53 protein-coding genes, 1 other RNA gene and 1 pseudogene (1 of these 55 running past the window's edge) are annotated in these 56,330 nt (G+C 60.3%); 34 read left to right on the top strand and 21 right to left on the bottom strand.

The features are described from left to right. Together pyrF and ettA are read right to left on the bottom strand one after the other, a co-directional pair. Positions 1-574: the 5' portion of an orotidine-5'-phosphate decarboxylase gene (gene pyrF / locus ACIQ1A_RS04550; RefSeq protein WP_395769886.1), read on the bottom strand. The gene continues 239 nt to the left of window position 1, outside the view; only the first 574 of its 813 coding nucleotides appear in the window; its start codon is at positions 572-574; its stop codon lies off the left edge, out of view. A gap of 1 nt (position 575) precedes the next feature. Further along, positions 576-2,237 carry an energy-dependent translational throttle protein EttA gene (gene ettA / locus ACIQ1A_RS04545; RefSeq protein WP_395769885.1) on the bottom strand — a complete coding sequence of 554 codons (1,662 nt, stop codon included), beginning with the start codon at positions 2,235-2,237 and terminating at the stop codon, positions 576-578. Positions 2,238-2,381: 144 nt separating this feature from the next. Between ettA and glyA the strand changes: the two genes are divergently transcribed. The 6 genes from glyA to ACIQ1A_RS04515 are packed head-to-tail and all read left to right on the top strand — an operon-like array spanning position 2,382 to position 6,572. Continuing rightward, a complete protein-coding gene (gene glyA / locus ACIQ1A_RS04540; RefSeq protein ID WP_395769884.1) occupies positions 2,382-3,632 on the top strand; it encodes a serine hydroxymethyltransferase in 1,251 nt (416 codons plus the stop codon). A 6-nt stretch (positions 3,633-3,638) separates the two neighbouring features. Beyond that, a complete protein-coding gene (gene nrdR / locus ACIQ1A_RS04535) occupies positions 3,639-4,145 on the top strand; it encodes a transcriptional regulator NrdR (protein ID WP_395769883.1) in 507 nt (168 codons plus the stop codon). After that, positions 4,142-4,627 (top strand): GNAT family N-acetyltransferase, encoded by a 486-nt coding sequence (locus tag ACIQ1A_RS04530; protein ID WP_395769882.1) that lies wholly within the window; start codon positions 4,142-4,144, stop codon positions 4,625-4,627. The genes nrdR and ACIQ1A_RS04530 overlap by 4 nt, the downstream gene beginning before the upstream one ends. Positions 4,628-4,676: 49 nt before the next feature. Further along, complete coding sequence (nusB, locus tag ACIQ1A_RS04525; protein ID WP_395769881.1) at positions 4,677-5,135, top strand: transcription antitermination factor NusB; 459 nt, start codon at positions 4,677-4,679, stop codon at positions 5,133-5,135. Next, a complete protein-coding gene (gene thiL / locus ACIQ1A_RS04520; protein ID WP_395769880.1) occupies positions 5,132-6,109 on the top strand; it encodes a thiamine-phosphate kinase in 978 nt (325 codons plus the stop codon). The genes nusB and thiL overlap by 4 nt, the downstream gene beginning before the upstream one ends. Continuing rightward, positions 6,099-6,572 carry a phosphatidylglycerophosphatase A gene (locus ACIQ1A_RS04515; RefSeq protein WP_395769879.1) on the top strand — a complete coding sequence of 158 codons (474 nt, stop codon included), beginning with the start codon at positions 6,099-6,101 and terminating at the stop codon, positions 6,570-6,572. Before thiL ends, ACIQ1A_RS04515 begins: the two co-directional genes overlap by 11 nt. Positions 6,573-6,575: 3 nt before the next feature. On the opposite strand, the gene ACIQ1A_RS04510 is transcribed toward ACIQ1A_RS04515, so the two are convergent. Genes ACIQ1A_RS04510 through ACIQ1A_RS04500 form a run of 3 tightly spaced genes read right to left on the bottom strand, consistent with a single transcriptional unit; the run spans position 6,576 to position 9,524 of the window. After that, positions 6,576-7,958 (bottom strand): FAD-binding oxidoreductase, encoded by a 1,383-nt coding sequence (locus tag ACIQ1A_RS04510; protein WP_395769878.1) that lies wholly within the window; start codon positions 7,956-7,958, stop codon positions 6,576-6,578. Then, entirely contained in the window at positions 7,958-8,344 is a 387-nt protein-coding gene (locus ACIQ1A_RS04505; protein ID WP_395769877.1) for a YraN family protein, read from the bottom strand. The genes ACIQ1A_RS04510 and ACIQ1A_RS04505 overlap by 1 nt, the downstream gene beginning before the upstream one ends. Beyond that, positions 8,334-9,524, bottom strand: a complete 1,191-nt coding sequence (locus tag ACIQ1A_RS04500) for a penicillin-binding protein activator (RefSeq protein ID WP_395769876.1) — start codon at positions 9,522-9,524, stop codon at positions 8,334-8,336. Before ACIQ1A_RS04500 ends, ACIQ1A_RS04505 begins: the two co-directional genes overlap by 11 nt. 59 nt (positions 9,525-9,583) lie before the next feature. Here ACIQ1A_RS04500 and rsmI point away from each other — a divergent pair, with 59 nt between their 5' ends. Further along, positions 9,584-10,414: a 16S rRNA (cytidine(1402)-2'-O)-methyltransferase gene (gene rsmI / locus ACIQ1A_RS04495; protein WP_395769875.1), complete on the top strand. Its 831-nt coding sequence runs from the start codon at positions 9,584-9,586 to the stop codon at positions 10,412-10,414. Here the strand turns inward: rsmI and ACIQ1A_RS04490 are convergent, their stop codons facing one another. Beyond that, positions 10,415-10,903: a hypothetical protein gene (locus ACIQ1A_RS04490; protein ID WP_395769874.1), complete on the bottom strand. Its 489-nt coding sequence runs from the start codon at positions 10,901-10,903 to the stop codon at positions 10,415-10,417. 89 nt (positions 10,904-10,992) lie between these two features. Here ACIQ1A_RS04490 and rnpB point away from each other — a divergent pair. Continuing rightward, positions 10,993-11,341: RNase P RNA component class A (gene rnpB, locus ACIQ1A_RS04485), an RNA gene on the top strand. Between the two features lie 17 nt (positions 11,342-11,358). Here rnpB and ACIQ1A_RS04480 read toward each other — a convergent pair. Next, positions 11,359-12,180 carry a DUF6159 family protein gene (locus ACIQ1A_RS04480; RefSeq protein ID WP_395769873.1) on the bottom strand — a complete coding sequence of 274 codons (822 nt, stop codon included), beginning with the start codon at positions 12,178-12,180 and terminating at the stop codon, positions 11,359-11,361. A gap of 356 nt (positions 12,181-12,536) precedes the next feature. On the opposite strand from ACIQ1A_RS04480, the gene mraZ reads away from it, so the two are divergent. The 15 genes from mraZ (at position 12,537) to lpxC (ending at position 28,965) form a co-directional block, all read left to right on the top strand. Continuing rightward, positions 12,537-12,983, top strand: a complete 447-nt coding sequence (gene mraZ / locus ACIQ1A_RS04475; protein ID WP_395769872.1) for a division/cell wall cluster transcriptional repressor MraZ — start codon at positions 12,537-12,539, stop codon at positions 12,981-12,983. Between the two features lie 3 nt (positions 12,984-12,986). Further along, positions 12,987-13,937 (top strand): 16S rRNA (cytosine(1402)-N(4))-methyltransferase RsmH, encoded by a 951-nt coding sequence (gene rsmH / locus ACIQ1A_RS04470; RefSeq protein WP_395769871.1) that lies wholly within the window; start codon positions 12,987-12,989, stop codon positions 13,935-13,937. After that, positions 13,934-14,203, top strand: coding sequence for a cell division protein FtsL (gene ftsL, locus ACIQ1A_RS04465; protein WP_395769870.1), 270 nt, complete (start codon positions 13,934-13,936; stop codon positions 14,201-14,203). The genes rsmH and ftsL overlap by 4 nt, the downstream gene beginning before the upstream one ends. Beyond that, the gene (locus ACIQ1A_RS04460; RefSeq protein WP_395769869.1) at positions 14,200-15,960 is read left to right on the top strand and encodes a peptidoglycan D,D-transpeptidase FtsI family protein; all 1,761 of its coding nucleotides are present in this window, start codon (positions 14,200-14,202) and stop codon (positions 15,958-15,960) included. Before ftsL ends, ACIQ1A_RS04460 begins: the two co-directional genes overlap by 4 nt. Continuing rightward, positions 15,957-17,432 carry a UDP-N-acetylmuramoyl-L-alanyl-D-glutamate--2,6-diaminopimelate ligase gene (locus ACIQ1A_RS04455; RefSeq protein ID WP_395769868.1) on the top strand — a complete coding sequence of 492 codons (1,476 nt, stop codon included), beginning with the start codon at positions 15,957-15,959 and terminating at the stop codon, positions 17,430-17,432. Before ACIQ1A_RS04460 ends, ACIQ1A_RS04455 begins: the two co-directional genes overlap by 4 nt. Beyond that, complete coding sequence (gene murF / locus ACIQ1A_RS04450; protein WP_395769867.1) at positions 17,429-18,814, top strand: UDP-N-acetylmuramoyl-tripeptide--D-alanyl-D-alanine ligase; 1,386 nt, start codon at positions 17,429-17,431, stop codon at positions 18,812-18,814. Before ACIQ1A_RS04455 ends, murF begins: the two co-directional genes overlap by 4 nt. Beyond that, positions 18,804-19,886: a phospho-N-acetylmuramoyl-pentapeptide-transferase gene (gene mraY, locus ACIQ1A_RS04445; protein WP_395769866.1), complete on the top strand. Its 1,083-nt coding sequence runs from the start codon at positions 18,804-18,806 to the stop codon at positions 19,884-19,886. Before murF ends, mraY begins: the two co-directional genes overlap by 11 nt. After that, complete coding sequence (ftsW, locus tag ACIQ1A_RS04440; protein ID WP_395769865.1) at positions 19,886-21,172, top strand: putative lipid II flippase FtsW; 1,287 nt, start codon at positions 19,886-19,888, stop codon at positions 21,170-21,172. The genes mraY and ftsW overlap by 1 nt, the downstream gene beginning before the upstream one ends. Next, entirely contained in the window at positions 21,169-22,251 is a 1,083-nt protein-coding gene (gene murG / locus ACIQ1A_RS04435; RefSeq protein WP_395769864.1) for an undecaprenyldiphospho-muramoylpentapeptide beta-N-acetylglucosaminyltransferase, read from the top strand. Before ftsW ends, murG begins: the two co-directional genes overlap by 4 nt. Beyond that, entirely contained in the window at positions 22,248-23,681 is a 1,434-nt protein-coding gene (murC, locus tag ACIQ1A_RS04430; protein WP_395769863.1) for a UDP-N-acetylmuramate--L-alanine ligase, read from the top strand. Before murG ends, murC begins: the two co-directional genes overlap by 4 nt. Continuing rightward, positions 23,678-24,616 (top strand): D-alanine--D-alanine ligase, encoded by a 939-nt coding sequence (locus tag ACIQ1A_RS04425; protein WP_395769862.1) that lies wholly within the window; start codon positions 23,678-23,680, stop codon positions 24,614-24,616. Before murC ends, ACIQ1A_RS04425 begins: the two co-directional genes overlap by 4 nt. After that, the gene (locus ACIQ1A_RS04420) at positions 24,616-25,359 is read left to right on the top strand and encodes a cell division protein FtsQ/DivIB (RefSeq protein ID WP_395769861.1); all 744 of its coding nucleotides are present in this window, start codon (positions 24,616-24,618) and stop codon (positions 25,357-25,359) included. Before ACIQ1A_RS04425 ends, ACIQ1A_RS04420 begins: the two co-directional genes overlap by 1 nt. Before the next feature lies 1 nt (position 25,360). Then, a complete protein-coding gene (gene ftsA / locus ACIQ1A_RS04415) occupies positions 25,361-26,602 on the top strand; it encodes a cell division protein FtsA (RefSeq protein ID WP_395769860.1) in 1,242 nt (413 codons plus the stop codon). Positions 26,603-26,632: 30 nt separating this feature from the next. Further along, the gene (ftsZ, locus tag ACIQ1A_RS04410; protein WP_395769859.1) at positions 26,633-27,847 is read left to right on the top strand and encodes a cell division protein FtsZ; all 1,215 of its coding nucleotides are present in this window, start codon (positions 26,633-26,635) and stop codon (positions 27,845-27,847) included. A 206-nt stretch (positions 27,848-28,053) separates the two neighbouring features. Continuing rightward, positions 28,054-28,965, top strand: coding sequence for a UDP-3-O-acyl-N-acetylglucosamine deacetylase (gene lpxC / locus ACIQ1A_RS04405; RefSeq protein WP_395769858.1), 912 nt, complete (start codon positions 28,054-28,056; stop codon positions 28,963-28,965). Between the two features lie 82 nt (positions 28,966-29,047). Here lpxC and ACIQ1A_RS04400 read toward each other — a convergent pair whose 3' ends face one another. Continuing rightward, positions 29,048-29,422, bottom strand: a complete 375-nt coding sequence (locus ACIQ1A_RS04400; protein WP_395769857.1) for a DciA family protein — start codon at positions 29,420-29,422, stop codon at positions 29,048-29,050. Here ACIQ1A_RS04400 and ACIQ1A_RS04395 point away from each other — a divergent pair. From ACIQ1A_RS04395 to ACIQ1A_RS04385, 3 genes are all read left to right on the top strand, one after another. After that, entirely contained in the window at positions 29,409-30,317 is a 909-nt protein-coding gene (locus ACIQ1A_RS04395) for a peptidoglycan DD-metalloendopeptidase family protein (RefSeq protein ID WP_395769856.1), read from the top strand. The genes ACIQ1A_RS04400 and ACIQ1A_RS04395 overlap by 14 nt on opposite strands. 123 nt (positions 30,318-30,440) lie before the next feature. Beyond that, entirely contained in the window at positions 30,441-33,149 is a 2,709-nt protein-coding gene (secA, locus tag ACIQ1A_RS04390) for a preprotein translocase subunit SecA (RefSeq protein ID WP_395769855.1), read from the top strand. A gap of 23 nt (positions 33,150-33,172) precedes the next feature. Further along, positions 33,173-34,111: a Nudix family hydrolase gene (locus ACIQ1A_RS04385; protein ID WP_395769854.1), complete on the top strand. Its 939-nt coding sequence runs from the start codon at positions 33,173-33,175 to the stop codon at positions 34,109-34,111. Positions 34,112-34,170: 59 nt separating this feature from the next. Here the strand turns inward: ACIQ1A_RS04385 and coaE are convergent, their stop codons facing one another. The 7 genes from coaE to ACIQ1A_RS04350 form a co-directional block, all read right to left on the bottom strand. Next, a complete protein-coding gene (coaE, locus tag ACIQ1A_RS04380; RefSeq protein WP_395769853.1) occupies positions 34,171-34,779 on the bottom strand; it encodes a dephospho-CoA kinase in 609 nt (202 codons plus the stop codon). Further along, positions 34,779-35,642 (bottom strand): prepilin peptidase, encoded by an 864-nt coding sequence (locus ACIQ1A_RS04375; RefSeq protein WP_395769979.1) that lies wholly within the window; start codon positions 35,640-35,642, stop codon positions 34,779-34,781. The genes coaE and ACIQ1A_RS04375 overlap by 1 nt, the downstream gene beginning before the upstream one ends. A gap of 2 nt (positions 35,643-35,644) precedes the next feature. Beyond that, entirely contained in the window at positions 35,645-36,907 is a 1,263-nt protein-coding gene (locus ACIQ1A_RS04370; RefSeq protein ID WP_395769852.1) for a type II secretion system F family protein, read from the bottom strand. A gap of 3 nt (positions 36,908-36,910) precedes the next feature. Next, a complete protein-coding gene (pilB, locus tag ACIQ1A_RS04365; RefSeq protein WP_395769851.1) occupies positions 36,911-38,632 on the bottom strand; it encodes a type IV-A pilus assembly ATPase PilB in 1,722 nt (573 codons plus the stop codon). Positions 38,633-38,941: 309 nt separating this feature from the next. Then, entirely contained in the window at positions 38,942-39,370 is a 429-nt protein-coding gene (locus ACIQ1A_RS04360) for a pilin (protein WP_395769850.1), read from the bottom strand. A gap of 235 nt (positions 39,371-39,605) precedes the next feature. After that, complete coding sequence (locus ACIQ1A_RS04355) at positions 39,606-40,889, bottom strand: sigma-54-dependent transcriptional regulator (protein ID WP_395769849.1); 1,284 nt, start codon at positions 40,887-40,889, stop codon at positions 39,606-39,608. A gap of 43 nt (positions 40,890-40,932) precedes the next feature. Beyond that, entirely contained in the window at positions 40,933-42,423 is a 1,491-nt protein-coding gene (locus ACIQ1A_RS04350) for a sensor histidine kinase (protein ID WP_395769848.1), read from the bottom strand. Between the two features lie 236 nt (positions 42,424-42,659). Here ACIQ1A_RS04350 and sucC point away from each other — a divergent pair, with 236 nt between their 5' ends. The 3 genes from sucC to ACIQ1A_RS04335 all read left to right on the top strand — a co-directional run bounded on the left by sucC (position 42,660) and on the right by ACIQ1A_RS04335 (position 46,478). Next, the gene (gene sucC / locus ACIQ1A_RS04345; protein ID WP_395769847.1) at positions 42,660-43,823 is read left to right on the top strand and encodes an ADP-forming succinate--CoA ligase subunit beta; all 1,164 of its coding nucleotides are present in this window, start codon (positions 42,660-42,662) and stop codon (positions 43,821-43,823) included. 50 nt (positions 43,824-43,873) lie between these two features. After that, positions 43,874-44,752 (top strand): succinate--CoA ligase subunit alpha, encoded by an 879-nt coding sequence (gene sucD, locus ACIQ1A_RS04340; protein ID WP_395769846.1) that lies wholly within the window; start codon positions 43,874-43,876, stop codon positions 44,750-44,752. A gap of 76 nt (positions 44,753-44,828) precedes the next feature. Beyond that, positions 44,829-46,478 carry an NAD+ synthase gene (locus ACIQ1A_RS04335; protein WP_395769845.1) on the top strand — a complete coding sequence of 550 codons (1,650 nt, stop codon included), beginning with the start codon at positions 44,829-44,831 and terminating at the stop codon, positions 46,476-46,478. Here the strand turns inward: ACIQ1A_RS04335 and ACIQ1A_RS04330 are convergent, their stop codons facing one another. Further along, positions 46,479-47,333, bottom strand: a complete 855-nt coding sequence (locus tag ACIQ1A_RS04330; RefSeq protein ID WP_395769844.1) for an outer membrane protein assembly factor BamD — start codon at positions 47,331-47,333, stop codon at positions 46,479-46,481. 104 nt (positions 47,334-47,437) lie between these two features. On the opposite strand from ACIQ1A_RS04330, the gene rluD reads away from it, so the two are divergent. From rluD to ACIQ1A_RS04305, 5 genes are all read left to right on the top strand, one after another. Further along, positions 47,438-48,439 carry a 23S rRNA pseudouridine(1911/1915/1917) synthase RluD gene (gene rluD, locus ACIQ1A_RS04325; protein WP_395769843.1) on the top strand — a complete coding sequence of 334 codons (1,002 nt, stop codon included), beginning with the start codon at positions 47,438-47,440 and terminating at the stop codon, positions 48,437-48,439. Continuing rightward, positions 48,436-49,170 carry a peptidoglycan editing factor PgeF gene (pgeF, locus tag ACIQ1A_RS04320; protein ID WP_395769842.1) on the top strand — a complete coding sequence of 245 codons (735 nt, stop codon included), beginning with the start codon at positions 48,436-48,438 and terminating at the stop codon, positions 49,168-49,170. The genes rluD and pgeF overlap by 4 nt, the downstream gene beginning before the upstream one ends. A 67-nt stretch (positions 49,171-49,237) precedes the next feature. Beyond that, positions 49,238-50,188 (top strand): tetratricopeptide repeat protein, encoded by a 951-nt coding sequence (locus tag ACIQ1A_RS04315; protein WP_395769841.1) that lies wholly within the window; start codon positions 49,238-49,240, stop codon positions 50,186-50,188. Positions 50,189-50,287: 99 nt separating this feature from the next. Beyond that, a complete protein-coding gene (gene clpB, locus ACIQ1A_RS04310) occupies positions 50,288-52,876 on the top strand; it encodes an ATP-dependent chaperone ClpB (RefSeq protein WP_395769840.1) in 2,589 nt (862 codons plus the stop codon). A gap of 134 nt (positions 52,877-53,010) precedes the next feature. Continuing rightward, positions 53,011-54,327 (top strand): dicarboxylate/amino acid:cation symporter, encoded by a 1,317-nt coding sequence (locus tag ACIQ1A_RS04305; RefSeq protein ID WP_395769839.1) that lies wholly within the window; start codon positions 53,011-53,013, stop codon positions 54,325-54,327. A gap of 52 nt (positions 54,328-54,379) precedes the next feature. On the opposite strand, the gene hemE is transcribed toward ACIQ1A_RS04305, so the two are convergent. From hemE to ACIQ1A_RS04280, 5 genes and pseudogenes are all read right to left on the bottom strand, one after another. Then, entirely contained in the window at positions 54,380-55,432 is a 1,053-nt protein-coding gene (gene hemE, locus ACIQ1A_RS04300) for a uroporphyrinogen decarboxylase (RefSeq protein ID WP_395769838.1), read from the bottom strand. After that, complete coding sequence (locus ACIQ1A_RS04295) at positions 55,429-55,686, bottom strand: WGR domain-containing protein (RefSeq protein ID WP_395769837.1); 258 nt, start codon at positions 55,684-55,686, stop codon at positions 55,429-55,431. The genes hemE and ACIQ1A_RS04295 overlap by 4 nt, the downstream gene beginning before the upstream one ends. A gap of 39 nt (positions 55,687-55,725) precedes the next feature. Then, positions 55,726-55,884: a hypothetical protein gene (locus ACIQ1A_RS04290; protein WP_395769836.1), complete on the bottom strand. Its 159-nt coding sequence runs from the start codon at positions 55,882-55,884 to the stop codon at positions 55,726-55,728. Further along, a complete protein-coding gene (locus ACIQ1A_RS04285) occupies positions 55,881-56,066 on the bottom strand; it encodes a DUF2892 domain-containing protein (protein WP_395769835.1) in 186 nt (61 codons plus the stop codon). Before ACIQ1A_RS04285 ends, ACIQ1A_RS04290 begins: the two co-directional genes overlap by 4 nt. A 67-nt stretch (positions 56,067-56,133) precedes the next feature. Continuing rightward, positions 56,134-56,330: pseudogene (locus tag ACIQ1A_RS04280) on the bottom strand (3-dehydroquinate synthase); the annotation flags it as partial.

The following is a 56,330-nucleotide window of genomic DNA, read 5'->3' as shown; positions in this document are numbered from 1 at the left end:
GCCAGGTGGCGCCGACCACCAACAGGCAGTTGTTGTTGCCGTTCCATTCGCGGGCGATGGTTTCGGCCACGCGCTGATACAGCGGCTTGCCGGAGCAGTCGAGGTCTTGCAGGTCTTTCGCGCCGGGGTTGGAGGTGCGGCACAGCAGAATCACGCCCTTGTTAGCGTGCTTCAGGAACGGCTCGATGGAATCGCGGCCCAGATACGGGTTGAGCGTGACCGCATCGGCGCCATAGCGGCCGAAGGCTTCCACGGCGTATTTCTCGGCGGTGGAGCCGATGTCGCCGCGTTTGGCATCGAGGATGACCGGAATGGCGGGGTAGGTGGCCTGCGTGTATTGAATCAGGCGCAGCAGGGCATCTTCCGCACCCAGCGCCGCGAAGTGGGCAATCTGCGGTTTGTAGCAGCACACCAGATCGGCGGTGGAATCAACGATGGCTTTGAAGAAATCGAACAGGGCATCGGGGGCGTTGTGCAGGTGGGCCGGAAATTTCTCCAGCTCCGGATCCCAACCCACGCACAGCAGGCTGTTGTTGGCCTGCTGCGCGGCGTTGATGCGCCCGATGAAGCCCATCTTATTTCAGGGCCTTGTAACGCAGGCGGTGCGGCTGTGCGCCGGCATCGCCCAGGCGGCGCTTCTTGTCTTCCTCGTATTCCTTGTAGTTGCCGGGGAAGAATTCCACGTGCGAATCGCCTTCGAAAGCGAGGATGTGGGTGGCGATGCGGTCCAGGAACCAGCGGTCGTGCGAGATGATCATCGCGCAGCCGGGGAATTCCAGGATGGCGTCTTCCAGTGCACGCAGGGTTTCGATATCCAGATCGTTGGACGGTTCGTCGAGCAGCAGCACGTTGCCGCCCTGCAGCAGGGTCTGCGCCATGTGCAGGCGGCCGCGTTCACCGCCCGAGAGCGTGCCGACCAGTTTCTGCTGGTCCGAGCCCTTGAAGTTGAAGCGGCCGATGTAAGCGCGCGACTGGATTTCGGTTTTGCCGATGGTGATGATGTCGGAACCGCCGGACACCGCCTGCCACACGTTCTGGTCGGCCTGCAGCGAGTCGCGGCTCTGGTCCACGTAGGCGATCTTCACCGTATGGCCGATGTTGACTTCGCCCTTGTCCGGTTTTTCCTGGCCGGTGATCATCTTGAAGAACGTCGATTTACCGGCGCCGTTCGGGCCGATGATGCCGACGATGGCGCCCGGCGGCACCTGGAAGCTGAGGTCGTCAATCAGCAGGCGGTCGCCGAAGGATTTCGACACGTTCTTGAATTCGATGACGCGGTCGCCCAGGCGTTCGCCCGGCGGAATGAAGATCTCATTGGTTTCGTTGCGCTTCTGGTATTCCTGTGAGTTCAGCTCTTCAAAGCGGGCCAGACGGGCCTTGCCCTTGCTGCGGCCGCCCTTGGCGTTGCTGCGCACCCAGATCAATTCCTTGGCCAGTGCTTTCTGGCGGGCCGACTCGGCCGATTCTTCGCGCTTCAGGCGGTCGCCTTTCTGCTCCAGCCATGCGGTGTAATTGCCTTTCCACGGAATGCCGCGGCCGCGGTCGAGTTCGAGGATCCATTCGGCCACGTTTTCCAGAAAGTAACGGTCGTGGGTCACCGCCACCACGGTGCCGGTGTAGCGCGCCAAGAACTGTTCCAGCCACTCCACCGATTCGGCGTCCAAGTGGTTGGTCGGTTCGTCGAGCAGCAGCATGTCGGGCTTGGAGAGCAGCAGACGGCACAGCGCCACGCGGCGTTTTTCACCGCCGGAGAGTTTGCCGCAGATGGCATCCCATGCCGGAATGCGCAGGGCGTCGGCGGCGATTTCCAGTTGCTGTTCCAGGGTGTCGGCATCGCCGCTGGCCAAAATCGCTTCCAGGCGCTGCTGTTTGGCGGCCAGCTTGTCGAAATCGGCGTCTTCTTCGGCATAGGCCGCGTACACGGCGTCGAGTTCGGCCTGGGCATGCAGCAATTCGCCCACGCCTTCTTCCACGGCCTGGCGCACGGTTTGCTCCGGGTTCAAGCGCGGTTCCTGCTCCAGGTAGCCGACCTTGATGCCGGGCTGCGGGCGGGCTTCGCCGGTGAAATCGGTGTCCACGCCGGCCATGATGCGCAGCACGGTCGATTTACCGGCACCGTTCAGGCCGAGCAGGCCGATCTTGGCGCCCGGGAAGAAACTGAGCGAGATGTCTTTGATGATTTCGCGCTTCGGCGGCACGGTCTTGGAGACGCCGATCATGGTGTAAATGTATTGCATGGGGATTCCTGGGCCAAGCCCGATATCTTGCGGTGAATTGGCGCCAATTATCCCTTATTCAGGGGTTTTCCGCCAGTTTCGGCTAGCCCTCGGGGCGCGTGCAAGCTACAATTTAAGCCTCCCCCAGATCCCGAGGCTTTCCCCATGTTCGCCCGCAGCCAGACCATTGCCCAGTACGACGCTGAACTCGCCAAAGCCATCGCCGATGAGCGCCAGCGCCAGGAAGACCATGTCGAGCTGATTGCGTCGGAGAACTACACCAGCCCGCGCGTGCTGGAAGCCCAGGGCTCGGTACTGACCAACAAATACGCCGAAGGCTATCCGGGCAAGCGTTACTACGGCGGTTGCGAATTCGTCGACGTGGCCGAGGCTTTGGCCATCGAGCGCGCCAAGCAGCTGTTCGGTGCCGATTACGCCAATGTACAGCCGCACTCGGGGTCCTCGGCCAACATCGCGGTGTACATGGCGCTGCTGAATCCGGGCGATACCGTGCTGGGAATGAGCTTGGCCCACGGCGGCCATTTGACCCACGGCGCGAAAGTGAACTTCTCCGGCAAGATCTACAACGCCGTGCAGTACGGTGTGGATGAAAACGGCCTGATCGATTATGACGAAGTGAACCGTCTGGCCCAGGAACACAAACCGAAAATGCTGATCGGTGGTTTCTCGGCCTATTCGCAGATCGTCGATTGGGCGCGTTTGGCGGAAATCGCCAAATCGGTCGGTGCCTATTTCTTCGTCGACATGGCGCACGTGGCCGGTCTGGTCGCCGCCGGTGTGTACCCGAATCCGGTGCCGCATGCCGATGTGGTGACCTCAACCACCCACAAAACTCTGCGCGGCCCGCGCGGCGGCATCATTCTGGCCCGCGCCAACGAAGAGATCGAAAAGAAACTGCAGTCGCTGGTATTCCCCGGCACCCAAGGCGGCCCGCTGATGCACGTGATCGCCGGCAAGGCGGTGGCGTTCAAGGAAGCGCTGGAACCGGAATTCAAAGACTACCAAGTGCAAGTGGTGAAGAATGCCCAAGCCATGGCCAAAGCCATCATGGCGCGCGGCTACAAGATTGTGTCCGGCGGCACCGAAAACCACCTGATGCTGATCGACATGATCGGCCGCGAAATCACCGGCAAAGACGCCGAAGCCGCTCTCGGCAAGGCGCACATCACCGTCAATAAAAACTCGGTGCCGAACGATCCGCGCTCGCCCTTTGTCACCTCGGGTCTGCGCATTGGCACCCCGGCGCTGACTACCCGCGGCTACAAAGAACCGGAATGCGTGGCCTTGGCTAACTGGATCTGCGACGTGCTCGACGACCACACCAATGAGGCGGTGCTGAGTGGTGTGCGCGACAACGTGACCAAGCAGTGCCGGATGTTCCCGGTTTACGAATAAGCCTGAATGCACTGCCCGTTCTGCCAGCATGACGATACCCGTGTCATCGACACCCGCGTGGTGGAAGAGGGCATGGCCATCCGCCGTCGGCGTGAATGTGCCGAATGCGGCGAGCGTTTCAATACCTACGAATCGGCCGATCTGAAAATGCCGACCTTGGTGAAGAGCAACGGCCGGCGCGAAGCCTTTGAGGAACGCAAACTGCGCACCAGCTTCGAGCGTGCGGTACAGAAGCGTCCGGTCACCGGCGAGCAGATTGATGCCGCCGTGCATGCCATCATGCACCGGTTGCTGAAACATACCGACCGCGAAATCTCCTCGCACCAGCTCGGCATTCTGGTGATGGACGAGCTGAAGAAAATCGACCATGTGGCCTATGTGCGCTTCGCTTCCGTGTACCGGAAATTCCAGGACATCGAGGAGTTCCGCGAGGAAATCGCGCGTCTGGAACGCGACATGCCCGGTCTGGCGGCGGAGCAGCTGCCGCTGCTCGACGATCCGAAAAAACCATGAATTTCCGCATCGAGCGTTGGAACGGCCAATCCGGAGTGGCCGAAACGCTGGCAGCCTGGCATGTACGCGAGTGGGCCGGTCTGTTTGCCGAATGGGATGAAACCGCTGCCCGATCGGAATTCCAAGCGCAATTGCGACACGCCGGCTTGCCGGCCACCTGGCTGGCGTATGCCGATGCGGTATTGATCGGTTCGATTAGTGCATTGTTGGAAGATTCCCCGGAAATGGCCGATGTGCCCGGGCCGTGGTTGGCTAGTTTCTACATCGTGCCCCAGGCGCGCGGTCAAGGCGTGGCCCAGGCCCTGATGAATGCCGCGGCACAAGCGGTTGCGGCGCTGGGCTATTCGGGCTGGTATCTGTTCACCGAGAACCATGAAGACTATTACGCCAACGCCGGCTGGCTGCTGCATGAACGCCGGCAACTGCACGGCCAGACCGTGGCGGTGATGTGGCAGGACCTGTCCAGCGACGCGGGTGCGTGATACCCCGCGCTGCGGTAAAATGACCCTCCACCCCGTACATTGGACTCCGATGAAACCTGCCCGTACCGACGGCATCGACCCCGCCGCCCGCTCGCGCTCCCGCCGCCGTGCCCTGCAGGCCGTGTACGCCTGGCAGCTGTCGCACACGCCGGTCGACACCGTGCTGGAGCAGTTCAGCCACGAGCAGGACATGGAAGTGGCCGATCTGCCGTATTTCGAGGCCTTGGTGCGCGGCGTCATCGGCGGTTACCGCGAACTCGATGCCGCATTGGCCGATTGCCTGGATCGCCCGATGGAACAGGTCGATCCGATCGAGCGCGCCGTGCTGCGCATCGCCACCCTCGAGCTGCGTGACCGCCTCGATGTGCCGTACCGGGTCATCCTCAACGAAGCCATCGAAATCGCCAAGCGTTTCGGTTCCGATCACGGCCATACCTATGTCAACGGCGTGCTTGATCAAGCCGCCGGCATCTGGCGCCAGCCCGAGCTCAACGCCCGTCGCGGATGAGCGAGTTCGACTGGATTGCCTGGCTGAAAAACAAGGCGCAGCAATCCGGCGCCCGCGACGATGTGGTACTCGGCATCGGCGATGATGCCGCCATCTGCAGCGTGCCGCCCGGCATGCAGTTGATAACCTGCACCGACACGCTGGTTTCCGGCGTGCATTTTCCCGAAGACACATCCGCCGCCGACATCGGCTACAAGGCGCTTGCGGTCAACCTCAGCGATATGGCGGCGATGGGCGCCGAACCGGCCTGGATGAGTCTGGCACTGACCCTGCCCGAGATGGATTGGGACTGGCTGCAGGGGTTCTCCGAAGGCCTGCTGGAACTGGCCGCCGAACACGGCGTGAGTTTGATTGGCGGTGATACTACCCGCGGCCCATTGACAGTGACCGTCACCGTGCAGGGCTTCGTGCCCGCAGGTGCCGCCTTGCGCCGGTCCGGTGCGCGCGTTGGTGATGATGTCTGGGTCACCGGTTCGCTTGGCGATGCCGCCGCGGCATTGCAGCAATACAAACACGGCCCGATGCAGTCGATGAAACTGCGGCATCGGCTCGACCGGCCCACGCCGCGCGTGGCGGCCGGTCTGGCGCTGCGCGGCCTGGCCAGCGCTGCCATCGACATCAGCGATGGCTTGGCGCAGGATTTGGGACATATCCTTTCTGGCAGTGGCGTCGGGGCCGAGTTGGAACTCGGCCGCTTGCCGGTGTCAGCCAGTCTGCTCGATTTCCACAAAGACGACACCGCCCGTTGGGCGCTGCAGCTGTCCGGCGGCGACGATTACGAATTGTGCTTCACCGCGTCACCGGCCGAGGCTTTCGCCATTGAACAAGCCATGGCGGCCGCGGGGGTCACTGCCTCGGTCATCGGTCACATCACCGCCGAATCCGGACTGCGCTGCCTGACGCCGGATGGCGAACATCTGGCGCTGGAACAGACCGGCTACCGGCATTTCGCGGAGGCTAAACATGTTCACTGATTATCGCTTGCTCAAACACCCCTATGCCTGGATCGCACTCGGTTTCGGCAGCGGCTTATCGAAAAAAGCACCGGGCACCATGGGTTCGCTGCTGGCGCTATTGCTGTGGTGGTTGTTGATGGCTGAGCAACCGGTTTGGTTGCAGCTGCTGGTGATTGCCGTCGGCTTCGAACTGGGCGTGCGCGCCAGCAACTGGATGATTGCCAAAACCGGCGTGAAAGATCCGGGTTACATCGTCTGGGATGAGTTCATCGGGCAGTGGATTGCATTGTTGCTGTTGCCGAAAACACTGATGGCCTATGTGCTCGCCTTCGTTCTGTTCCGTTTATTCGATATCGTCAAACGCGGTCCGGTCGGTTGGGCGGATAAACGCTTTTCCGGCGGTTTCGGGGTGATGATCGATGATGTGTTTGCCGGGCTGTTGGCCTTGGCGGTGGCACAACTCATTTTTCACATCATCTGAAAATTACGAACTGGTGTCCGGCAGCGTTTTGCCCGGATTCAGAATATTGTCCGGATCGAACAAGGTTTTGATGCCGCGCATCATCGCCAGCGTTTCCGGGCTGAAGGCCTGTGCCATGAACCCGCGTTTGGCCAAGCCGATGCCGTGCTCGCCCGAGAGCATGCCGCCCAAGCGCAGTACTTCGGTGAACAGTTTTTCCGCGCAGGACTTGGCCGTCGCGGTCTGCGTAGCTTCGGCTTTGTCGTACATCACATTCACATGCACATTGCCGTTGCCGATGTGACCGAAGCACACGATCAGCAGGCCGGAGTCGCGGCTGAGCTGTTCCACGAAGCGCACCAGCTCGGGCACCCGCGATACCGGCACCACCACGTCCTCGTTGATTTTTCCGCTGGCCAGACTGCGCAGCGCCGGCGATAAGGCACGCCGCGCCACCATCAACTGCGCCTGTTCATCGCTGCTGCCGGGAATGGCGATATCGAGGCAACCCTCACCGCCGGCATGTGTGGCCAGGGTTTGCATCAGTGCGTCAAGCCGTGCCGGATCGCCGTCGCCTTCGATCATCAGCAGCGCACCGGCATCGGGCAAGTCGGCACCGCCGACATCACGTGCCAAGCGGATGGCAGTGGCGTCCATGAATTCCAGCATTGAGGGCGTTTCGGGTTGCGCCATCAGGCGCGCCACCGCTTCGGCCGCCGATTCGACATCGCGGTACAGCGCGCGCAGCATGCGGCTTGCCGCCGGTTTCGGATGCAGTTTCAGCGTGGCTTCCACCACCAGTGCCAGTCCGCCTTCCGAGCCGATCAACAGACGCGACAGATCGAATCCGGAGGCATTTTTATTCGTACGCGCACCGAACTCCACCAGCTCGCCGGTGCCAGTCACCGCTTTCAGCGCCAGCACATTGTCGCGGGTGGCGCCGTATTTCACCGCACGCGGGCCGCCGGCATTGCAGGCGATGTTGCCGCCGATGCTGCAGTAAGGCGCCGAGGTCGGATCCGGTGACCAGAACAGCCCGTGCGGCATCAAGGCCAATTGCAGATCGCCGTTCAGCACGCCGGGTTCCACCACCGCGGTGCGGTCGCCGGGCGCAATGGCCAGAATGCGCTGCATGCGCTCGAAGCTGATCACAATGCCGCGTTCGATGGGCACACTGGCGCCGGTGGTGTTGGTGCCGCGGCCACGTGCGGTCAACGGCAGTTGGTATTGGCGCGCGAGGCGCACTGCAGTCTGTACCTGTTCGATGCGCACCGGCAGCAGCACCATGGCCGGATTGGCACGGTAACTGGAGTTGTCGTAGCCGTAGGCCAGACAGTCGGCGGCGGCAGTCAGCACGGCCTCATGCCCGAGTGCTTTTTCGAAAGCAGAGATGATGCCACGGTCCATCAGAACACGTCCTCGAACACGAACGCGGCCTGCAGCCAGTCAATCTTCCAGGCATTGTCACGGCCGGTCAGTAGCACGGCATCGAAACGGCAGGGCGCCTGGGCGTATTGCGGATGCTGCTTCAGCCAGCATTGTGCGGCCAGGGCGCACTTGCGCATCTTGCGGCGGTCGATGGATTGCGCGGCACCACCGAAGGCATCGGATTTCCGTTGACGCACTTCCGCGAATACCACGGTGTCGCCGTGTAACAGAATCAGATCCAGTTCGCCGACGCTGTAACGGGCATTGCGCGCCAGTGCCCGCAGCCCGTGTTGTTCCAGAAAGGCCAGCGCGGCATCTTCCGCCAACTGGCCTTGCTGCTGCAGCGGGCTGAGCTTAGGGGCCATTAAGGGCTTGCGGCACGCCGGCACGGAATACCGACCACGGCAGCGTGCGTTCGATGCGGCCATCCGGTTCCAGATGCAGGCTGCCGGTAGCGCCCGCGATTTCGCTGTTCGGACTAGCCAGCCACACCGGCAGGCGCGTGGCGATCAGCCAGGCATCGGCGCCGAAGGCATTGAGTTTCGCGCCGGGGCCGCGCGCGCTCGGCAGTTTCAGCAGCTGCGCGGCGCTGATGTTCAAACTGTTGCCGCGGTTGACCAGCCAGGGCATCTGCAGGAACTCGATGCCATCGAGCTGCGTATTGGTTTTCGCATCGCCGCTTTCGGTGATGTCGGTGCCGGCGAACACCGGAATGCCGGCGGCGCCGTTCAAGGCCAACGCGGCGCGTGTCGGTTTGGCGGCATCGCCGTTCATCAACAGCAACACGGCTTTGGCTTCGCGGACCGCATCCGGAAACACCGGATTGACAGCGACGCCCTCGGCATCCTTGCCGAACATCGGTGCCGGTGCTTTCAGCAAGACGCTGCCACCGCCGGCTTGGTAACGTTTTTCAAACGCAGCCAGCATGCGGCTGTTGCTGTCACTGCCTTGGCTGAACACGGCCGTCTGCAGCAGGCTTTTGCCGAGCAGGCGTTCGGCGATGATTTCGCCTTCGCGCTCGGGGCTCAGCGAGAAGTTCAGCACATGCCGATTGCTCGGTGTCTCGATTCGGTTCAGGGCCAACACCGGAATGGTGCCGGCAGCGTCGTGGATGGCCGCCACTTCATCTTTGCCGATCGGCCCGATGATCATCTGCGCGCCCTCATCCACCGCACGATCGAACGCTGCCTTGGCGCCGGCGGCGTTGCCTTGCGTATCATAAAAACGGATGCCCGGCTTGCTGCGGGTTTCGGCATAGTAGGCCGAGAGCAGGCCATCGCGGATGGCGTTGCCGGCAACCGCGAGGTTGCCGGACTGCGGCAGAAGTACGGCCAGTTCCGACGGCGGCCGGTAGTCGGCGGCGCCGGATTCCGGGAAGGCATTGATCAAGGCCGGATCCAGCCAATGCTGGTTTTTTGCACGCGCTTGCGCCAACGCATCGGCCGGGGTCTGTGCTTTTGGAGTATCACTTACCGGGGCCCGTGTCGGACCGGTGCTGCAGGCGGTCAACACACACAACACGGCGGCGGCGGTCAATGCACGCATAATCCAATTCCCTTCAGCGAAACGCTATGATGGAGGCAGTTCCAGACTGGATTTTAGCAATGTTCGAGCTGAAAAAGGGCGCTTTGTATGTGGTCGCCACGCCAATCGGCAATCTGGGCGATTTGAGTACGCGTGCCCGTGACGTGCTGGCCGGCGCTGATCTGATCTGTGCCGAGGACACCCGGCATACCCGCCAGATGCTGAACGCGCTCGGACTGGACCGGCCCTTGCTGGCCCTGCATGAGCACAACGAATCAGAACGCGTGGCCCAAGTGTTGGCGCAATTGCAATCCGGCAAGACGTTGGCGCTGGTCAGCGATGCCGGCACGCCTTTGATTTCCGATCCGGGTTACCGCCTTGTACGTGAGTTGCGGGCCGCCGGAATCACCGTGTCGCCCATTCCCGGGCCGTGTGCCGCTATCGCGGCGCTGTCGGTGGCCGGTTTGGCCTCCGACCGCTTTTGCTTCGAAGGCTTTCCGCCGCACAAAGCCTCGGCCCGACGCGAGCGCTTGAATGCCTTGGCCGGCGAAACCCGTACCCTGGTTTTTTATGAAAGTTCGCACCGCATCGAGGAGTGTCTGTCCGACATGCGCGCGGCTTTCGGCGATGAGCGCGAAGCGGTATTGGCGCGCGAAATCACCAAGCTGTTCGAAACGGTTCTGGACGGCACGCTGGCCAGCATTGCTGATCGCGTTGCCGCCGATGCCAACCAACGCAAGGGCGAATTCGTCATCATCGTTTCCGGCGCCCCGGAAGACGAAGACGCCGCCCTTCGGGAAGGACGGCGTCTTTATGCAAAGCTCAGCGAAGCGATGAAACCCTCGCAGGCGGCCAAGCTGGCGGCCGAAATCAGCGGCGCGCCGCGCAAGGCGCTGTACGGCGGCGAGTGATTATTCTTTCTTGATTTTGACTTTCAGGCCTTCGACATTGTTTTCAAGCAGCATCAAGCTGCTGCGGCCTTCGATGAAGTTGAGCTTGACCAGGACATCTTCACCATCGTCGCCTTCGACTTTGAAGTCTTTCGGAAACGCGCTGCGCAGTGCCTTCTTCACTGCATCAGCGGCGTTGTTCTCGCCGGTGCCTTTGCTGATCGGCACGCTCACCACCAGCGGTTCGGCGTCCTTGTCCTGCATGACCAATTGGAACACCAGAGTTCCATCGGCTTTAGCGCGATTGTCAAAAGCGATGCGCCATTTGTTGGAGTATTTCAGGGTACTGCGGTCGATCGGCGCGGGTGTTTCGGCGGCCGGCACGGCAGCTTCAGCCACCGGAGCAGGTGCCGGTGCAGCCACTTCCTGAACGGCGGCGGCTTCTTGAGCAGAAGCGGCTCCGGAAACCAGCAGCAGGGCCGAGCACAGCAGTGTGGCGATGGGACGCATGGTCATTCCTTGGTGAGGGGTAAGCCCATTATGTCGATGCCGATGGCAATTGCAAACGTTCAGCCGGACTGTGCGACAATACGCACGGCGGAGTTGGCCAGACAACCGCGTCGCGCAAGCGCCGAGGAAAGTCCGGGCTCCACAGAGCAGAGTGCCAGGTAACGCCTGGGCGGCGCAAGCCGACGGCCAGTGCAACAGAAAACAAACCGCCGAACGGCCGCAAGGTGCGTGGTAAGGGTGAAATGGCGGGGTAAGAGCCCACCGCCTGCGGGGCTAACGCCGCAGGGCACGGTAAACCCCACTCGGAGCAAGGCCAAATAGGGGTGCTATGGATCGGCTCGATCCGCACCCGGGTGTGCTGCTTGAGCCCTGCGGTGACGCAGGGTCTAGAGGAATGGTTGTCCACGACAGAACCCGGCTTATCGGCCAGCTCCGCCCCTTTACCGATGAAGCCCTTAGCGCGATCCGAACGCCAGACTCAGTTGCTGGGCATCGAAACCGTCCGGCGCTGCGCCTTCAGCGGCGTAGCGGTACAACACCGCGGTGTAGATCGCCTTGATGGCGCTTTTCACTACACCGATCAACAGTAGGCCCAGCAACAGCACCGCGCCGAGCGCGATGGCAAACACGGTGCCTGCTTTCGCCGCCAGGACCACCAACACCACCGATGCGGCGATGTAAAGAAACGTGACGATGCCGAAGCCAAGCCAGATGCCGGCGCTACCGATCAGGTTTTCACCCCAGGTTTTCTTCAGCAGGCGTGCGCTTTCGGTGATGGCATCGATCGGACCGATTTTTCGCGTGACCAGCACCGGAACCACAAGAAAGGTGCCGAGCGTCCAGGCCATGCCGGCCAAAGAACGCGCCAGCGCTTCCAGTCCGCGCCGGCGGTGGCGGCCGCGCAGGAGCATGCCGACGGTCGCGGCGATGGCGGCGTAGCCGAGAATGGCGCTGATGTTTTCGTTGGCGATGGCGATGCCGTCGGAGAGTGTCGGGTCGCCGCCTTCCAGCCGCTTCAGCGCCGCGCCGACCAGTGCGGCATTGAAGTAGAAAATCACCAGGTATTGGCTGAAATAAAACGCGAAGGCGACCAGCATGCCGAACAGACCGAAGCCGTGCGAAAACGCCTGCGTGAAGAACAGCGGCAGGGCGAAGGTGGCCAGAACCAGCAATGCCGAAAAGCCCGAGAGTACCGGGAAAAGCATCAGTTCTTTGTCATCGCGCAACACCGCGAAACAGGCTTTCAGTAACTCCCAGCTGCGTCCGAAACGCTCCATGCGCATCCTCCGTTGGTGTTCAGCCAGTGTCGCAGATTTCGCAAGATTCACATCTGCCGGAAGTCATCTCGCCAAAAACGCCGTTTTTTTGCGCAAGGCGGGTTCGCGGGGGACGGTATTCGGGCAGGGGAGGATCCTGTGGATAAGTCCGTGGAAAAGAACAGCGCCGGGAGCTGATTTGCTAAATTTCAACATAAACAATGCGCATTTATGGATTCTTAAAGCGAATTCTTAAGTTATCGCAAGCCTTTGATTCGACTTGTGAAATTTTCATGAAAAGTGCTTGACTTTGCCTTTTTGGAATACTAATGTGGGAGAACGAGGAAAATTCTGGAAATTAGTGGGAATTTGTGGATATGTTTCAAGGTGAAACCGCCATCAGCATCGACGACAAGGGGCGTTTGGCCATCCCGACGGCCTTCCGTGATCTGGTTGCGGGCGCCTGTGGCAACCGCCTGGTGCTGACCTACAACCCCTACGAAGCCGGTTGCCTGTGGTTGTATCCCGAATCAGTCTGGCAAAGCGTGCGTGACCAGGTCAACGCCCTGCCCAATGCCAAGAAAGTCCATCGCAATCTGCAACTCAAGCTGGTTGGCGCCGCCACGGTGCTCGAGCCCGACAACAGCGGCCGTGTGCTGCTGCCCGGCAGTCACCGCAATGCCGCCGGCATTGAAAAACGCGCCGTACTCCTCGGCATGGGTAGCAAACTCGAACTCTGGAGCGAACAGGCCCACCTGTCGCAGATCCGCCACACCATCGTCGAGGATGACATCAGCGACGCCATGCTGGATCTGAGGATTTAAGCCATGGCGAACGGGACCTCTGTGCCGATGCAGACTCCCCGCCACCTTCCCGTGATGTGGAAAGAGGTTATGGACGGCCTGCACGTAAAACCCGATGGACGCTACCTTGACGGCACCTTCGGTCGTGGCGGCCATGCCCGCGGCTTGCTTGAAGCGCTCGGTCCCGACGGTCACCTGCTGCTGATGGACAAGGATCCGGAAGCGATTGCGCATGCCCGCGAACATTTCGCCGGCGATACCCGCGTCGCCCTGTACCACGGTTCGTTCGCCGAGATGGCCGGCTGGCCGGAAGCGCAGCGCGGTCTGGATGGCGTGCTGTTCGATCTGGGCGTGTCCTCGCCGCAGCTGGATGTGGCCGAACGCGGTTTCAGTTTCCGTCAGGACGGTCCGCTCGATATGCGTATGGATACCACGCGCGGTCAAAGTGCTGCCGACTGGCTGGCACAGGCTTCCGAGAAGGATATTGCCGAAGTGCTTTGGCTGTATGGCGAAGAAAAGGCCAGCCGTAAAATCGCCCGCGTGCTGGTCGCCAAGCGCAGCGAAACCCCGTTCACCCGCACCGCGCAGCTGGCCGAGTGCATCGCCGGCGTGGTCGGCCGCTTCGATGCCAAAATCCATCCGGCCACGCGCAGCTTCCAGGCCATCCGCATCTTCATCAACCGCGAGCTGGACGATCTGCAGACCGGCCTGCAGGCCGCGCATGATCTGCTCAAGCACGGTGGCCGTCTTGCGGTGATCAGTTTCCATTCGCTCGAAGACCGCATCGTCAAGCAGTTCATCGCCCGCCATGCCAAAGCGCCGGCCGGCAATCGCCGCATGCCGGAAGCGCCGGCCTTTCACGCCAGCCTGAAGGATGTCGGCGGCGCCGCCAAAGCCGATGCCGCCGAAGTCGCTGCCAATCCGCGCGCGCGCAGCGCGGTGCTGCGCGTGGCCGAAAAGGCGGGTGCAGCGTGAGTCCGCGCCTGATGACACTGCTGGCTCTGCTCGTTGCGGTATTGTGTAGCGCGGTGTCGGTGGTGTATTCCCGGCATTCGCACCGGCAGACCTACATCGACCTGACCCGACTGCAGAAGCAGCGTGATGAATTCAACGTCGAGTTCCGTCGCTTGCAGACCGAACAGGCGACGGTTTCAGAGACCAATCGCATCGTCGGCATCGCTACCGATAAAATCGGCATGCATTTTCCGCTCGACAATGAAACCACGGTAGTGCAGCCATGAGGCCGGCATCCCGCGCCAGCCAACCACGCGCACGCCTGGTCTGGATTGTCGGCGTACTGCTGATGTGCGGCACGGTCGTGGTGGCGCGTGCCGCCTACATGCAACTGTGGGCGGAAGACAAATTGCAGGCCGCCGGCGATGAACGCTTCCTGCGCGAAGTGACCATCGCCACCACGCGCGGCATGATCACCGATCGTAACGGCGAACCCTTGGCGGTCTCCAGTCCGGTCGAATCGGTCTGGGTCAATCCCAAAGAAGTGATGGCGGACGGCAAGCGCGTCCCGGAACTGGCGAAAGCGCTGGACATTCCGCTGGAATCGCTGACCCGTAAGCTGGCGCAGAAGAAAGACAAGCAGTTCATGTATCTGCGCCGCCACATGAATCCGGATGATGCCAAAGCGGTCGTCGATCTCGGTATCCATGGCGTCTACAGCAGCCGCGAATTCCGCCGCTTCTATCCGCACCGCGAAGTCATGGCGCAGTTGATCGGCACCACCAATCTCGATGAGCATGGCGTGGAAGGCCTGGAAAAGGTGTTCGACGAATGGCTGACCGGAACCCCCGGCAAGCAGAAAATCATCCGCGATCGCCGCGGTCGTATCGTTGAGAACATCGATTTGATCCGTCTGGCTGAAAACGGCAAGGATCTGGTGTTGTCGATTGACCGCCGCATCCAATATCTGGCGTACAGCGAGCTCAAGCAGGGCGTCATCGATACCCGTGCCAAAGCCGGAACCGCGGTGGTGCTGGATGTGCGCACCGGTGAAGTGCTGGCCATGGTCAGCTATCCGTCATTCAATCCGAATGCGCGCAGCGGCGTGCGACCGGAAACCCGTCGCAACAAGGCGGTGACCGATGTGGTGGAGCCGGGCTCGACCATGAAGCCGTTGACGGTCGCGGCGGCCTTGGAGGCTGGCAAGATTACACCGGAAACGATATTCAACACCAATCCGGGCTGGATTCCCAACGGTAAATACCGCACTACCGATACCCATAATTACGGCGTACTCGATACCACCGGCGTAATCCGCAAAAGTTCCAATGTCGGTGCGGCGATGATCGTGCATCGCTTGACCAACCAAGATTTCTACGACTTCATGCGCCGATTCGGTTATGGCGCAAGCACCGGCAGCGGCTTTCCCGGTGAAAGTCCCGGCTTCTTGCCGCCGCCGCCGCTGTGGAGCGGCACCTCCAAGCAGACCATGTCTTACGGTTACGGCTTGAGCGTGACGCCCTTGCAATTGGCGCACGCCTATGCGGCGCTCGGCAATGATGGCCGTGCCATCACGCCGACCTTCGTCAAAGGTGGCAAAGGCGAAAGCAAGCAGGTGCTCGATCCGAAGGTCGCGCACGAAATCGTGAAAATGATGCAGACCGTGACAGAGCCCGGCGGTACCGCGACGCAGGCCGCGGTCCGCGGCTATCATGTCGCCGGCAAAACCGGCACTGCACGCCTGGCGGACGGTGGCGGTTATTCCCGCCGCTACAACGCGTTCTTCGCGGGCGTGGTGCCGGTTGATAATCCGCGATTCTCGATGGTGGTGGTCCTGCAGGATCCCGATCCCAGTCTGGGCTATACCGGCGGCGTGGTTTCGGCGCCGGTGTTCAAGAATGTGATGGAAGGGTCGCTGCGTCTGCTCGATGTGCCGCCCGATAACATCGAGCAATGGTATGCCGCCCGTGCGCCAGCTCCAGCGTCGTTGCCTGCACCGGCAATCGCACAGTCACCGCCGCCGGATACAGAGGTCTTTCAATGAGCCGGCAGATGACATTGATCGAATTGGCCGATGGCCTTTTTGACGTTTCCGGGCATGCCGATTGCAGCGTGACCGGCATGACCGCCGACTCGCGCGCCCTGCAGCCGGGCGATGCCTTCATCGCGGTGCAGGGCCTGACGGCACATGGCCTGTCCTATCTGCGTGCCGAGCAGGCCGCCAAGGCCTCGGTGGTGCTTTATGAAGCACCGGCGCCCGCCAGTACCTTCATTCCTGAAAATGCCATTGCCGTACCGGCACTGAAATCCCTGCAGGCCAGTATTGCCAGCCGGTTTTTCGGCGCGCCCGCACAGGCGATGACCATGGTCGGCGTGACCGGTACCAACGGCAAGACCTCGACCGTGCAATTGATTGCGCAGGCGTTCACCTTGCAGGGCCGTGCCGCCGGCACCATCGGCACGCTCGGCACCGGGCTTTACGGCCGATTGCAGTCCGGGGAGCGTACCACGCCCGACGTTATCGCCGTGCACCGGGCGCTGGCCGACATGCATGACGCCGGCGCGGAAGCGGTGGCGATGGAAGTGTCTTCGCATGCCTTGGATCAGGGGCGCGTGGAAGCGGTCGCCTTCGATATTGCCGTATTCAGCAACCTGACCTTGGATCATCTGGACTACCACGGCAGCATGCAGGCCTATTTCGAGGCCAAGGCAAAGCTATTCGCCTGGCCCGGCCTGTGTCACGCAGTGATCAATGTCGATGATGCCTACGGCCGTAAGCTTTCGGACGCATTGCCGGCAGGATTGCATTGCATTCGGACCTCTTCGCAGGATGGCCGGGCCGATCTGCGCGCCGAAGCACTGGCACTCGGTCTTGAGGGCATGAGTTTTACCTTGGCATACGGCGCCGAACGCGCTGCCGTGGCATCACCGCTGCTGGGCCGCTTCAATGCCGATAATCTGTTGGCGGTCGCCGGTGTGCTGCTCGCCGACGGCATGGGTCTTGCCGAAGTCGCCGCGCTGCTCGGGCGCCTGAGCCCGGTCGATGGCCGCATGAGCCGGCTGGGCGGCGCGCACGGAAAACCGCTGGTGGTGGTCGATTACGCGCACACGCCCGATGCCCTGGAACAGGCGCTGAAAACCCTGCGTGCACACAGTCAGGCCCGATTGATCTGCGTGTTCGGTTGCGGCGGCGACCGCGATCGCAGCAAGCGCCCGTTGATGGCCGCCAGTGCCGAACAATGGGCCGATGCGGTCTGGGTCACCGATGACAATCCGCGTAGCGAATCCGGCGACGCCATCGTCGCTGAAATCCGTGCCGGATTCCGCCATGCTGAAGTCGTTCACATCCAGCGCGACCGCCGCGCCGCCATTGCCGAGGCCATCGCCGCCGCCGGTCCGCACGATATCGTGCTGATTGCAGGCAAGGGCCATGAAACCTACCAGGAAGTCGATGGCATCAAAGCGCCGTTCGATGACCGCGCCATCGCCGCTAACTTCTTGCAGGAGGCGGCATGAGAACGGTCGAACTCTCGCAGTTGGCGCAATGGTGTGAAGGCCGTCTGCTCGGCGATGACCTGACGATTTCAGGAATCAGCACCGACAGCCGTGACAATCTGCACGGCGCACTGTTCGTCGCTTTGAGGGGTGAGCGCTTCGATGCGCATGAATTCGTCGCCCAGGCCAAAGCCAACGGTGCCGCGGCTTTGCTGACGCATCGTCCGGTGGATTCGGATCTGCCGACCATTCTGTGCGCCGACACCGAAGAAGCACTCGGTGAAATCGCCGCCGGCTTTGCACGCACCCGCTCGGCCGTGGTGCTGGCCTTGACCGGCAGCAATGGAAAGACCTCGGTCAAGACCCTGCTGCATGCCATTCTCTCGCGTGCGGGCAAGGCCTTTGTCAACCCGGGCAACCGTAATAATGAAATCGGTCTACCCTTGGCCGTGATCGAAGCACCGGAAGATGCGCAGTTCGCCATTTACGAAATGGGTGCCGGCAAGCCGGGCGACATCGCCTATCTGACCAGCATCGTCACGCCCAACATCGCATTGGTCAACAACATCGCGCCGGCACATATCGAGCGCATGGGTTCGTTACTGGGCATCGCCGAAACCAAAGGCGCGATTTACGAAGCCCTGCCCGATGACGGCCTGGCCGTGGTCAATGTCGACGATGCCTTCTGTCCCTATTTTCTCGAGCGCATTGCCGGGCGCGGCATCCTGCGCTTCGGGCTGGAAAACAATGCCGACGTCACCGCCGGAAAAATTCTTCCCGGTGCCGATGGCACGCGTTTCGAATTGATCACGCCGGCCGGAAGGGCCGAAGTCGAACTGCAGATGCCCGGCCGTCACAATGTGCTCAATGCCCTTGCCGCCAGTGCCATGGCCTTGGCCGCCGGCGCACCGTTCGAAGCCATCATTGCCGGTCTGCAATCGGCCAAGCCGGTGGCTGGACGCCAGGAGGGCAAGCTGCTTGCCAACGGCGCCGTGCTCATCGATGACAGTTACAACGCAAACCCCGGCTCGGTATTGGCCGGCATCGCATCACTGGCTGCGGCCTGTGCCTTGGACGGACGTCAGTCCTTGTTGGTGCTCGGCGATATGGCAGAGCTGGGTGACACAGCCTTGGATCTGCATGCCCAGATCGGTGCTGCGGCGAAAAGCCAAGGCATTGCCGCCATGATGACCTGCGGCGTTTTGAGTCGTGCAGCCTGTGACGCTTTCGGCGACGGCGCACGTCATTTCCCCGATCGTGCAGGCTTGATCCAAGCCTTGACCGGCAGTGTCGCTGGTTCGCAGCGCGTGCTGATCAAGGGCTCACGCTCGAGCCGAATGGATGAGATCGTGAGTGCCCTGTTACAAACCTACGGAACCCAGGAGAAACCGGATGCTGCTTGAATTGGCACGTTGGCTGCAGGAATTCGCCCGGCTATTCGCCCTGTTCGATTACATCACCATGCGCGCCATTCTCGGCGCGCTGACCGCGCTTGCCTTGTCGCTCTGGCTCGGCCCGGCGGTCATTGAACGGCTTTCGCGCCTCAAGGGCGGTCAACCGATCCGCACCGATGGACCGCAATCGCACTTTTCCAAAGCCGGTACGCCGACCATGGGCGGCGCGCTGATTCTGATGACCATCAGCCTGTCGACCCTGCTTTGGGCGGATCTGCGTAACCGATATGTCTGGATCGTGCTGGCCGTGCTGGTGTGTTTTGGCCTGATCGGCTGGCTGGATGACTGGATCAAGATTGTCCGGCGCGATCCGAATGGGCTGAAGTCGCGGTATAAATACGCATTGCAGTCAGTGTTCGGTGCGATTGCTGCAGTGGTTCTTTTCTACACCGCCGATGCGCCCTCGAATACCACGCTGTATCTGCCGCTGTTGAAAGACGTGGCGATTCCGCTCGGCGGCCTGTTCATGGTTGTGGCCTATTTCTGGATCGTCGGCTTCTCCAATGCCGTCAACCTGACCGATGGTCTCGACGGTCTGGCCATCATGCCGACAGTGTTGGTCGCCGGCGGTCTCGGCATCTTCGCCTATGCGTCCGGCAATGCCGTGTTCTCGGATTATCTGCAGATCCCCGCCGTTCCCGGTGCCGGTGAGCTCGCCATCGTGTGCGCGGCCATTGCCGGCGCGGGTCTGGGCTTTCTCTGGTTCAACACCTTTCCGGCCATGGTGTTCATGGGCGACATCGGTGCCTTGGCGCTCGGCGCCGCGCTGGGTGCGATTGCGGTGATCGTGCGCCAGGAACTGATTCTGGTGATCATGGGCGGTATCTTCGTGATCGAAACCTTGTCGGTGATGATTCAGGTCGCTTCCTTCAAGTTGACCGGCAAGCGCGTGTTCCGCATGGCGCCGATCCATCATCATTTCGAACTCAAGGGTTGGCCGGAGCCGCGCGTGATCGTGCGCTTCTGGATCATTTCAGTCATTCTCGTCCTGGTCGCATTGGCGACCCTGAAGGTGCGCTGATGGCGACACCTGCCCAGGCCACCAAATACAACGAACTCGGCGGCCGCGTCGATGTCTGGATGCTGTGCGCAATCGCTGCACTCATCGGTCTTGGCATCGTCATGGTCGCTTCGAGTTCGATGTCGTATGCGGTGATGACCGGGCAGGGCGCGTTCTATTACTTCAATCGCCATCTGATGTTCCTGGCCATCGGTTTGGCGATGGCGGCGGTGGCGCTGCGCACTGAAATCAAGCAGATCGAAAAATACGGCTACATTTTTCTGTTGTTGTGCTTCCTGGCACTGCTCAGCGTGTGGATTCCCGGTCTTGGCAAATCGGTCAACGGCGCGCGGCGCTGGGTACATCTTGGCCCGCTCGGCTTCCAGGCCGTGGAAGCGGTCAAGTTGATGTTCATCGTCTGGCTGTCGAGTTATCTGGTGCGCTATCGTGACCAGATTCCGGTCAGTCTGAAAGCCCTGCTCAAGCCGATTGGACTGGCCTGCATTCTGGTGGCACTGTTGCTGATCCAGCCGGACTTCGGCTCCTCGGCGTTGTTGCTGGCCATTACCCTGTGCATGGTCTGGCTGGGCGGCGCCAATCAAAAGCACATCATCGGACCGGCGATTCTGATCGGTATCGCCATGGGCTTCATTGCCTGGATGGAACCTTACCGGGTCAAGCGCCTGACCACCTTCCTGGATCCCTGGGCCGATCAATTCGATTCCGGTTTCCAGCTGGTGCAGGCCTTCATCGCCATCGGCCGTGGCGGACTGACCGGTGTCGGCCTCGGTGGCAGCGTGCTGAAGCTTGATTATCTGCCGGAAGCGCATACCGACTTCATCTTCTCGGTATTCGCCGAGGAGTTCGGTTTCATCGGCATCTGCGTGCTGGTGGGCTTGTTCGGCATCCTGACTTGGCGGGCGTTCCGGACCGGACTCGGTTGTCTGGAATTGAACCGTCCCTTCGCCGCGTATTGCGCGTTCGGACTGGGGCTTTGGATCAGCATCCAGGCCACGGTATCGGTCGGGGTGAATCTCGGTGTGTTGCCGACCAAAGGCCTGACCTTGCCCCTGATTTCCTCGGGCGGTTCCAGTTTAATGATGACCTGTGCCGCCATGGGCCTGCTGCTGCGCATCAGTTATGAACTTGACCGTGCCCGCCGCCAACGCGGTGAGCGTAGCGAACCGACGCGTGTGGATGCTTCCGGTTTCACCCATGTCGCACCCGCCCGGATGACCGCAGCCCAGCAAGCCGCGCGACTCGGCGGCCGCCCCCGTATCGAACCGACAGCAGGAGCTTCGGTATGACCGCGCCGTCGCCCGTGATGATCATGGCCGGAGGAACCGGTGGCCACATCTTCCCGGGTTTGGCTGTGGCCGAAGCGCTGCGTGCACGCGGTGTGCCGGTGCTCTGGCTCGGATCCGAGGGTGGCATGGAAACCCGCTTGGTTCCTGCGCGTGGCATTGCCATCGAAACGCTCGCAATCAAAGGACTGCGCGGCAAAGATCTGCGCAGTCTGCTGCTCGCACCCTGGCGAATTTTTACCGCCGTGCGCAAAGCTGCGGCATTGATCCGCCGGCACAAACCAGCGGCCGTGGTCAGTTTTGGCGGTTATACCGCAGGTCCCGGCGGTCTGGCCGCATGGCTACAGGGCCGGCCCGTGCTGGTGCATGAACAGAATCGTGCGCCGGGGATGACCAACCGTCTGTTGGCGCGGATTGCTGACCAGGTCATGACCGGCTTTCCCGACAGTTTTCCCGGCATCGAAAACCGCGTGGTCGGCAATCCGGTGCGTCCGGAGATCAGTGCGCTGCCGGCTCCGTCCGTCCGTTTTGCCGGTCGCGATGGCGCGCTGCGCGTGTTGATACTCGGTGGCAGCCAAGGTGCGCGCGCCATCAATGAAACCTTGCCGGGCGTTTTTGCCGGATTGCAGGCGACCCACCGCTTTGCCATCCGCCATCAGTGCGGTGAAAAAATGCTTGAGCAGGCACGGGCCGCCTACACGACGGCCGGTGTCGATGCGGTCATCGAACCGTTTATCACCGATATGGCGGAAGCCTATGGCTGGGCCGACGTGGTAATCGGACGTGCAGGCGCGTTGACTGTGGCCGAAATCTGCGCTGCCGGTGTTGCCGGCATTCTGATCCCCCTGCCGACGGCAGTGGATGACCATCAGGCCCAGAATGCGGAATACCTCCAGCAGCGCGGTGGCGGTCAGTGGTTCCGCCAGGATGAAACGCTGGCGAAGAATGTTGCGCATGCGCTGAGCATGCTGGCGGCCGATCCACAACGTCGTTTGGTCATGGCCGATGCCGCGCGCGCTGCGGCGTATCCGCAGGCGGCCAACGATGTTGCGGATTTGATTGTTCAGGAGATGGCGGCATGAAGCGGCGTTTATTGAAAGACGGTGATCTGGCCCGCGCCTTCCCGCGTGTGCATTTCATCGGCATCGGCGGCTCGGGCATGAGCGGTATCGCCGAGGTGATGGTCACGCTCGGCTATCAGGTCAGCGGCTCCGATCAAAGCGAGAGCCGCGCCACCCGTCGCCTGCAGGACATGGGCGCCACCGTGTTTCAAGGCCATGCCGCCGAACAGATCGAGGGTGCCGACGTGGTCGTCGTGTCCAGCGCCATCAAGTCCGACAACCCGGAGCACCGCGCCGCGCGCGAAAAGCGGATTCCCATTGTTCCGCGCGCCGAAATGCTGGCCGAACTGATGCGCTTCAAGCGCGGCATCGCCATCGCCGGCACGCACGGCAAGACCACCACCACATCTTTGACCGCCAGCGTGTTGCGCGAAGGCGGCATGGATCCGACCTTCGTCATCGGCGGCCAGCTGCTCTCGGCCGGCGCCAATGCCCAGCTTGGTTCGGGCCAATGGTTGGTGGCCGAAGCCGATGAAAGCGATGGCAGCTTCCTGCGGCTCAACCCGCTGGTGGCCGTGGTCACCAACATCGAAGCCGATCACCTGGAAAATTACGGCGGTGATTTCAATCGCGTGAAGCAGGCATTTTCGGAATTCCTGCATCGGTTGCCTTTCTATGGTCTGGCCGTACTGTGCATTGAAGATGATGAAGTGCGCGCCTTGGCTGATGAAATGCCGCGCCACTGCCTGACTTACGGTTTCCGCGAAGCCGCCGAAGTGCGCGCCACCGAGGTCCGCCAGATTGGCGGTCAGATGCACTTCAATCTGCATCTTCCGGATGGCGTGAATCAAGCCGTGGCCTTGAACATGCCCGGCAAGCACAATGTCCTGAATGCACTCGCCGCAGCAGCGATTGCCTGGCAGCTTGGCGTCGCGCCGGAAGCCATTGCCAAGGCCCTGAGCGAGTTCCAGGGCGTTGGCCGCCGTTTCAATATCAAGGGCGAACTGGCGCTGAAGCAGGGCACCGCCTTGCTGGTCGACGATTACGGCCACCATCCGAGTGAGTTGGCGGCGGTGTTCGCCGCTGCCCGCGGCGGCTGGCCGGAGAAACGTCTGGTGGTGGCTTTCCAGCCGCACCGTTATTCGCGCACACGCGATCTGTTCGATGAATTCACCGCCGTGCTTTCCGAAGCCGACGCGGTGGTGTTGACCGATGTCTATGCCGCCGGCGAGACACCGATTCTCGGTGCCGATGCCAAATCGCTGGCGCGCGCCATCCGCGCACGCGGCCGTCTTGATCCGGTGGTGGCCGGTCCGGCCAAAGCACTGCCGCAGATTCTGGGCGACGTGTTGCAGGACGGCGATCTGCTGTTGGTGATGGGCGCCGGCGATATCGGCGCGGTGGCAAATGAATTGGCCGTCAGCGGCCTGCAGTTGGAGCACAAAGCATGAAGACCGTACACGACCCCAAACGTTTCGGCCGGGTGGCCGTGCTGATGGGCGGCAGCAGTTCCGAGCGCGAGGTTTCGCTGGATTCCGGCAGCAATGTGCTGGCCGCACTGCAGGCACAGGGCGTTGATGCCTTCGCGGTCGACGGCATTCCGGCACTGGTCAGCCTGTTGGTCGACAAGAAAGTCGATCGCGTGTTCAACATCCTGCATGGCAATAAGGGCGGCGGTGAAGACGGTGTGCTGCAAGGTTTGCTTGAGGCCTTCGGCGTGCCGTATACCGGATCCGATGTGCTTGGCTCTTCGCTGAGCATGGATAAAATCCGGACCAAACAGATCTGGCTGTCGATGGGCTTGTCGACACCGCGCTACACGCGTCTGGCACCGGGTGCCGATGTTGCCGCCGCCGCTCGCGATCTCGGGTTGCCGGTCATCGTCAAGCCCTCCTGCGAAGGCTCCAGCGTCGGTGTCAGCCGGGTGTTTGCCGAAAGCGATCTGGCTGCTGCGGTTGATCTGGCCAAGCGCTACCCCGGCGAGCTATTGATGGAACAGATGATCGTTGGCCAGGAATACACGGTCGCCATTCTCGGCGAGCGCGTGCTGCCCTCGATCCGCATCGTGCCGGCCGGCGAATATTACGATTACCACGCGAAGTACGTGGCCGACGATACCCAGTATCTCTGCCCCGGACTTGAGGGTGCGGATGAACAGGCCATCGGCGCGCTGGCGTTGGCCGCATTTCATGCCGCCGGATGCCTCGGCTGGGGCCGGGTTGACGTCATGCGCGATGCCGACGACCGCTTTTATTTATTGGAAGTGAATACCGCGCCCGGCATGACCTCGCATTCCTTGGTGCCGAAGGCAGCGAAACAGATCGGTATCGATTTCGAAACCCTGTGCTGGCTCGTTCTCGAATCCAGTCTGGGAGACCCGCGCTGATGCCTGCCTTCCGCCGCCTGTTGCTCGGACTGCTGGTGCTGGCCATTCTGGCCACGCCGGTGGTGGCCGTGCTCAATGGCTGGGTCGGCGGAGGGCATTGGCCGATGAAACGCCTGCAGGTGACCGCGCCGTTTGCTTTCGTCGAGCAGGACAAGGTCCGCGCTGCGGCCTTGCCCTATCTCAAAGACGGCTTTTTCGCGGTAGATCTCAAGGCCATCAATGCCAAGCTGCGGGCATTGCACTGGGTCGAGCGGGTCGAGGTCCGTAAGCAGTGGCCGGACACCCTGATTGTTCAGATCCATGAATACCGGCCGTTGGCGGTCTGGAACGGCAAGCAGATGCTGGCCGAGCAGGGTTCGGTGTTCGCGATACCGAAGACCCGTCTGCCGGCATTGCCCTCCTTCAACGGCCATCCTTTACAGGCGACCGACATGGTGGCGTTTTACGGCAAGGCACAACCCCTGTTCCAATCGGTCGGTCTGGCCATTACCGAACTCAGCATCAGCGAACGCAATGCCTGGCGCATCGTGCTATCCGATGGTCTGGTACTGGATCTCGGCCGCAACGATGCCGACGCCCGCTTGGCGCGCTTCGTGGTGCTGTTGCCGAAAATCAAACGGGAAGAGCCGCGCCGACTGGTGCATGCCGATCTGCGTTACACCAATGGATTCGCCTTGACCTGGCGCGCGCCTGCCGCGCCGGTGCCGGCCGAACCGACAACGAACCTAGAGGAACCCGCCTGACATGAGCCGCAAAAGCGATAAATCCCTGATCGTCGGACTGGATATCGGCACCTCCAAAGTGACCGCCCTGGTCGGCGAGTATTCCCTCGATAGCGATGAGATCGAAGTCATCGGATTGGGTACCCACGATTCGCGCGGCATGCGCCGCGGCGTCGTGGTCGACATCGAGTCGACCGTGGAATCGATCCGGGGCGCCATCGAAGAGGCCGAAGTGATGGCCGGTTGCGAAATCCGCTCGGTATATGCCGCGATTTCGGGCTCGCATACCGAATGCCGCCGTTCGTCCGGCATCTCGCCGGTGGTTGGCGGCGAAGTGCAGTACCACGATCTCGAACAGGCCTTGCAGGCTGCGAAAGTGGTGGCCATCTCCTCCGATCAACGCATCATCCACGCCATTCCTCAGGAATACATCCTCGATAACTTCCAGGAAGGCGTGCGCAATCCGGTCGGCATGTCGGCAGTGCGCCTGGAGCTGCATGCCTTGCTGATTACAGCAGCGACCTCGGCCGCCTCCAACATCGAAAAATGCATCAGCCGCTGCGGTCTTCAGGTCGACGGTCTGGTGCTGTCATCACTGGCGTCCTCGCATGCCGTGCTGAGCATGGATGAAAAGGAATCCGGCGTGGTGCTGGTCGACATGGGTGCAGGCACCACCGACATCGCGGTCTATGCCGGCGGTTACATCCGGCATGCCGCCTCGCTGCCGATCGGCGGCGACCAGGTCACCAATGACATCGCCCATATCCTGCGCACCTCCACACCGGATGCGGAGCAGTTGAAGATCCGTTACGCCTGCGCATTGGCGCAGCTGACCCGCGCCGATGAGTCGATCCAGGTGCCGGGCGTCGGCGGCCGCGCGCCGCGCCGTCTGGCCCGCCAGTCGCTGGCCGAAGCGGTGCAGAGCCGTTACGAAGAGATCTTCGAACTGGTGCACGCCGAGTTGCGGCGCTCCGGTTTCGAGGAATTCGTGCGTGCCGGCATGGTACTGACCGGCGGTGCCGCACGCATGGAAGGCGTGGTCGAGCTGGCCGAGGAAATGCTGCATATGCCCGTGCGTGAAGGCATTCCGCAGAACATCCAGGGATTGGGTGAAGTGGTCGGCAATCCCACTTTTGCCACGGCAGTCGGTTTGATGCAGTGGGGACGTATGAGCGACAACCCGCGCCGCCCGGGTTACCGCAGTCCAAATGCAGTTGGCGGTTGGTTCGGAAAGATCAGCAAGTTCGTGAAAGGCGAGTTGTAAAACACACATAAAACCAAAGAGGACATCATCATGGCGTATTTCGAATTAGTGGAACAGGCTGCTCCCAATGCAGTCATCAAAGTGGTCGGGGTCGGCGGCGGCGGCGGCAATGCCGTGGCGCACATGGTCAATTCGGGCGTGGAAGGCGTCGAGTTCATCATGGCCAACACCGACTCCCAGGCCATCAAACAATGCGGTGCCAAGACCCATCTGCAGCTCGGCACCAACGTCACCAAGGGTCTCGGCGCTGGCGCCAATCCGGAAGTCGGCCGTCAGGCCGCGCTGGAAGACCGTGATGCCATCGTGCGAGCACTGGAAGGTGCGGACATGGTGTTCATCACCGCCGGCATGGGTGGCGGCACCGGTACCGGCGCAGCACCGGTGGTCGCACAGATCGCCAAGGAACTCGGCATCCTGACCGTTGCGGTCATTACCAAGCCGTTCCCGTTCGAAGGTCGTCGTCGTATGCAAACCGCATTGCAGGGCATTGAAGAGCTGGCCAAGCACTGCGACTCGCTGATTACCGTACCCAACGAAAAACTGATTACCGTGCTCGGCCGTGATGCCACCATGATCAGCGCGTTCAAGGCCGCCAACGAAGTGTTGATGGGTGCGGTCCAGGGTATTTCGGAACTGATTACCCGTCCGGGCATCATCAACGTCGACTTCGCCGACGTACGTACCGTGATGAGCGAAATGGGTCTGGCCATGATGGGTTCCGGCACCGCCCGCGGCGATGACCGCGCCCAGGCCGCGGCCCAGGCCGCCGTCAACAACCCGCTGCTGGATGAAGTCAATCTGCATGGCGCCAACGGCGTGCTGGTCAACATCACCGCCGGTCCGAACTTCACCATGCGTGAATTCGACGAAGTCGGCACCACCATCGAAAGCTTCGCCTCCGAGGACGCCACCGTCATCGTCGGTACCGTGCTCGATCCGAATATGGGCGACGAAGTGCGGGTGACCGTGGTGGCGACCGGCCTCAACCAGGCCCGCGCCAAAGCCGCCCGGCCGCAATTGGTCGAGCCGGTTCAGGATTGGCGTCAGGCGAGCACCGGCACCCATGGTCCGGCGTCGTTTGATCCAGTCGATCCGCCCGGTATTTCCAGCACCCTGCGCCGTTCGGGCAGAACCGAGCCGACCGCTGCAGCCAGCGCCCCGGCCACGGCCCTGAGCGATCTTGCCAACAGCAGTGGTCAAAGCTATTTGGATATCCCTTCATTCCTGCGCCGCCAGGCAGACTGAAGCCATCCAAGGCAATTCCCCTGGGCCGTTGTCCTTGCGGTCCCAGGCTGTTTTGGCCCGGCGGGCATCCGTCGGGCCCTTTCTTTGGCCAAAAGCCGGCTTTTGATTTACAATAAATCCGTAAACTCCTGATAATTCAACAGGCCGATGTCATTTTCCGGCCGAAATTTATCTTTCATACACCGATGGGCCGTTAAAATCACCGCATGATTAAGCAACGCACATTGAAGAATGTCATCCGCGCCACCGGCGTGGGCCTGCACAGTGGCGAAAAAGTGTTCATGACCCTGCGTCCTGCTGCGGTCAATACCGGCATTGTGTTCCGCCGCATCGATCTCCCGGTTCCGGTCGAGGTCAAAGCCCAGGCGCATCTGGTCGGTCAGACCCAGCTGTGCACCGTGCTGGTGGATGAAAACAACATCAAGATCAAAACCACCGAACACCTGCTGGCGGCGCTGGCCGGTCTGGGCATCGACAACGCCTATATCGACCTGTCTTCCGAGGAAGTACCGATCATGGACGGCTCGGCCGGTCCGTTCGTATTCCTCATTCAATCCGCCGGCATCGAGGAGCAGAACGCGCACAAGCGCTTCATCCGCATCACCAAGACCCTGCAGGTCACCGACGGTGATAAATGGGCCCGATTCGAACCCTATGAAGGCTTCAAAGTCGGCTTCACCATTGACTTCAAGCACCCGGCGTTCAAGAAGTCGGCCGCCAATGCCGAAATCGACTTCTCGACCACCTCGTTCGTCAAAGAGGTCAGCCGTGCCCGTACCTTCGGGTTCATGAAGGACATCGAGTACATGCGTGATCGCAATCTGGCCCTGGGTGGCAGTCTGGACAACGCCATCGTGCTTGATGATTACCGGGTGGTGAACGAGGACGGCCTGCGCTTTGACGACGAATTCGTTAAACACAAGATTCTGGATGCCATCGGCGATCTTTACCTGATGGGTCACAGCCTGATTGGCGCTTATTATGCCTATAAATCAGGGCATGGTCTTAACAATCAACTGCTTAGGGCGCTTATTGCCGATCCGAGCGCCTGGGAAGAAGTGGTGTTCGAGGAAGAGGCTTCCCCCATTTCGTACGCCAATCCGGTTTTGGTTAACTGAACTGAATCTGAAATAATTCAATCGTTTAACCTGATTTTAACCGACTGTTAACCCTTTGTTGCCGCTTTTCCCCGACAATGGCCTATGCCATCAGGTCGGGGTTCGGTGTGAAACCGACATCGACCTTGATCCGGATTTCCCGGGCATGAAGCCCAAGCGACTGCGCCGCCGCCAAGACCTCTTGGCTGTGTAAGCGGAGTTTGTTTTTCCAAACCGGACTGGCGGCATGAAAAACCAGTCTACTGTCATCCCAGGACACCAACCGGCATTGCCGGGCCAGGGCCGGCGGTAGACTCCGACGCAGCGTCTGATCCACGTCCGCCAATTCACCGGCGTGCGTAATCAGAGCCCCGAGGCCGGAGCTTTTGAGCGCTGACAGCGCGGATTGCTCGGGTTTTGCGGGTTTGTCCGCGCCCATGAAGAATTCCAGAGATTGTCCTGCAATGCTGAACATCATACTCGTTTCAAAACACCTGCGAGCCCCGAAAAAATTCAATCTGCATGACCGTCGTACCGTCCTTGTTTTTGGTGGCGTGGTCGTGGCTTTGCTGGCCATGGTGTTCACGATGGGCATGGCGGCCAGCCGCGCCGTCGGCGGTTTGCAGCTCAGTCACTTGCAGCAGCGCGTGGCCGAACAGGATCGTCAGCTCGCCGAAATCAAAGCCGAAAACCAGCGTGATATGAACGCCATGGCCTTGCGTCTGGCTGAGCTGCAGGCCCAGGCCAACCGCTTGAATGCCCTCGGCATCCGTCTGACCCGCGACAGCAAACTGGCGGGTGGCGAATTCGATTTCGAGAAAACCCCGGGCGCCGGTGGCGCCGAAGACGCCGAGGATGTTTCCGCGGCCGATTTGAAAAGCAATCTCAAGCAGGTCCAGGCTGAATTCGAAAGCTCATCCCAGCAGCTCTCGGTGCTCGAATCCATGCTGTTTGAACAGGAGTTGGAGCTGAAATCGCAGCCGACCACCCGTCCGACCGACAGCTATGTGACCTCCGATTTCGGCTACCGCATGCATCCGGTGCTTGGCGGCCGTGCCCACCACAATGGCATCGATTTCGAAGCCAATGTCGGTGACCCGGTGCGCTCGGCCGGCAACGGCTTGGTCAAATTCGCCGGTTGGAAGACCGGTTTCGGCAATGTCGTCGAAATCGATCACCAGAACGGTTATGTCACGGTTTATGCCCATAACTCCGCCTTTACCGTCAAGGAAGGCGATGTCGTCCGCGCCGGCCAGGTGGTGGCCAAAGCCGGTTCAACCGGCCGTTCGACCGGACCGCACGTGCATTTCGAAGTGCACAAAGACGGCCGCCCGATCAATCCGCGCGCCTTCCTGGATAAATCCCGCGGTTAAGACTTGATATACCAAATTCCGCCCACAGGTTAAAATATGCGGCTATCCCCGGGTGGCCGCTTTTTTTGGCGCCTCCAGGGCTCGAATCCTGCGTAAGCAGGAACCACCATCACCGGCTTAACCATGTTCAATCAATTGCTTACCAAACTTTTCGGCAGCCGCAATGAGCGGGTCCTGCGCCAATACCAGAAGCACATCGCCCGCATTAATCAGCTGGAAGAGGGTTTGAAAGCGCTCGATGATGCGGCGCTGAAGGCGAAAACCGACGAATTCAAGCAGCGATTCGAAAAGGGTGAAACCCTCGACAAGCTCTTGCCCGAGGCCTTCGCGGTCTGCCGCGAGGCCTCCATCCGTACCCTCGGTCTGCGCCACTATGACGTCCAGCTGATCGGCGGCATGGTGCTGCACTCCGGCCGTATCGCCGAAATGCGCACCGGTGAGGGTAAAACCCTGGTCGCGACCCTTCCGGTCTATTTGAATGCATTGTCCGGCAAGGGCGTGCATGTGGTGACGGTCAACGATTATCTGGCCCGCCGCGACGCCGCGACCATGGGCAAGCTCTATAACTTCCTCGGCCTGAGCGTTGGCGTGGTGGTTCCGGGCATGCCGCATTTTGAAAAGAAAGACGCCTACGCGGCCGACATCACCTATGGCACCAACAACGAATACGGCTTCGACTACCTGCGCGACAACATGGCCAGCAGCAAGGAAGAACGCTTCCAGCGCGGCCTGAATTTCGCCATCGTCGATGAAGTCGACTCCATCCTCATCGACGAAGCGCGTACCCCGTTGATCATTTCCGGTCCGGCCGACGAATCGCCTGAGCTGTACGTCAAAATCAACCGAATCGTGCCGAAATTCGTCAAGCAGGAAAAAGAAGACGGCGAAGGCGATTTCTGGGTCGACGAGAAAGCCAAGCAGACCCATTTGTCGGAAACCGGCATGGAACGCGCCGAAGAACTGCTGCGCGAAGCGGGCATCATCGCCGAAGACGACGGCCTTTACTCGGGCAATAACCTGGCGGTGGTCCACCATCTGAATGCCGCCCTGCGTGCGCACGCCCTGTATCAGCGCGACGTCGATTACATCGTGCGCGACGGTGAAGTCATCATCGTTGACGAATTCACCGGCCGCACCCTGCAGGGCCGCCGCTGGTCCGATGGTCTGCATCAGGCCGTCGAGGCCAAGGAAGGCGTGCCGATCCAGCGCGAAAACCAGACCCTAGCTTCGATCACGTTCCAGAATTATTTCCGCATGTACGGCAAGCTCGCCGGCATGACCGGCACCGCCGATACCGAAGCTTACGAATTCCAGAACATCTACGGCCTGGAAGTGGTGGTCATTCCGACCCACCGTCCGATGATCCGCAAAGACGACCCGGATCTGGTCTATCTGACCCGCGACGCCAAGTTCAAAGCCGTGGTCGAGGACATCCACCGCTGTTATGGCGCCGGTCAGCCGGTGCTGGTCGGTACCACCTCGATTGAAACCTCCGAACTGCTGTCCGGCGAGCTGAAGAAAGCCGGCGTGCCACATGAAGTGCTGAACGCCAAGCAGCATGAACGCGAAGCACAGATCGTGGCCAATGCCGGCGCCGCCAATGCGGTCACCATCGCCACCAATATGGCCGGCCGCGGTACCGACATCGTGCTCGGCGGCAGTCTCGAGGCTGAGCTGAACGCGCTCGGCGCCGAAGTGGGTGAGGCCGAACGCGAAGCGGTGAAAGCCGCCTGGATGGTCCGTCACGAGCAGGTGGTCGCTTCCGGCGGCCTGCACATCATCGGCACCGAACGCCATGAGTCACGCCGCATCGACAATCAGCTGCGCGGCCGATCCGGCCGTCAGGGCGATCCGGGTTCGTCCCGTTTCTACCTGTCGCTGGAAGACAACCTGATGCGCATCTTCGCCGCCGATTGGGTGCAGACCGCCATGCGCCGGATGGGCATGAAGGAAGACGAAGTCATCGAGTCCGGCTTGGTCTCGCGCCAGATCCAGAACGCCCAGCGCAAGGTCGAGGCGCACAACTTCGATATGCGCAAGAACCTGCTCGAATACGACGATGTCGCCAACGACCAGCGCAAGGTCATCTACCAGCAGCGCAATGAACTACTGGAAGCCGACGACGTGTCTGAAACCATCTTGGCCATCCGCGAAGACGTGGTCGAGGAGCAGGTCCGTAAATTCGTGCCGCGCGACTCCATCCACGAACAATGGAATCTGCCGGGTCTTGAGCAGTTCGTGCTCGAGAACTTCTCGGTGAATGTCGATCTGCAGGCCATGTTGGCCGCTTCAGATGAAATCGACGATTTCGCGATTGCCGAAGCCGTGCAAAATGCGGTTGCCGGCCATTTCGCCGATAAGGAAGCCAATGTCGGGCCGGAAATGGCGCGTCAGATCGAAAAACTGCTGATGCTGAATGTGCTCGACCAGACCTGGAAAGAGCATCTGGCGCGCATGGACTATCTGCGTCAGGGCATCCATCTGCGCAGCTATGCCCAGAAGCAGCCGAAGCAGGAATACAAGCGCGAGAGTTTCGAGCTGTTCTCGGAAATGCTCGACAAAGTCAAACTCGACGTGACTTCGATGCTTGCACGCGTACGTGTCCGCGATGAGAACGAAGTGACCGCGATGGAAGAAGCCGATCGTCGCCGCCACGAACAGCAGGCCAGTCAGATGAACTTCCAGCATCCGTCGGCCGGTTCGGCCAGCGCCGATGAAGAACTCGCCGATATGGGTGTAATCAAGGCCGCTGGTCCGAAAGTCGGCCGCAACGATCCTTGTCCGTGCGGCAGCGGCAAGAAATTCAAACAATGTCATGGGCAGATCGGATGATACGAAGAGCCGTAACCCCCCGCATGGTGCCGGTTGCCGCCGGCGTGTTGACCGATGCCAGTGGCCGCGTGCTGCTGGCGCGCCGCATCAGCGGCCGTGATCTGGCGGGCGCCTGGGAATTTCCCGGCGGAAAAATCGAACGCAATGAAACCCCGGAAGAAGCGCTCAAGCGTGAACTCAAGGAAGAGCTCGGCATCGATGTGTTGGCCACCGAACCGCTGATGTCGGTACCCCAGCACACCGGCAGCAAGAGCATCATGTTGGATGTGTTCAAAGTCACCAAGTACAGCGGCCAGCCGCGCGGTCTGGAAAACCAGGCCTTGGCTTGGGTGCCGAACAGCAAATTGCGTTCCTATCCGATGCCGCCGGCCGATCTGCCGGTGGTGGCCGTGCTGCAGAAGCCGCCGCATTACCTGATTACCCCCGAGCCGACCACCGACACCACGCGCTTTTTGCGCGAACTGGATGTGGCCTTGGCATCCGGGCAGCGTCTGGTGCAACTGCGCGCCAAGACCTGGCAGGAAAAACCCTTGAAGGCACTACTGACGCTGACCGTAGCGCTCTGCAAGAAGCACAAAGCCCAATTGCTGATCAACGGCCAGCTTGGTCTGGCGCACGATTTCGATGTCGGTCTGCACCTGACCAGCGAGCAGTTGATGGCCTTGCAATCGCGTCCTTTGGCCGCGCGCCTGCCGGTAGCGGCCTCCTGCCACAATCTGGAGCAGCTCAAGCACGCGCAGGCACTCGGTTTGGATTTCGTGGTGCTTGGATCAGTCAACAAAACCGCCAGTCATCCGGATGTGGCACCGATGGGTTGGAAAACCTGGCAGGAAATGCGCGCGGAAGTGTCCTTGCCGATTTTCGCGATCGGTGGTCTGGGTCCGCAGGACGTGGCTACGGCCCGTCAGCATGGCGCTCAGGGCGTGGCCGGTATCCGCGCATTCTGGCCGAGTCTGGCCTGATTGCCCCGGGAGCTACTCCGGCATGAGAAAGGCGACCTTCGGGTCGCCTTTTTACATCCCTATCCAGTTGCCAGCGTTTGGTAGCGCTGCAACAGGCTCCGCGTCCAGTGTTCCAGGCTGGACAGATCCCCGTCATTGATCAGCACATCATCGGCCATGGGCAGACGACCGGCGCTGTCGAGTTGCGCGGCCACCATGGCTGCCGCCAGCTGTTCGGAAGATCCGTCACGGGCGCGGATACGGGCGATCTGCATTTCCTGCGGCGCTTCCACGATCAGCACTCTGTCCAGCCAGCCATAGGCACGTGCCCGGCTTTGCGGGCTGAGCAGGGGAATCGCAACAGCAACAACCGCGCTCTTCGAAGCTTCGCTTCGCTGCTGAAGCGATTGTTGAATCCGTGGATGCAGAATCGCTTCCAAACGGGTTTTCGCAGAGGCATCAGCGAAAACGTGAGCCCGAAGCGCGACGCGATCGAGCGTGCCATCGGCTTGAATGAATTGCGGGCCGAGCTGCGCCGCGATTTCCGCCAAGGCCGGCATGCCTGGGGCGACCAGTTCACGGGCGATGTCGTCGGCATCAATGATATCGGCACCGCCCTGCTGCAGTATCCGGCATACCGCGGATTTTCCGGCGGCGATGCCGCCACTGACCGCAATCCGCAGGGGCATTAGCTTCCCGTGGCCCAGTTCAGATAGAGGCCGAGCAAGTCGGCGCCGGAAATGAATTGGATCCAGCCCGCGATGGCCAGGTATTGGCCGAAGGGGATTTGGGTGTCGCGGTGCTTGCCGGCGGTAGCCAGCCAGATGCCGCCGATGATCGCACCGACCACGGACGACAGCAGCAACACCGGCAAGACCGCCTTGATGCCGCACCAGGCGCCGATGACCGCCAGCAGTTTGAAATCGCCTTCACCCATGCCGTCCTTGCCGGTCAGCAGTTTGAACAAACGGGTTACCGACCACAGGCTCAGGTAGCCGGCGACGGCGCCGAGAATGGCCGAAACCGGATCGACGAATACCGTGATCAGGCTGGCAATCAGGCCGAGCCACAGCAAGGGCAGGGTGATCTGGTCGGGCAGTAGCGTGGTGCGTAGATCGATGCCGGACAACACCACCAGTGCGGCGGTGAAGGGCAACGCGAACAGCAAGGGCAGGGAAATGCCGAAGCGCCACACACACACGACGAACAGAATACCGGTGATCAGTTCGACGGCCGGATATTGCCAGGAAATCGGCGCTTTGCAGGCACTGCACTTGCCGCGCAGCAACAGAAAGCTGAGCACGGGAATGTTTTCCCAGGCAGAGAGCGAATGCGCGCAGTGCGGGCAGGCCGAACGGCTGAACACCAGACCGGACGGCTTGGGTTCGTAAACTTCCGGCAGTGCCAGAATCTCACGGGCCTCCTGGCGCCAGGCCCATTCCAGACGGGCCGGAAAGCGCAGAATGACCACATTGAGGAAGCTGCCGACCAGCAGGCCCAATCCGAAGGTCAAGGCGATCAGTAAGGCCGGATTGGCCTGCAGCATCGCCAGCATTAAATGGCTGCCGCCAGTTTGAACACCGGCAGGTACATGCCGATCACCATGGAGCCGACCACACCGCCGATGACGATCATCACCATCGGCTCGATCAGGCTGGACAGGGCGTCTACGGCATTATTGACTTCCTGTTCATAGAATTCAGCGACTTTATACAGCATGGTATCAAGCGCACCCGCCTCTTCACCGATGGCGGTCATCTGCATGACCATGTGCGGGAATACACCAACCTGTTTCATCGCCACGTTCAGCGGATAGCCGGTAGCAACGTCGTCCTTGATGCGCAGGACCGCGTTTTCATACACGATGTTGCCGGTGGCGCCAGCGACGGTGGCCAGCGCATCGACCAGGGGTACACCGGCCTTGAAGGTCACTGCCAGTGTGCGCGAGAAGCGGGCAATGGCCGAGTTGTGCATGATCTGGCCGATGACCGGAATCTTGAGCAGCAGGCGGTCAACGAACTCGGCGAAGGCGCGCGAGCGTTTCAGGCTGCTGATGGTGAGGAACACGCCGCCGATGATGACGCCCAAAATGAGCCACCAGTAAGCAATCAGGAAGTCGGAGGCCTTGATGATTAGCTGGGTGAATGCCGGCAGATCGGCGCCAAAACTCTTGAACAGATTCTGGAAAGTCGGCACCACGAAGATCAAGAGGATGGCCGACACCAGAATAGCAACCGCAATCACCACGGCCGGGTAGAACAGGGCTTTCTTGATCTTGCCCTTCAGGGTCTCGATGTTTTCTTTGTAGTTGGCGATTGTGTCCAGTACGGTATCGAGCACACCGGCATTCTCACCGGCATAAACAAGATTCTGATATAGCTTGTCGAAATACAGCGGATGCTTGGACAGTGCCTCGGAAAGGGCGGTACCGCTGGCGATATCCGAGCCGATATTTTCCAAAAGGTTCTGCATGCGGATATTCTTCTGGCCACCGGACACGATGCCGAAAGCCTGCACCATGGGAATGCCGGATTGCATCATGGTAGCGAGTTGGCGCGAAAATATAGCAATATCCTGCGGACTGATGGTCTTGCCGGCGGCACCGAACAGCGGTTTGGCCTTGGCTTTGACTTCCGGATTGGCGATGCCACGCTTGCGCAGATCGAGTTTCAAAGCGGTTTCGGATTTCGCCGATTCCTCGCCTTTCATCTTGATGCCGCGTTTGTCGACGCCGGACCAGGTGAACTGCTTCAGGATGTCATCGGTACGGGCGGGGGTTTTCGCGCTTTTTCGGGCTGCGGAACGGGAAGCGGCCATGGCTTAGTCCTTGCTCACTCGGTTGATTTCGGCCAGGCTGGTGAGTCCGGCCTTGGCTTTCATTAGGGCGGAGCGGCGCAAATCACGCACGCCGGATTCCTGCGCGGCACGGCCGATATCCAGCGCGTTGCCGCCGGCCAGGATGATTTCCTGAATTTGTTCGGTCATCGGCATGACTTGGTAAATACCGGTACGGCCTTTGTAGCCCTCGGTACACTCATCGCAGCCGACCGGTTCGAACAGGGTGATGCCTTCGTCGATTTCGGCCTGGGTGAAGCCTTCCTTCAGCAAGGCCGAGGGTGGCAGCGGGGTTTTCATCGGGCGCTTGCAGTTGTGAAGACGCCGTGCCAAGCGCTGGGCGATGACCAGGGTCACCGAGGAGATGATGTTATAGGGCGCGATGCCCATGTTCATCAGGCGCGAGATGGTTTGTGGTGCATCGTTGGTGTGCAGGGTCGACAATACCAAGTGACCGGTCTGCGCGGCTTTGATGGCGATTTCCGCGGTTTCCAGATCGCGGATTTCGCCGACCATGATGATGTTCGGATCCTGACGCAGGAACGAGCGCAGGGCAGCGGCGAAGGTCATGCCCTTTTTATTGCTGACCTGCACCTGATTGATGCCTGGAACGCGGATTTCGACCGGGTCTTCGGCGGTCGAGATGTTGACTTCGGGCCTGTTCAGAATGTTCAGGCCGGTATATAGCGACACCGTTTTACCGGATCCGGTCGGGCCGGTGACCAGAATCATGCCGTAGGGTTTGGCCAGTGCTTCCAGATAGGTCTGCATCTGGTCGGGCTCATAGCCGAGTTTTTCGATACCCAGCTTGGCGGCGGAGTTGTCGAGCAGACGCAGCACGATCTTCTCGCCGAACAGGGTTGGCAGGGTGCTGACCCGGAAGTCCATCTGCTTGGTTTTGGACAGATTGAGCTTGATCCGGCCATCCTGCGGCACCCGCCGCTCGGCGATGTCCAAAGCCGCCATCACTTTCAGGCGTGCGGCAATGCGTGGATGCAGGCCAATCGGAGCTTTGGCGACCACACGCAGGATACCGTCGGTCCGGAAACGGACGCGGGACTCGGTTTCGTAGGGCTCGAAGTGGATGTCGGACGCGCCACGGCGGATGGCATCAGTCAGCTGCTTGTTGATGAATTTGACCACCGGGGTATCGTCGGCCCGGTTTTCGGCTTTGTCGTCGCCGAGATCGTCATCGCCGCCGATGGCCTCGAGGTTGACCAGCTCGTCATCGCCGCTGTCATCCAAGGTATCGGCCGGGTTGTTGTACGCCAGTTCGAGCGCCTTGCGCAGGGCGTCTTCCGCCACCACCACCGGCTCGACGATGGAGTTGCTGGCGAACTTCACCGCATCCAAGGCATCGCTGTTGGTCGGATCGGCAATGGCCACGAACAGCTTGCCACCATGCCGCTGAAGGGGCAGGACTTGTTGTTTATTGGCCAGCTCTTCCGGAATCAGGGATGCCAAGGATTGGCTTAAATCCATGGCCGACAGGTCGAACAGGGGCAGGTCGAACTCGAGTGAAAATGCCGCGGCCAGTTGGATGCTGTTGACCAGCTTTTTTTCGGCCAGATATTTCTGGATCGGACGTTTGTCCTTGGCGGCTTCGGCCTGTGCCGCGCGGGCATCGGCCTCGCTCAGGACGCCGTCCTGCACCAAGCGCCGGGTGATTCCGATAATTCCCACCAAATTCGCTGCAGATGCATTCATATTTGATATCTGGCTTTATGATTACCCATCTGAAGCTTACCGCAAAAAACCCTTTGACAAAAGGTATTTAGCTCATATCTTAAGGGAAAATTAAAGGCAGGCCTGATCACAGATCAGGGCTTGGGGTCGCTTAAAGAGAGCAATACAGACCTTTAAAAATCGAAGCATATTCATCGAGCTTCTTTTATGCCGAATGAATATTAGAGTTAAATGTTTATGGGTGTGTGTGTCATGTATAGAACTTATGACAATCAAATTCAAGCAATAAGACCCCGTTTCCGGGGTCTTATAAGTTAAAACTCAGTTTATTTATGGACGGCAGTTGGCTGGGAAATACTTAGCTTCGCCGGCACCAATCGAGCAAACCCAAGTAATCGGATCTTGTGCCGTAGCTTGGGAAGGTGTCATTATGATTTGCGGCTGAGTTGTTGCGCCAGTATTCCTTGTTACAGCTGTAATTACACCATTCACGACAGTAACGCTAGCAACATATGTAGTAACTTGGCTGGTATAGCCAGCTGCAGCATTATTGGTAATTGCCGTCGCTAGTACGCCCCTTGAAGCTGAGGTTTCAGCCACTGCTAACTTGGCAGCTGCCAGAGCAGCGATGCCTTCAGAAACGCGGGCGCGGATGGTGTAGTCCTGATAAGCCGGAATAGCGATGGCCATCAGGATGCCGAGGATCGCGATGACGATCATCAGTTCAATTAAGGTGAAGCCTTTTTGCATGGATTTCATAATGTATCCCCTTGGGAATAATGATTTCGCTGGTAGGTGGTTACAAACTGCGGCAGCCTAGAATTGCAACTACCGTGGACTTGCCTGATTACGATGCGCTTAAGTTAGCGGGTTCGCAAGCGTTTTTTTCGAAACCGTCATCGCCAGCTAAAAATCTTTAGAAATAGGCACTTAATTCGAATATCAGCTGGACGTTTTGGCCGATATTTGGCTAAAAGTGACGCTAAGCGTCACATTATTCCATCCCCAGTTTTTCCATTTTGTAGCGTAATGCGCGAAACGTGATGCCGAGTTGTGCGGCTGCTTTGGTCTTATTGAATCGACAGGCTTCCAAGGCCGCTTGGATTTGGGCGCGTTCGAGTTGTTCGAGCGCTTCCGGCAACGCTTTGGGAATGCCGGCGTCAGCGTCGTAGTATTCCGGACGATTAAATTGCAGATGCTCCGCTGCAATGACCGGCCCGGTGGCGAGCACAGTGGCGCGCTCAAGGATGTTTTCCAGCTCACGGACATTGCCCGGGAAGGCGTGTTGCAACAGCAAGGCTTCAGCCGCTGCACTGAGTCGCATCTGCTCCTGTGAACCACTGTGCTCGGTGAGCTCGGCTAAAAACGCACGTGCCAGGGGCAGGATGTCTTGGCGGCGTTCGCGCATAGGCGGTACGTGCAGCTCGATGACATTGATTCGGTACAGCAGCTCATGGCGGAAACGCTTACCGGCGGCTTCCTTTACTAGATTCTTGCGGGTAGCCGAGATGATGCGGATATCAATGGCTGTATCGGCAAGGCTTCCGATGGCGCGTATGCCGCGATCTTGGATGGCCTTATGCAGCCTGATCTGAAATGACAGGGGCAAGGCATCCACATGGTCGATAAAAAGGGTGCCGCCTTGGGCCATCATAAAGGCACCGGACTTGCCAAAAAAAACCGTATCAAGTTGATCGGCTTCAATGGCATCGCATTGCACTTCCAGGAACGGTGCACGATTACGTGGACTTTGCTGATGGATTTTTTTGGCTACCACCTGTTTGCCGACACCGGCTTCGCCGACGATCAGGACGGGAGCCAAACTGCGAGCGAGTCGCTCGATTTGCTCGCGGAGATGTTTGATGATGCTGGATTCACCGACCAACTCCGAGGCCGCGGGACGGGATTGTTCGCGCAGGGCCAGCGCCTGGTCCACCAGCTTGCACAGGGTTCCCAGATCAACCGGTTTACTGACGAAATCATAGGCGCCGGCTTTCAGGGCATTGACCGCCGACTGCACATCCCCGAAGGCGGTAAGCATCGCAATCGGCATGTTGGGAAAATGTTCATTGACATAGCGAATCAGATCGATACCGCTGCCATCATCCAGACGCATGTCGGTCAGGCAAAGATCATAGTGACTCTCATCCAAAAGCAGTTTGGCCTGCTGAACGCTTTCGGCTGAAACTACCTGCAGCCCCATCCGCGACAAAGCCATGCCCAGGAGATCACGAATATCGCGTTCGTCATCAACAACTAAGGCAGTAGGATTTTGCATGCTCAAATTATAATGGAGTCTCGCTTCCGATGCATGCTCTTACTCATCGGTGATCGTCCAGCAGTGTTTGACCATCGCAAAGATGCAGACTGAAACGGCTTCCTCCGCCAGGAATCGTTTCATAGCATAACTGTGCTTGATTAGCATCTGCGAGCTGCTTGGCGATATACAGACCCAGGCCGGCGCCATGGTGACTGGTGGTGTAAAACGGCATAAATAATTGCCCGCGCTCTTTTAGCGCAATGCCCGGACCCCGGTCACTGATATCGATGACCGGGGTCCGGCCATCCATGCGCACACCGATGCGGATCTCGGCCGGAACATGCGGAGCATGCCCGTACACCAGGGCGTTGGTCAGCAATACCGTAACGATTTGATGCAAGTGCGAACGATCGAACAGGGCGTGTACCGGTGCCGGTATCGACTGCAGATGGATCAATGCGCGGTCATCTGGATGCGTGCTCAGGTGTTCGGCCACCAGATTGGCCAGGAAGCCATTGATTTCGAGAATCTGCGGATTGGCGGTCTGGCGCCGGGCCAGTCCAAGAATATTTTCGATGATGCCGTTCAGGCGTTTACTCTGGTTGCCGATGATCTCCAGCATCCGGCGGTCACTTTCGTTGGTCGTTTCCGATTCTGCCAACAATTGCTGGGCATAGCTGATAGCGGTCAGAGGGTTACGGATTTCGTGTGCGATACTGGCCGAGAGCCGACCGAGATTGGCGAGCTGAAGTTCATCGGCACGTCCGGAAAAGATTCGGCTATCCTCGAGAAACACCAGATAGTTCAGCTCATTGAGTGCGATGGAGACGAAACGCGGGATGACCGTCGGTCCACCTTCGTAAAGACTGAGTGCTTCAGGTCGCTGTTCCGGGTGTTTGCGCCAAAGCTCAAGCCGATTGTCGAGCTCCTCGGAAAACTCCCAGAGCCTCTGGCCGTGCTGCACAGATTGTCGGCTCAATTGTCCGGCCGCTTCATTACTGAGTAGAACCCGGTGGTGGCGATCGAGCAGAATGACGCCGGAGCGCATGCATTTGATGATCTGTTCGTTCATCTGCGCCATTTCCGCCAGCTGCAGGCCGCGCGTATCGGCCAACGTTTGGCTCTGTTGGGCTTGATTGGCCAGCATCTGACAGAACAGCACGGTGGCGGCATAACTGGCGGCGAGCATCAACATCTGCACCACATCGGCATCGGCTTCATCACGCAGACGTGCCATCAGGTAGTGCGCGAACAGAAGGCCGATCGCCATCAGGGTCAGTACACTGCTCCGGCGTTGGCTCAGCAGCAAGCCGGCGGCGGCCATATTGACCAGCATCATCAGTGCCGCGCTCTGGAATCCGGATTGCAGCAGCCAGGCCAGAGCCGCGAAAACCGCCATGTCCACGCCCAAGCCCGCAATCAGCTGCCCTGGGTGTGGATTCAGCCGGTCCCAGACCAACAACAGGGCGGCACTGAACAGATAGGCGCCGCTCAGAACCTGCAGGGTTTCCAAATTGACCGGATTCGGCGTCGGGATAAACGGGCTGAACACCCAAAGTGCAAGGAGGGCGGCCTCCAAGCAGCGGAACAGCGCAAAGTAGTACGACTCACGCCTGCGGAGCGGTCCATTGGTTCCCAAGGCAAAGGCTGGAGCCATTGATTTCACTTGCTTTCACGGATTGGCTGAACTCCAGTATAAGCATGATGCCCGCCGTTTTTGCCATTGGCGCCGGAAAAAGCGACAATAGTGCCCCATTCCGGGACTTTCCCGTTCAACCCAGGTGTCGAATGAACTTTCACGAATATCAAGCGAAACAATTGTTTGCCGATTACGGCATCGCCGTGCCCAAGGGCATCGTGGCCCGTACGCCGGATGAAGCCGTCGCCGCCGCCAAGTTGATTCCCGGCGACATGTGGGTGGTCAAGGCCCAGATCCATGCCGGTGGCCGCGGCAAGGCCGGCGGCGTCAAGCTGGCGCGCTCCTTCGATGAAGTCAAACACTATGCCAAAGCCATGCTCGGCACCAAAATGGCGACCTACCAGACCGCCGGTGTGGAACTGCCGATTGATTCCGTGCTGATCTGCGAGGGCACCGACATCGCCAATGAAATGTACCTGTCAGTCCTGGTCGACCGCGCCAGCAAGAGCGTGACCTTCATCGCCTGCGCCGAAGGCGGCATGGACATCGAGCAAGTCGCCAAAACCAATCCGGATGCCATCAAGGCTGTGCATGTCGATTTCGTGCAGGGCCTGCAAGCCTATCAATGCCGCAAGCTCGGTTTCGATCTGGGCCTGAACGCCAAGCAGGTCGGCCAGCTCAGCAAAATCATGCTTGGCCTGTACAAGCTGTTCAATGAAAAAGATCTGGCTCTGGTCGAACTCAACCCGTTGGCCATCCTGAGCTCGGGCGATCTGGCCGTGCTCGACGGCAAGATCAATTCCGATGACAACGCCACTTTCCGTCACCCGGAACTGGCCGCCATGCGCGACATCCGCCAGGAAGACAGCACCGAAGTGCTGGCCAGCCAGCATGACCTGAACTACGTGACCATGGATGGCGACATCGGCTGCATGGTCAACGGCGCCGGCCTTGCCATGGCGACCATGGACGTGATTTCGCTCAGCGGCGGTTCGCCGGCCAACTTCCTGGACGTCGGCGGCGGTGCCACCAAAGAGCGCGTCACCGAAGCCTTCAAGCTCATCCTGAGCTCGGACAAGGTCAAGGCCATCTTCGTCAACATCTTCGGCGGCATCGTCCGTTGCGACATGATCGCTGAAGGCATCATCGCCGCGGTCAAGGAAGTCGATGTGAAAGTGCCGGTGGTGGTGCGCCTTGAAGGCACCAACGTCGAAAAAGGCAAGGAACTGCTGAAAAACAGCGGTCTGGCCATCACCGCTGCCGACGATATCAACGACGGCGCCCAGAAAGTCGTGGCCGCCGCGCGCGCCTGACCCTCACCCCGACCCTCTCCCGAAAGGAGAGGGTGAAAAGGAAAAATGAAATGAGCGTTCTCGTCAATAAAACCACCAAAGTCATCGTGCAGGGTTTCACCGGCACGCAAGGCACCTTCCACGCCCAACAGATGTTGGATTACGGCACCCAGATCGTCGGCGGCGTCACGCCCGGCAAGGGCGGCAGCCAGCACATCGGTCTGCCCGTGTTCAATACCGTCAGCGAAGCGGTCAAAGCCACCGGCGCCAATGCCTCGGTCATTTATGTGCCATCACCGTTCGCGGCCGATGCCATTCTGGAAGCGGCCGATGCCGGCATCCAGGTCATCGTCTGCATCACCGAAGGCATCCCGGTGCTCGATATGCTGCGTGTCAAGAACAGCCTGAAAGCCTATCCGGATACCGTGCTGATCGGGCCGAACTGCCCCGGCATCATCACCCCCGGCGAATGCAAAATCGGCATCATGCCGGGACACATCCATCTGCCGGGCAAAATCGGCATCGTCTCGCGCTCCGGCACGCTTACCTATGAAGCGGTCAAGCAGACCACCGACGCCGGCCTCGGCCAGTCGACCTGTATCGGCATCGGCGGCGACCCGATGCAGGGCATGAACTTCATTGATTGCCTGAAGCTGTTCCAGGCCGATCCGCAGACCCTGGGCATCATCATGGTCGGCGAAATCGGCGGCAGCGCCGAGGAAGAAGCGGCCGAGTTCATCGCCAAGCACGTGACCAAACCGGTGGTCGGCTTCATCGCCGGCGCCAGCGCTCCGGAAGGCAAGCGCATGGGCCATGCCGGCGCCATCGCTTCGGGCGGCCAAGGCACCGCCGCCGGTAAATTCGCCGCCTTGGAAAAAGCCGGTGTGACCACGGTGAAATCACCGGGCGATCTGGGCAAGGCCATTGCCGCGCGGATGGCGGCACTGTAAGCCGTCACTTCCATGCTGTTGAAAAGGGCGAACCGTGTGTTCGCCCTTTTTTTCGCCCCTCCATTACAATACCCGCATGAATGACACCCTCCGTCTCGCGTTGGCGCAACACGATTTTCCGGTCGGTGCGCTCGCGCGCAATGCCGATAAGATTCTAAACTTGGTCGAACAGGCCAAAGCCGCCGGCGCCGAAGTGCTGTTGTTTCCGGAGCTGGCTTTGAGCGGTTACCCGCCGGAAGATCTGTTGTTGCGACCGGGCTTCCTCGCCGACTGCGAGCGTACCCTTGCCGAAATCGCCGCCAAGGTGGAAGGCATCACCGTGGTGTTGCCGTCGCCGCGTGCGGTCGGTGCGGTGGTGTTCAATGCCGCCAATATCATTCAGGACGGCACCGTCACCGCCGTCTACCACAAGCAGGAACTGCCGAACTATGCGGTGTTCGACGAGCGCCGCTATTTCGCCGCCGATGCCGACCCCTGCACATTCACGGTCAAGGGCATCACCTTGGGCGTGATCATCTGTGAAGATGTCTGGTTCGCCGAACCGATCGCCCAGTGCGTGGCCGCCGGCGCGCAGCTGGTGCTGGTGCCGAATGCTTCGCCCTTCGAGCATGGCAAGACCGCGCAGCGCGACCGCCTGCTGAGCGAACGCGTGCGCGAAACCGGAACCGCCATCGCCTATCTCAATACCGTCGGCGGCCAGGATGAAGTGGTGTTCGACGGGTCCAGTGTGCTGGCCGATGCCGATGGCGGTATCCATGCCAATGCCGAATGTTTTGCCGAACACCTGCTGCTGGCCGATTTCGAACCGGCATCCGGGACGTTCCGGAAAGTCGAATGGCCAGACGAGCGCGACGAGAGTTTCGAGTCGCTGGCTTACCGCGCCATGGTGCGGGGCATCCGTGATTACTGTGGCAAGAACGGGTTTAAAAAGACGTTGCTCGGACTGTCCGGCGGCGTTGATTCGTCGCTGGTGCTGGCCTTGGCGGTCGACGCCCTTGGTGCCGATAACGTCACTGCCGTACGCTTGCCCTCACGCTATACCGCCGATCTCAGCAACGATTTGGCCGAAGACCAGGCCGGCAAGCTCGGCGTTGCGCTGGAAACCATCGCCATCGAGGCGCCGTTCAAGGGCTTTCTCGAAGCCCTGGCACCGTCCTTCGCGGGCCTGCCTGCGGATGTGACCGAAGAAAATCTGCAGTCGCGCTGCCGTGGCACCTTGATGATGGCGCTGGCCAACAAAAAAGGCGGCTTGCTGCTGACCACCGGCAACAAGAGCGAATATGCGGTCGGCTACGCCACCATCTACGGCGACATGTGCGGCGGTTATGCACCGATCAAGGATCTTTACAAAACCGAGGTCTATGCCGTGTGTGCCTGGCGTAACCGGCAGGGCGACGGCGAGGTGATTCCGCAGGCGGTCATCGACCGCGCGCCCTCGGCGGAATTGCGCGAAAACCAGACCGATCAGGATTCCCTGCCGCCGTATGCGTTGCTGGATGCCATTCTGAAAGCCAGCATCGATCACGAACGCACGCCGCAGGAAATCATCGCCGATCTGACGCCGCAATGGCCGGACCACGATGTCGCGCACGAAACCGCACGCATGTTGCGCTTGGTGCGGATTTCGGAGTGGAAACGTCGGCAGGCGGCGCCTGGACCGAAACTGTCGCGGCGGGCTTTCGGCCGCGAACGCCGTTACCCGATCAGCTCGGGTTACGGCGCCTGATCAGTTTTCGATTTCGCCCGCGAACGGGTTGAGGTGGTTCCAGCGCGAACGGCGCTTCGGCCAGTTGTCGGTCAGATACGGATGTTCCGGATAGTTGCTCTCCAGCACGCGACGGGCATCCTGGGACAGTCCTTCCTGGCCGAGCTTTTTGTACGAAGCAGCCAGCAGGGCGACCGCGTCATCATCGAATTCCGACTGCGGATAGGTTTCCAATACGTATTTGGCACGGCCGACCGCCGACACATAGGCGTCGCGCTCGAAGTAGTACATGCCAACGCTCAGATCATGCTGCGCCAGACGGTTACGCAGGTAAATCATACGCTGACGTGATTCCTCGGCGTACTTGCTGGTCGGGAAGCGACGCACCACATCGTTGAAATCGTTGAAGCTCTGCTGGGCTGCACCCAGATCGCGCGCGGAAGTATCGAGTCGGGCGATTTTGGCCAGCCAGCGGTTTTCACGATCGAAGTTGATCAGCGCCTTGAGGTAATAGGCGTAGTCGATGTCCGGATTGGTCGGGTAGGTCTTGATGAAGCGACTGATGCTGGAAGTCGCTTCCTCCGGCTTGGACAGCTTGTATTGGGTATAGGCCAGATTGATCTGCGCTTTTTCCGACAGCTGACCGTAAGGGAAGCGCGCCACCAGACGGATGAAGGTGCGCTCGGCCGTGTCGTAATTCTGGTCTTCAAGTTCCTTGACGCCGAGCGCGTACAGTGGCTCGAGCTCCAGCGTTTCGGTTTCCGGTTGCTTCTTGGTACCGTCCATGCCGAAAAATTCCTTCGTCGTCTGGCAGGCGCTCAGCGAGGCCAACAAAAACAGGATGGCAAGCAGACGGGAAGGGCGGGAAAGCGTCATAAATTTCATAGTTAAGCGCCAAGTCGGCAATTAGTGGATAATACCCTAAGCTCGCATCGAGCTCCACGATTATTTCCCGCGCGAAGCGCTAAGCCATTGATTCCATGAACCAGACCGCGCCAGACGCCATCGAAGAAAACGAACCCGAATGCATTGAAGCCACGGTGCCTGAGCATGTGGCGGGCAAACGTTTCGACCAAGCCCTGGCCGAAATGTTCCCCGAGTTCTCGCGTTCGCGTCTGACCGAATGGATCAAGTCGGGCGATGCCCTGCTCGATGGCGAAATGGTCAAGCCGAAAGCGGCGGTCAACGGCGGCGAAACCGTCACGCTGGCCGCCCGTCAGCAGGTGGAAACCGATGCCGTCGCCGAGGACATTCCGCTCGAAGTGCTTTACGCCGATGCCGATGTGCTGGTGGTCAACAAGCCGGCCGGCCTGGTGGTGCATCCGGGGGCCGGTAACCCGCGCGGCACCATGGTCAATGCCCTGCTGCATTACGACCCCGAACTGGCACAGCTGCCGCGTGCCGGGATTGTGCACCGCCTGGATAAAGACACCTCCGGCCTGATGGTGGTGGCGCGTTCGTTGCGCGCCCATGCCGGCCTGATCGAACAATTGTCATCGCGCGCCGTGCACCGCCAGTATGTTGCGGTGGTGCAGGGACCGATGGTTGCCGGCAATACCGTGGATGCGCCGATTGACCGCCATCCGCATGACCGCATCCGCATGGCGGTGGTCAAGGAAGGTGGCGGCCGTGAAGCCATCACCCATTACCGTGTCCGTGAAAAATTCCGCAGCCACACCGTGGTCGAGTGCCGCCTTGAAACCGGCCGCACGCATCAGATCCGCGTGCACATGGCCTATGTCAAACATCCGCTGATCGGTGATCCGCTCTACGGCGGCTCGTTCAAACTGCCCAAGGCCGCCACAGAGGCTTTGGTCGAGGCGCTGCGCGGTTTCCGCCGGCAGGCCCTGCATGCCGAGAAACTGTCCTTTACCCATCCGGTCAGCGGCGACATCCTGAGTTTTGAATCGCCCTTGCCGGCCGATATGGTCGCCCTGATTGACACCTTGCGCGACGACACCCGCCAGTTCAACGCGGCATGAGTGACATCCTCCGGCCCGACTGGCCGGCGCCGGCCAACATCCACGCCTTCACGACCACGCGTCTGGGGCCGGGCGTTTCGGAACTGCCGTTTAACCGCTTCAATCTGGGTGCCCGCTGCGGTGATGCACCGGCGGACGTGAATGCCAACCGCGAGGCGCTGCGTCGGGAGTACCGGTTGCCGGGCGAGCCCCTATGGTTGCATCAGGTGCATGGCATCGAGGTGGTCAGTGATGATGGCACGCGCGGCAGCGACCCGCTGGCCGATGCCGCAGTCACCGAAATTCCCGGAAGCGTTCTGGCGGTGCTGACTGCCGACTGCCTGCCGGTGTTGTTCTGCAATACGGCCGGCACGGAAGTTGCCGCTGCCCATGCCGGTTGGCGCGGGTTGGCGTCCGGCATGCTGGAGGCGACGGTCGCCGCCATGCAATCCCCGCCTGAAACCCTGTTGGCGTGGTTGGGCCCAGCCGCCGGTGCGGCGCGCTATGAGGTCGGCGAAGAGGTCCGGCAGGCATTTGTCTCGGTCGACGCCGATGCCGCATCGGCATTCACGCCGACCCGCCCGGGGCATTACCGGATTGATATGCCCGCCATCGCGCGGCAACGTCTGACTGCCTGCGGCGTGACTCAGGTGTTCGGCGGTGAACATTGCACGCTTGCCGATATCCGTTTTTATTCCCACCGGCGCGAGCAGCGCACCGGTCGCATGGCCAGCCTGATCTGGATGGCATGACTTCCGGCAGTGACGGAGGCTCATTGACGCCGATACACTGCCTGCAACTCCATTCGGAATCCGCACCATGAACCTGCGCTTGCTGTTTCTTGCCCTGCTTTTCAGTGCCACGCTGCAGGCCGCTAGCCCGCAGGAAATCACCGCACAATTACAGGCTGGCGACAAACGCGCCTTGGCCAATGCCGAAGCCTATGCCAAGGCCAATCCCAAGAACGCCGAAGCCTGGACCTTGCTGACCCGGGCCCGTGTGATACAGGGAAAATCCGAGGCGGCGGTGACTGCCGGCGAGAAAGCGGTGACGCTGGCGCCAAATAGCGCGCAAGCCCAGTTCTGGCTCGGCAATGCCTACGGCAATCGCATCGGCGAAGTCGGTATGATGTCAAAGATGGGCATGGCACCGAAATTGCGCGATGCTTTCGAGAAAACCGTGGCCTTGGATCCGAATAATCTGGATGCCCGCAGTGCCCTGCTGCAGTTCTATCTGCAGGCACCCTCGGCGATTGGCGGCGGCAAGGACAAAGCGCTGGTGCAGGCCCGTGAAATCGGTAAGCGTGATGCCGCGCGCGGTCACATGGCCCGGGCACAGATCCAGCTGACGGAAAAAGACAATGCCGGTGCGCTCAAATCCTATGAAGCGGCTTATGCGGCCAAGCCGTCCGATGCCGGCATACGACTGGCCTTGGGAATCGGCTACCAGCAAGCCAACCGCTTCAATGATGCCTTCCGTCATTTCCGGGCATGGATCACGCAGGATGCCGCCGCTGGCGCCGCCTGGTATCAGATCGGGCGTACCAGCGTGTTGAGCGGGCAGAATCTGGAGGAGGGCATGACCGCCTTGCAGAAATACCTCAAGCTGCCGCGCATGGCCAATGAGCCGGCCAACCAGCACGCCTATTATCGGCTTGGCCAGCTGTATGCCAAGGCCGGAAAGAAAACCGAAGCCCGTGCGGCGTTTCAAAGCGCGCTGAAGCTCGACCCGGCATTCAAGGAGCCCAAAGCCGAGCTGGCGAAGTTGTGAGCCCAATCCAAGCTGAACGGCGGCCTTGAAGAGCGCCGCCGGCACCCCAATTTCATAGCTTAGGCGCCTTGGGGCGCAATCCTTGATAAGGGGTAGCACATGCGTATCGATAAATTCACCAGTAAATTCCAGCAGGCCTTGAGCGATGCCCAGAGTTTGGCCGTCGGCCGCGACCACAGCCTGATTGAACCGGCCCACTTGCTGCTGGCCTTGATCGACCAGCAAGGCGGCAACAGCCTGCCGGTGCTGCGCCAGGCCGGCGTCAATCTGCCGGTGCTGAAACAGAAGCTCAGCGAAGCGCTCGAGCAATTGCCGAAGGTGTCCGGTCAGGACGGCCAGGTCTCGGTCGGCAATGAATTGTCGCGTCTGCTCAACCAGACCGACAAATTGGCGCAACAGCATCAGGATCAATTCATCGCCAGCGAATGGTTTCTGCTGGCCGTTGCCGGCGACAGCGGCCCGGCCGGGCGCGCCCTGAAAGCCGCCGGCACCGATAAAGCCAAGCTCGAGCAGGCCATTCTGGCTCTGCGCGGCGGTGAGACGGTGACCGATGCCAATGCCGAGGAAAATCGGCAGGCTTTGGAGAAGTACTGCATCGACCTGACCGAGCGTGCCGAAAGCGGCAAACTCGATCCGGTCATCGGCCGCGATGAAGAAATCCGCCGCACCATCCAGGTGCTGCAACGCCGCACCAAGAACAACCCGGTGCTGATCGGCGAGCCCGGCGTCGGCAAGACCGCCATCGTCGAGGGTCTGGCCCAGCGCATCATCAACAATGAAGTGCCCGAAGGCCTGCGTGGCCGGCGGGTGCTCGCGCTCGACATGGGCGCGCTGATTGCCGGCGCCAAATACCGCGGTGAATTCGAAGAGCGACTGAAGGCGGTGCTGAGCGATCTGTCGAAACAGGAAGGCAATGTCATCCTGTTCATCGACGAGCTGCACACCATGGTCGGCGCCGGCAAAGGTGAAGGTGCCATGGATGCCGGCAATATGCTGAAACCGGCGCTGGCCCGCGGTGAGCTGCATTGCATCGGCGCGACCACGCTCGATGAATACCGCCAATATGTCGAGAAAGATGCCGCGCTCGAACGCCGCTTCCAGAAAGTGTTCGTCGGCGAGCCGTCAGTTGAGGACACCATCGCCATCCTGCGCGGTCTTAAAGAACGCTACGCCGTACATCACGGGGTGGAGATTACCGATCCGGCCATCGTCGCCGCGGCAACGCTGTCGCACCGCTACATTGCCGATCGTCAGTTGCCGGATAAAGCCATCGACCTGATGGACGAGGCGGCATCGCGCATCCGCATGGAAATCGACTCCAAGCCCGAAGAGATGGATCGCATGGAGCGCCGTCTGATTCAACTCAAGATGCAGCGGGAAGCCCTGAAGAAAGAAAAGGACCGCGAATCCAAGCAGCGTCTGGACGATCTCGAGCAGGAGATCGACAAGCTCGAGCGCGAGTTCAGCGATCTGGAGGAAATCTGGAAAGCCGAGAAAGCCACGCTGACCGGCACCACCCGCATCAAGGAGCAACTGGAGCAATCGCGCCTTGAATTGGATGCCGCGCAGCGCAAGCAGGACATCGCCCTGATGAGCGAGATCCAGTACGGGCGCATCCCGGATCTGGAAAAGCAGCTGGGTGCGGCCATGGCGGTCGAAACCCAGGGCTTCAAACTGTTGCAGGACAAAGTGACGGCCGATGAAATCGCGGAAGTGGTGTCGCGCTGGACCGGCATCCCGGTCAACAAGATGCTGGAAGGCGAGCGCGAGAAACTGCTGCGCATGGAAGGCGAGCTGCACCGCAAGGTCATCGGTCAGGACGAAGCGGTGACTTCGGTGTCCGCCGCCATCCGGCGTTCGCGTGCCGGCCTGTCCGATCCGAACCGGCCGAACGGTTCCTTCCTGTTCCTGGGCCCGACCGGCGTCGGCAAGACCGAACTGTGCAAGGCCTTGGCCGAGTTCCTGTTCGACAGTCCCGATGCCATGGTCCGCATCGACATGAGCGAGTTCATGGAAAAGCATTCGGTGTCGCGCCTGATCGGTGCGCCTCCGGGCTACGTCGGTTATGAAGAAGGCGGTTACCTCACGGAAGCCGTGCGCCGGCGTCCGTACTCGGTCATCCTGCTCGACGAAGTCGAGAAAGCGCATCCGGATGTATTCAACATCCTGTTGCAGGTGCTCGATGACGGCCGTCTGACCGATGGCCAGGGCCGCACCGTGGATTTCCGCAATGCGGTGATCGTGATGACCTCCAACCTCGGCTCGCAGCATATCCAGGAAATCGCCGAGCGCCAGGGACTGAGTCCGGAAGCCTACACGCAGATGAAGGCGGCAGTGATGGCTTCGGTGCAGTCGCATTTCCGGCCGGAATTCATCAATCGCCTCGATGATATCGTGGTATTTCACCCGCTGGCCGCCGAACACATCCGGGCCATTGCCGAAATCCAGACACGTTCTTTGGCCAAACGTCTGGCCGAGCGTGGTATTACCCTCCAGTTGAGCACGGCGGCACTGGATCTGCTCGGCTCGCAGGGCTTCGATCCGGTCTACGGTGCCCGTCCGCTCAAGCGCGCCATCCAGCAGCTGCTGGAGAATACGCTGGCCAACAAGATCCTCGGTGGCGAGTTCGTGTCCGGCGATACCGTCAGTGTGGATGCCGAAGGCGCCGGTCTGACCTTCCGCAAGTAAGCGGCGTCTGGAGGGCCGACCGCCGGGCCGGCCCTCTCCAATGGCTTGACCGACACCGGCGCTAACGCCACAATGCAGACTGTTTGTTTGCAGGCGCCATGGTGCGCGGGAGTAAGGCAGTGGGCGCAGTGGACATGACCAGTAAGAGCAGCGCCGGTAAATTGGCGATTTGGATTGTCGTGGCAATGGTGATCGGAATCCTGTTCGGCTGGCTGGTGCACGCCAAAGTGATTGCCGTGGACATGTCCTACATCACCCTGCTGACGACGCTGTTTTTGCGCGCCATCAAAATGATCATCGCGCCCTTGGTATTCTCAACCCTGGTCATCGGCATCGCGCATATGGGCAATAGCGGCGGTGTTGGCCGGGTTGGCATGAAGGCCTTGGGTTGGTTTGTGATTGCATCGATCATTTCACTGGCGCTGGGCCTGATATTCGCCAATGTATTGGAGCCCGGTGCCGGTGCCGGCTTGATGCCGCCGACCGCCGAGCAGATTGCCGCAAGCCAGGAAAAATTGGCGAATTATCAAATTGGCGTACAGGATTCAGGTTTTGTCGCCTTTGTCACCAACCAGCTGGTGCCCACCTCGATCATCAACGCCGCCGGCGGCAACGCCCTTGGTGAGAACAAATTGCTGCAGATCGTGGTGTTCTCGCTGTTCTTCGGCGTGGCATTGGGCTCCCTTGGAAAAGCCGGACAAACCCTGCAAGACATGATTGAACAGCTCTCGCATGTGATGATCAAGATCACCGGCTACGTGATGATGTTCGCGCCGTTTGCGGTATTCGCGGCCATGGCCGGTGCAGTTGCCAAGGATGGTCTCGGCATTCTGGCCACCTACTTGAAGTTCATTCTCTGCTTTTATTTGGCCTTGGTGGTGCTCTGGCTGATCTTGGTGGCGGTGGGACATTTCTTCCTCGGCCGCCGGGTGTATTCGCTGCTGCGCGAAATCAAGGAAGCCTTCTTCCTGTCGTTTGCGACCGCCTCCTCGGAAGCGGCCTACCCGAAAATCCTGGATGCGCTCGACCGCTTCGGCGTCAGCCGCAAGATTTCCAGCTTCGTGATGCCACTGGGTTATTCCTTCAACCTCGATGGTTCAATGATGTATTGTGCGTTCGCTTCCATCTTCATCGCCCAGGTCTACGGGATCGACATGCCGCTCGGCACGCAGATTGCCATGCTGCTGACCTTGATGGTGACCTCCAAGGGCATGGCCGGCATTCCGGCGGCCTCGCTGGTGGTCATCGCCGGCACCTTGGCGCAATTCGGTTTGCCGGTGGAAGGCATGGTGCTGATTCTGGGCATCGACCGGTTTCTGGATATGGGCCGCTCGGCCACCAACGCCGTCGGCAATTCCATTGCCTCGGCGGTCATCGGCAAGTGGGAGGGTGAGCTACTCAGCGAAGAAGACGCCGCCAAACGGAAATTGGCGATTGGGCCCGATGCCTGAATGCAAAAAAGCCGGATTGAATCCGGCTTTTTTGTGCGTGCGTCATGTCCAGTCAGGTGTGATACGGCCTGCTCAGTTCATGCACGGCATCCACCAGCACTTTGACATGTTCCGGATTCATGTCGGGTGACATGCCGTGACCGAGGTTGAACACATGGCCGCTGCCCTGCCCATAACTGGCCAGGGTGCGTGCCACTTCGGCGCGGATGGTGTCGGGCTCGGCATACAGGGTGACTGGATCAAGATTGCCCTGCAGCGCGACCTTGCCGCCGGTGCGGCGACGCGCTTCCTCCAGTGACACCAGCCAATCCACGCCGACGCCTTCGGCGCCGCTGGCGGCCAGCTCTTCCAGATAGGCGGCGTTGCCTTTGCCGAATAAAATCAGCGGGCATCTTTCCGCACCTTCACCGCGCGGCAGGGCTTGTGCAATGCGGGTTAAATAACGCAGCGAGAATTCGCGATACACATGTGGTGGCAACACGCCGCCCCAGGTATCGAACACCATCAGCGCCTGTGCGCCGGCCTGGTACTGGGCGTGCAGATAGGCGATGACCGAATCGGTGACCACTTCCAGCAGCTGATGCATCAATTTGGGTTCGTTCAATGCCAGCGATTTGATACGGGCGAAGTTGTCGGAGCCGCCGCCTTCAACCATATAGCAGGCCAGCGTCCAAGGGCTTCCGGAAAATCCGATCAGCGGGACACGGCCGTTCAATTCGCGGCGGATCAGGCTGACCGCATCGGTGACATAACGCAGCTCGGTGCCGATATCCGGAACCGCCAGCTTGGCGATATCGGCGGCCGTTCGCACCGGGCGCGCAAAGCGCGGACCTTCGCCTTCGGCGAAGCTCAGCCCCAGACCCATGGCATCGGGTACGGTCAGGATGTCGGAAAACAGGATAGCGGCATCCAGATCGTAGCGTTCCAGCGGTTGCAGGGTGACTTCGCAGGCCAGCTCCGGGTTGGTGGCCAAACCCATGAAGCTGCCAGCTTTGGCGCGGGTGGCGCGGTATTCCGGCAGATAACGGCCGGCCTGGCGCATGAGCCAGACCGGAGTGGCGTCAACCGGCTTGCCGGCGATGGTGTCGAGAAAACGGGTATTCATGATTTCGGTTCCGCCACGCCTTGGATGAACATGACCTGATAGCCTTTTTTCGAGTGGGCGGCGCGGGCTTTCTCGAATGCTTCGATGGCGGGCTCGGTGTCGAGGAATTGTTCGCGCTTGAGCTGGCTTTTGCCGCCGATCAGTCCCGATTCGCGGACCAGCAGCCAGCCACCCAGCAGATCCTGCTGCAGGCTGATGCTGACATAGCGGGGCGATTCAAGGCCTTGCGGCGGCTGTTGCATGAGAACGCGCATGGCCGCTATTGTATCGCGGTTTCCGGCCTTACGAGCCGATCAGGCCTTGAACAGCGCGTAGTAAATGACGTAAATCCAAGACAGAAAGCCATGCACGATGGCCCACAGGATGGATTTATTCACGCTCCAGGAAATGGTAATCGCCAGCGCGGTACCGAATCCGATACCGGCTTTGATGGTGGTGATGGCGCCATTCATTCCGTTTTGCAGGTGGAAATGCCGAACGGCAGATAGGCCGGACACCAACGCATGAATGCGGTGGCCAAGGGAATCAGACCGATGGCGCCAAGCCAGTTGGCGTTCATCGCACCCCAGCCGATGATGACGAGACCCAGAACGATGCGGATGATGCGATCAGTGCTTCCGACATTAGCTTTCATGGCGCGACTCCGAGAGTGGTTAGTAAGGACAGCATAGTCCAAAAAAAGGACATCGGCTTGATTCAGGTCAATCCGGGCCGGTCGGATGGTCCAGAAAGTTTCGAAGCGATACAGCGTCGACATCATTGGCTATGAAAGCTTTCCCGATACCGTGCCACAGAATCAGGCGTAGATTGCCGCTGACGGCTTTCTTGTCCAGACGCATTTTGGCCAGCATCGCTTCGCTGTCTACGCCCGAAGGCATGGCGGTAGTCAATCCGAAGC

Source organism: Arenimonas sp., from assembly GCF_044353605.1.
Classification (GTDB): Bacteria; Pseudomonadota; Gammaproteobacteria; order Xanthomonadales; family Xanthomonadaceae; genus Arenimonas.
The sequence above is the reverse complement of the archived record's forward strand: the minus strand, read 5'-3'. Positions and strand labels throughout refer to the sequence as shown.

Bases quoted from the DNA above. Each gene is read 5' to 3' on its own strand.
- ettA (WP_395769885.1), bottom strand. From the start codon at position 2,237: ATGCAATACATTTACACCATGATCGGCGTCTCCAAGACCGTGCCGCCG.
- glyA (WP_395769884.1), top strand. From the start codon at position 2,382: ATGTTCGCCCGCAGCCAGACCATTGCCCAGTACGACGCTGAACTCGCC.
- nrdR (WP_395769883.1), top strand. From the start codon at position 3,639: ATGCACTGCCCGTTCTGCCAGCATGACGATACCCGTGTCATCGACACC.
- ACIQ1A_RS04530 (WP_395769882.1), top strand. From the start codon at position 4,142: ATGAATTTCCGCATCGAGCGTTGGAACGGCCAATCCGGAGTGGCCGAA.
- nusB (WP_395769881.1), top strand. From the start codon at position 4,677: ATGAAACCTGCCCGTACCGACGGCATCGACCCCGCCGCCCGCTCGCGC.
- thiL (WP_395769880.1), top strand. From the start codon at position 5,132: ATGAGCGAGTTCGACTGGATTGCCTGGCTGAAAAACAAGGCGCAGCAA.
- ACIQ1A_RS04515 (WP_395769879.1), top strand. From the start codon at position 6,099: ATGTTCACTGATTATCGCTTGCTCAAACACCCCTATGCCTGGATCGCA.
- ACIQ1A_RS04510 (WP_395769878.1), bottom strand. From the start codon at position 7,958: ATGGACCGTGGCATCATCTCTGCTTTCGAAAAAGCACTCGGGCATGAG.
- ACIQ1A_RS04505 (WP_395769877.1), bottom strand. From the start codon at position 8,344: ATGGCCCCTAAGCTCAGCCCGCTGCAGCAGCAAGGCCAGTTGGCGGAA.
- ACIQ1A_RS04500 (WP_395769876.1), bottom strand. From the start codon at position 9,524: ATGCGTGCATTGACCGCCGCCGCCGTGTTGTGTGTGTTGACCGCCTGC.
- rsmI (WP_395769875.1), top strand. From the start codon at position 9,584: ATGTTCGAGCTGAAAAAGGGCGCTTTGTATGTGGTCGCCACGCCAATC.
- ACIQ1A_RS04490 (WP_395769874.1), bottom strand. From the start codon at position 10,903: ATGCGTCCCATCGCCACACTGCTGTGCTCGGCCCTGCTGCTGGTTTCC.
- ACIQ1A_RS04480 (WP_395769873.1), bottom strand. From the start codon at position 12,180: ATGGAGCGTTTCGGACGCAGCTGGGAGTTACTGAAAGCCTGTTTCGCG.
- mraZ (WP_395769872.1), top strand. From the start codon at position 12,537: ATGTTTCAAGGTGAAACCGCCATCAGCATCGACGACAAGGGGCGTTTG.
- rsmH (WP_395769871.1), top strand. From the start codon at position 12,987: ATGGCGAACGGGACCTCTGTGCCGATGCAGACTCCCCGCCACCTTCCC.
- ACIQ1A_RS04460 (WP_395769869.1), top strand. From the start codon at position 14,200: ATGAGGCCGGCATCCCGCGCCAGCCAACCACGCGCACGCCTGGTCTGG.
- ACIQ1A_RS04455 (WP_395769868.1), top strand. From the start codon at position 15,957: ATGAGCCGGCAGATGACATTGATCGAATTGGCCGATGGCCTTTTTGAC.
- murF (WP_395769867.1), top strand. From the start codon at position 17,429: ATGAGAACGGTCGAACTCTCGCAGTTGGCGCAATGGTGTGAAGGCCGT.
- mraY (WP_395769866.1), top strand. From the start codon at position 18,804: ATGCTGCTTGAATTGGCACGTTGGCTGCAGGAATTCGCCCGGCTATTC.
- ftsW (WP_395769865.1), top strand. From the start codon at position 19,886: ATGGCGACACCTGCCCAGGCCACCAAATACAACGAACTCGGCGGCCGC.
- murG (WP_395769864.1), top strand. From the start codon at position 21,169: ATGACCGCGCCGTCGCCCGTGATGATCATGGCCGGAGGAACCGGTGGC.
- murC (WP_395769863.1), top strand. From the start codon at position 22,248: ATGAAGCGGCGTTTATTGAAAGACGGTGATCTGGCCCGCGCCTTCCCG.
- ACIQ1A_RS04425 (WP_395769862.1), top strand. From the start codon at position 23,678: ATGAAGACCGTACACGACCCCAAACGTTTCGGCCGGGTGGCCGTGCTG.
- ACIQ1A_RS04420 (WP_395769861.1), top strand. From the start codon at position 24,616: ATGCCTGCCTTCCGCCGCCTGTTGCTCGGACTGCTGGTGCTGGCCATT.
- ftsA (WP_395769860.1), top strand. From the start codon at position 25,361: ATGAGCCGCAAAAGCGATAAATCCCTGATCGTCGGACTGGATATCGGC.
- ftsZ (WP_395769859.1), top strand. From the start codon at position 26,633: ATGGCGTATTTCGAATTAGTGGAACAGGCTGCTCCCAATGCAGTCATC.
- lpxC (WP_395769858.1), top strand. From the start codon at position 28,054: ATGATTAAGCAACGCACATTGAAGAATGTCATCCGCGCCACCGGCGTG.
- ACIQ1A_RS04395 (WP_395769856.1), top strand. From the start codon at position 29,409: ATGCTGAACATCATACTCGTTTCAAAACACCTGCGAGCCCCGAAAAAA.
- ACIQ1A_RS04400 (WP_395769857.1), bottom strand. From the start codon at position 29,422: ATGATGTTCAGCATTGCAGGACAATCTCTGGAATTCTTCATGGGCGCG.
- secA (WP_395769855.1), top strand. From the start codon at position 30,441: ATGTTCAATCAATTGCTTACCAAACTTTTCGGCAGCCGCAATGAGCGG.
- ACIQ1A_RS04385 (WP_395769854.1), top strand. From the start codon at position 33,173: ATGGTGCCGGTTGCCGCCGGCGTGTTGACCGATGCCAGTGGCCGCGTG.
- coaE (WP_395769853.1), bottom strand. From the start codon at position 34,779: ATGCCCCTGCGGATTGCGGTCAGTGGCGGCATCGCCGCCGGAAAATCC.
- ACIQ1A_RS04370 (WP_395769852.1), bottom strand. From the start codon at position 36,907: ATGGCCGCTTCCCGTTCCGCAGCCCGAAAAAGCGCGAAAACCCCCGCC.
- pilB (WP_395769851.1), bottom strand. From the start codon at position 38,632: ATGAATGCATCTGCAGCGAATTTGGTGGGAATTATCGGAATCACCCGG.
- ACIQ1A_RS04360 (WP_395769850.1), bottom strand. From the start codon at position 39,370: ATGAAATCCATGCAAAAAGGCTTCACCTTAATTGAACTGATGATCGTC.
- ACIQ1A_RS04355 (WP_395769849.1), bottom strand. From the start codon at position 40,889: ATGCAAAATCCTACTGCCTTAGTTGTTGATGACGAACGCGATATTCGT.
- sucC (WP_395769847.1), top strand. From the start codon at position 42,660: ATGAACTTTCACGAATATCAAGCGAAACAATTGTTTGCCGATTACGGC.
- sucD (WP_395769846.1), top strand. From the start codon at position 43,874: ATGAGCGTTCTCGTCAATAAAACCACCAAAGTCATCGTGCAGGGTTTC.
- ACIQ1A_RS04335 (WP_395769845.1), top strand. From the start codon at position 44,829: ATGAATGACACCCTCCGTCTCGCGTTGGCGCAACACGATTTTCCGGTC.
- ACIQ1A_RS04330 (WP_395769844.1), bottom strand. From the start codon at position 47,333: ATGACGCTTTCCCGCCCTTCCCGTCTGCTTGCCATCCTGTTTTTGTTG.
- rluD (WP_395769843.1), top strand. From the start codon at position 47,438: ATGAACCAGACCGCGCCAGACGCCATCGAAGAAAACGAACCCGAATGC.
- pgeF (WP_395769842.1), top strand. From the start codon at position 48,436: ATGAGTGACATCCTCCGGCCCGACTGGCCGGCGCCGGCCAACATCCAC.
- ACIQ1A_RS04315 (WP_395769841.1), top strand. From the start codon at position 49,238: ATGAACCTGCGCTTGCTGTTTCTTGCCCTGCTTTTCAGTGCCACGCTG.
- clpB (WP_395769840.1), top strand. From the start codon at position 50,288: ATGCGTATCGATAAATTCACCAGTAAATTCCAGCAGGCCTTGAGCGAT.
- ACIQ1A_RS04305 (WP_395769839.1), top strand. From the start codon at position 53,011: ATGACCAGTAAGAGCAGCGCCGGTAAATTGGCGATTTGGATTGTCGTG.
- hemE (WP_395769838.1), bottom strand. From the start codon at position 55,432: ATGAATACCCGTTTTCTCGACACCATCGCCGGCAAGCCGGTTGACGCC.
- ACIQ1A_RS04295 (WP_395769837.1), bottom strand. From the start codon at position 55,686: ATGCGCGTTCTCATGCAACAGCCGCCGCAAGGCCTTGAATCGCCCCGC.
- ACIQ1A_RS04290 (WP_395769836.1), bottom strand. From the start codon at position 55,884: ATGAATGGCGCCATCACCACCATCAAAGCCGGTATCGGATTCGGTACC.
- ACIQ1A_RS04285 (WP_395769835.1), bottom strand. From the start codon at position 56,066: ATGAAAGCTAATGTCGGAAGCACTGATCGCATCATCCGCATCGTTCTG.